The sequence below is a fragment of the Pseudomonas auratipiscis genome, assembly GCF_036324085.1.
In the GTDB taxonomy this organism is placed as follows: Bacteria; Pseudomonadota; Gammaproteobacteria; order Pseudomonadales; family Pseudomonadaceae; genus Aquipseudomonas; species Aquipseudomonas auratipiscis.
The window spans coordinates 57,672-114,591 of record NZ_JAZDCU010000018.1 but is presented as its reverse complement, the minus strand read 5'-3'; the positions used below and the strand labels follow the sequence as shown (position 1 = coordinate 114,591).

Sequence of the window (56,920 nt, the reverse complement as noted above, 5' to 3'; positions counted from 1 at the left end):
ATTAGAACAATACATTCCACTTATATGGGGCCAGATTTAACGCGTTGATAAGTCCACCGGCTTTTGTTGCGCTCAAACGCGGTTTAATTCGTTAATAATTAATGAATTAATTCGCCATGACATTTCATCGGGTGATTGATAATGGAACAAATCAAACCGAAATTAGCAGAGGAACTGCCCGAGCCGCTCAACGGTGAAAGCCCGGATCGCAGCCTGCGTGCCTTGCTGTTGCTGGAAGTGTTGGCCAAGGCGGATGCCCCATTGTCGCTTGCGCAGTTATGCGACCGGCTTGCAGCGCCCAAGGCGACGCTGCTGCGCATGCTGGTAGCGTTGGAGCGCCTGGGTTTTCTGCTGCGCGAAGTGGACGAGAAAACCTACTTGCTCGGTCCGCGCGCCAACCGCCTGGGGTTGTCACTGCTGCGTAACCCCGTAGTGCTGCAACGCAGTCGGCTCATTTTGCAGACTCTGGTGCGGCAGTTGGGTGAAACCTGCAACCTGACGGCATTGGATGGCGACAGTGTGATTTACGTCGATCGCGTGGAAACCCACGAGCCGTTGCGCCTGCATGTCGAGCCTGGCACCCATGTGCCGCTGCATTGCACGGCCAGTGGCAAGTTATTCCTCGCCGAGATGCCTGCGGACCGGCGCAGCGACATACTCAAGCAGCTCGAGCTTACGCCGAGCTCCGATCGCAGCATCACCGATTACGATCTGCTGGAATCCGAGCTGGAGCGAATTCGCGCCCGGGGTGTAGGGATCGACAGTGAGGAGTTCGTCAGAGGCATGGTGGCGGTCGCCGTGCCAATCAGAGCTGCCGATGGCCAGTGCCTGGCAGCATTGGCCTGCCATGCGCCCACGGCACGCAAAAGTCTTAACGAGCTGATCGAATACATTCCGCAATTGCAGGCAGCCGCCGCGCAATTGGCGCTGTCACTGGACCTGGATGCTTGTCGCGGCTGAGCCTTCCAAGCGCTCAGCCGCGCCTTCGCGCACTTATACGAACAAGCCGCTCAGGGGCGAGGATGCGTCCCCGCTGAGCCGCCGCGGCATCCGTCCCGCCAGGTAGGCTTCGCGGCCGGCTTCGACCGCTTTGCGCATCGCTGAGGCCATGCGAAGTGGCTCGCGGGCGCGGGCAATCGCGGTATTCATCAACACCCCGTCGCAGCCCAGCTCCATCGCGATAGCGGCATCCGAGGCGGTGCCGACACCGGCATCGACGATCACCGGAACCTTGGCGTTTTCCACGATCAAGCGAATGTTATAGGGATTACGAATGCCCAGACCGGAACCAATCGGTGCGCCCAGCGGCATTACCGCCACGCAGCCAATTTCTTCGAGGCGCCGGGCCACCAGTGGGTCGTCGCTGGTGTAGACCATCACCTTGAAGCCCAGGTCGACCAACTGCTGAGCGGCGATCAAGGTTTCACCGAGATCGGGGTACAGGGTTTGGCTGTCGCCGAGCACTTCGAGTTTGACCAGGTTGTGGCCGTCGAGCAGTTCACGGGCCAGCAAGCAGGTGCGCACCGCATCCTTGGCCGTGTAGCAGCCGGCGGTATTGGGCAGCAGGGTGTAGCGCTGCGGCGAGACCACGTCGAGCAGATTGGGCTGATCGGCCGCCTGGCCAAGGTTGCTGCGGCGTACCGCAAAGGTAACGATCTGCGCCGCGCTGGTCTCGATGGCAGCGCCAGTCTCGGTCAGGTCCGCGTAGTGGCCTGTGCCCACCAGCAAGCGCGAGGCGTAGGGTTGGCCGGCAATGATCAGTGGGTCTAAGGCTGTGCCAGTGCTAGTCATAGAGGCTCCAGTTGGGGGAGGGATGGCGGGTTGACGTGCAACTAGCCGCCGCCAATGGCGTGGACGATTTCCACGCGGTCGCCTTGTTTCAAGCGCAGCTCGGCGTACTCGCTGCGTGGGACCACATCAAGGTTGTACTCAATGGCCAGGCGCCGCCCCTGCAACTGCAGGCGGACGAGCAGTTGCGCCAGATTGATGTCCGCGGGTAACCACTGGGCCACCCCGTTGATTTCCACTTCAATCATTCAGGTTCTCTTGTCGATGAGGGTTCTGGTGTTCGCAGGGTGAGGGGATCGACGCGACGCTTTTAGAACCAGTCGCGGCTGCTGCGCTAGTCCAGTGCGTTGATCGAAGGCTGGCATCACGAATGGACAACAACTGGATCTAACTGCGCGCGCTGCTTGTTCTTAGTTTCTTCTCCAGGGGTGGATCGGGCAGTGCTGCGTTGCGATGCCGAGTGCTGCTCCTTCGTATGCGGCTGCCTGGAGCGTGTCTGCTGCCCGGTGACCAACAATAAAAATGCACCAGTCGAGAGGTAAGCATGAAAACAACAGCGCACGAGTTCGATGCAGTCGAAGCCCTGGCCAGTGACCGCGCTCACGTCTGGCATCACCTGTCCCAGCACAAACCGCTGGAGCAGAACGATCCGCTGATGATCGTTGAAGGCAAAGGCCTGCGCGTCCGCGACATCAAGGGCAATGAATACCTGGATGCGGTGTCTGGTGGGGTGTGGACCGTTAACGTTGGTTATGGCCGTGAGAGCATCGCTGACGCCGTGCGCGATCAGTTGGCGAAGATGAATTTTTTCGCCGGCTCCGCAGGCAGTGTTCCAGGCGCCTTGTTCGCCAAGAAACTGATCGAGAAGATGCCGGGCCTGAGCCGGGTGTACTACTCCAACTCAGGTTCGGAGGCCAATGAGAAGGCCTACAAGATCGTCCGGCAGATTGCGCACAAAAAGTACGGCGGCAAAAAGCACAAGATTCTGTTCCGCGAGCGTGACTACCACGGCACCACCATCACTGCGCTGAGTTCTACCGGTCAGTTCGAGCGCAAGAACCAGTACGGTCCGTTCACCCCGGGTTTCGTCGAGTTTCCACATTGCTGTGAATACCGCTCGCAGTTCGGTGACGTGGCCGACTACGGCATACGCGCCGCCCAGGAAATGGAGCGCGTGATTCTTGCCGAAGGGCCGGATACTGTGGGTGCCGTGGTGCTCGAGCCAATCACCGCAGGGGGCGGCGTCATCACTCCGCCAGAGGGCTACTGGGAGGCCATTCAGGCGATCTGCAAAAAGTACGACATCCTTCTGCACATCGACGAAGTGGTCTGTGGCCTGGGGCGTACCGGCAAATGGTTCGGTTACCAGCACTATGGCATCAAGCCGGACATCGTCACCATGGCCAAGGGTGTGGCCAGCGGTTACGCGGCGATCTCCTGCACGGTGACCACCGAGGAAGTGTTCGAAGCCTTCAAGGGTGACGCCGACGACCGCATGGGCTACTTCCGCGACATCAGCACCTTCGGTGGCTGCACGGCAGGCCCGGCGGCAGCGCTGGAGAACATGCGGATTATCGAAGACGAAGGCCTGTTGGAGAATGTCACCCACATGGGCGAGTACTTCATGGGGCGCCTGCGCGAACTGCAGGATAAGTATCCGATCATTGGTGATGTGCGCGGCAAGGGCCTGTTCTGTGGCATGGAGCTGGTCAAGGACCGCAAGACCAAGGAGCCGGTGGCCGAAAGCGTCGCCATTGCCATCGCGGCTGACTGCATGCGCCAGGGCGTAATGATTGGGCGTACCAACCGCAGCTTTGAGCAATTTAACAATACCCTATGTTTCAGCCCGGCATTGATCGCTACACAGCAGGACCTGGACGTGATTATCGCCGCCCTAGACGTTGCCTTTGGCCGTCTTGCCGCTAATCCATAACGCGTCAAACCTTGCGCGGACCGGCCCCGAGTTACATTGACGGGCCGGTTTTGGCGTGTCTGCGGCGTTAATAGTGGTGCGCCGGATAGTCTTGTCGAGGTGTTGTTGCTAGTCTGCTTGGCGATCGCTGCGTCAGCGGTTTGCTGGCAAGAGCATTCTGAAGTGACTGGCCGAGTGGTGTGCGGTACCAGTGCTTGTCGTCCGTTCAGTCGAGGCCGCTATGTTCCAGCTGTTCCATTTGTCCGCCGATAAAACCACCAACTTGCAGCAGCAACTGCGCGAGCAGATCGCTCAAGTCATTCTCAACGGCAATATTCCGCTCGACAGTCCCTTACCTTCCAGTCGCAAGCTGGCCAAGCAGTTGAACATCGCCCGAAACACGGTGGTGCTCGCCTACGAACACTTGCTCGACGATGGTTACCTGCTGGCCCGTGAGCGCAGTGGCTACTATGTGAACCCGGACATTCTGGCGCGCAAGGTGGAGACGCCGCGTGTGCAGCAGGATGAGTCGGTGGCCACCAAGCCGGACTGGTCACAGCGCCTGGTGATGCAACCGTCGCAGCAACGCAACATGAGCAAGCCACGCGATTGGCAGAATTACAAATACCCCTTTATCTACGGCCAGTTCGACCCGGCGCTGTTTCCGACCGCCAACTGGCGTGAGTGTTGTCGTGATGCGGTCAGCATTCCGGCGATTCGTGATTGGGCCTCGGATCGCTTCGATAACGACGATCCGTTGCTGATGGAGCAGATCAGAACTCGGCTGTTGCCACGCCGTGGTGTCTGGGTTTCGCCTGAGCAGATCCTGGTCACGGTTGGTGCCCAACACGCGCTGTACATGCTGGCGCGTCTACTGTTGCGCCCCGACAGTTTGATGGGCATTGAAGAGCCCGGTTACGTGGACGTGCGCAATATCGCCATGCTCAACCCTTCGCGGGTTCAGGCGCTGGCGGTGGACAACCAGGGGCTGATGCTCAGCGATCAGCTCAATGACTGCGACCTTATCTACACCACGCCCAGCCATCAGTGCCCGAGCACCGTGACCATGCCCCTGGAGCGCCGCTACGAGTTGCTGGAACGGGCCAATGAACACGATTTTCTGATCATTGAAGACGACTACGAAAGCGAGACCAACTTCAAGTGCAATCCGATCCCGGCACTCAAGAGCCTGGACAAGAATGACCGCGTGCTCTACGTCGGCAGCCTGTCGAAAACCCTGGCCCCCGGCCTGCGGGTCGGCTATCTGGTCGGGCCCGAAGCGCTTATCCGTGAGGCACGGGCGTTGCGGCGGTTGATGGTGCGTCATCCGGCGGCGAACAATCAGCGTTCGGTGGCCCTGTTCCTGGAGCGCGGCTACCACGATGCATTGATCATGAGCCTGATGCGCGCGTACGAGGAACGTCATGAGCAGATGGGCGCAGCCTTGCGAGAGTACTTGCCAGAGTCGTCCAAGGAACCGAGCTTCGGCGGCTCCTGCTACTGGGTCAAAGGTCCCGATAATCTCGACGCACGACGCCTGCAAAAAGTCGCCGCTGAACACGACATCCTGATTGAGCCCGGCGATATTCATTTCTTTGGTGAGCAGCCGCCGCTCAACTACTTCCGTCTCGGGTACTCGTCGATTCCAGCCGAGCGCATTCGTCCGGGGATCAAACTGCTTGCCGAGCTCATCGAGCAGATCAGCTAAGCACTAAGCCCGCCACTGTCCTTGATCACGCCACGTCGAACACCGTTCGGCGGGGGCGTGGCGTGCCCGGCTTTTTTGTGCCGCTGTCAGGGCTAACTTTGCCTGCCCATGCATCTGGACCCACTGGCTTAACAGGTGGCTCCCAACTGGTCCTATCTGCCGCTTCCTTCCGACTCCTACTCTAGCCCCAAGCCAGCCAGTCCTCGCCTCAACGCAAAGCACGGGCGGCTCGCTCGACCTGCCCCAAAACTCCATCACAACAACAATCGGAGAGATCGGCATGCTTAACGGAGCTAACCCCATCAAGCCCCACGCACTACGCGCCGCCCCCTCGTACCTGGCCATCGGCCCGAGCATTCCGGCTGCACAGCGCACCTGTCCTGAAACCAATTCCTATGCAGCCGTCGCGCTGAAAGGCTGAGCCCCGAGTCATTGGCGGCGCAGCCGCCGTACCTTAAGTAACGAGAGGAAGATCGATATGCCACGCATGACCCCTAGCGAAGCAATGGTAGAAACACTGGTTGCCAATGGCGTCACCGATATCTTTGGCATCATGGGTTCGGCCTTCATGGATGCGATGGACATCTTCGCACCCGCCGGTATCCGTTTTATCCCGGTGGTCCACGAACAAGGTGCCGGGCACATGGCTGACGGCTTCTCGCGGGTCAGTGGGCGTCACGGTGTGTGCATTGCGCAGAACGGTCCTGGGATCACCAACTTCGTCACCGCCATCGCTGCCGCCTACTGGGCGCACAGCCCGGTAGTCGTCATTACCCCAGAAACCGGCTCCATGAGTCAGGGCCTGGGTGGCTTCCAGGAAGCCCAGCAACTGCCGTTCTTCGAGACCATCACCAAGTACCAGGCCCATGTGCCCAACCCTGCGCGCATGGCTGAACTGACCGGTCGCTGTTTCGATCGGGCGATGCAGGAAAATGGTCCGACCCAACTGAACATTCCACGTGATTTCTTCTACGGCGATATCAACGTTGAAATCCCTACGCCGATTCGTATCGAGCGTAGCGCCGGTGGCGAGCAAAGCCTGGCCGAAGCCGCCCAACTGCTGGCGTCGGCAAAATTCCCGGTGATCATCTCCGGTGGCGGTGTGGTTATGGGCGATGCCGTCGAAGCCTGCCAGGCGCTCGCCGAATACCTCGGCGCGCCGGTGGTCAACAGCTACCTGCACAATGACTCCTTCCCGGCCAGCCACCAGCTGTGGTGCGGCCCGTTGGGTTACCAGGGCTCCAAGGCGGCAATGAAACTGCTGTCGCGCGCCGACGTGGTTCTGGCCCTGGGGACCCGCCTGGGTCCATTCGGTACCTTGCCGCAGCACGGCCTGGATTACTGGCCAAAGCAGGCGAAAGTCATTCAGATCGACTGCGACTCGAAAATGCTCGGCCTGGTGAAAAAAATCAACGTCGGTATCTGTGGCGACGCCAAGGCTGCAGCGGTCAACCTGCTCGGTCGCCTGGAGAGCCTCGACGTGCTGTGCCTGGAAAACAAAGGGGCGCGCGCCGAGGAAATCGCCAAGGAAAAATATGACTGGGAAACCGAACTGAGCGCCTGGATCCACGAGAAGGACGAGTTCTCGCTGGACATGATCAAAGAGCAAAGCGGCGAAGAAGGCAACTACCTGCACCCGCGCCAAGTGCTGCGCGAACTGGAAAAAGCCATGCCGGCGGATGCCATGGTGTCCACAGACATCGGCAACATCAACTCGGTCTCCAACAGCTACCTGCGTTTCGAGAAGCCACGTTCATTCTTCGCTGCCATGAGCTTTGGTAACTGCGGTTACGCGCTGCCGACCATCATCGGCGCCAAGGTCGCGGCCCCGCACCGCACCGCCATCTCCTACGCCGGTGACGGTGCCTGGGGCATGTCGATGATGGAAATCATGACCTGCGTTCGCGAGAACATCCCGGTTACCTCGATCGTTTTCCACAACCGTCAGTGGGGTGCGGAGAAGAAGAACCAGGTGGACTTCTACAACCGTCGCTTCGTCGCGGGCGAGCTGGAAAACCAGAGCTTTGCCGGTATTGCGCGTTCGATGGGCGCCGAAGGCGTCACTGTCGATCGCCTCGAAGACGTCGGCCCGGCGCTGCAGGCAGCCTGTGAAGCTCAGAAGGCTGGCAAGACCACGGTGATCGAGATCATGTGCACACGTGAACTGGGCGATCCGTTCCGCCGCGATGCGCTGTCCAAGCCGGTGCGTTTCCTCGAGAAGTACAAAGACTACGTTTGAGTCGCCGAAGTGACCGGTTGATGCCGGACACCTGAAACACTGCCGCGGCGCCTTCGGGCGCTGTTGCAGCTTCGACTGTGAACAATCAGGAATCCAAGCATGTTGAGCACTATTCCTCCGGAATGCCCGGCATTCCTGCTTGACCGCGCCAAGGCGCTGCCGCGCGTGGTCACTGCGGTGGTCAATCCCGTCAACCTGCTCAGCCTCAGCGGTGCCAAGCGGGCGTGCGATGAAGGCCTTATCGAGCCCGTGCTGGTCGGGGATCAAGGGCGCATTCGGGCCCTGGCCGATGTACTGGACTGGGACCTGCACGATCTGCGCATACAGCATGTCAGCGAGGAGGTGCAGTGCGCCGAAGCCGCCTGCATGCTGGCGGGATCGGGCACTGCGCAAGCACTGATGAAGGGGCATCTGCACACCGATGTATTGCTGCGTGCAGTGCTGAAGCGTGAGGTTGGGCTGCGTTCGGCCAGCCGTCTCAGTCATGTGTTTCATATGACATTGCCGGGCAGCGACAAGGCATTGTCGATCACCGATGCGGTGATCAACGTGCAGCCAACGATCGTCGACAAAATTCACATCGCGCGTAATGCCATCGAGTTGATGCATGCCCTGGGCTATGAAAAGCCGCGCATGGCAGTGTTGTCGGGTACCGAAGAAGTGGTGGCTAGCATGCCGTCCAGCAAGGATGCCGCGGAGCTTGCCAAACTGGCGACGATCGGTGCCCTGGGCGATGCCTGCGTTGAAGGTCCTCTGGCCTTCGACAATGCGGTATCGCTGGAAGCTGCGCGAATCAAAGGTATCGGCGGTGAGGTCGCGGGTAATGCCGATATCTTGTTGGTACCGAACCTGGAAGCCGGCAACTTTCTGTTCAAGCAAATGGTTTACTTCATGAGCGCCACGGCCGCCGGCTTGGTGCTAGGGGCGCGGGTGCCGATCATTCTCACCTCGCGAGCCGACCCATTGGAGGCGCGCTTGGCATCCTGCGCGCTGGCGTCCATTTTTATCGACTACCGTCGTCAGTTGCGCAACCAACTGCAGGCTGCCAGCTAAGCAACTTCATTACACCAGGAGAACGATGATGGCTGTGCAACGTTATGGCTTTATCTTCAAGGCACCCGGCATGCAGTTCCTTACCCATAACGGGCGGCTGGAGTCCGATGCCTTTGCGGCAACCGTGTGTGGTGTTGCCAGCATCGAGGAAGCGGTGCTGGTGGCCCAGGAATTGTTGACCCGGCACGTGCAATTGATCGAGTTGTGCGGTGCATTCAGCGAGGCCGACGTCGAGCAGATTCGCCGTGCCATTGACGATCGGGTTCCCGTGGCCGCTGTGCAATACAGCGCTGAAACACGCCAGCGCCTGCAGCAGTTATCCGAGTGAGTTGTCGTCCCTTCAATGCGTCGCAGGCTTCAATCTGACGCCTTTTATAAAGATCTCCCCGGGGACCCACTGACCGTGCCTGCATCAGGCATGGCAGTCGTGGTAACTGCGCCCATGGGCAGCGCAAAGCCAGGCAACGCGGGGCTTTGCGCGCAGCGGCCGACTGGCCCCTAAGACGGTGTCGACGTGGTCCTAATGAGAAGAAGTTGATTTCTCTAGCATCAAACCCAGTGATTTCATAACCACAGGGTGTAGCTGACACAATGAAAATAAAACAGCATCACACAATCCCGCCTATGCCCAACCAGTCGCTCGACACGGCCCAGCCCTCGATGTCGTGGCTGGCACGTCGGCAGCAGAAATTAAGCCTGTTGTTGCCGGGTATCCTTGCCTCGGTTGTCGTTGCCGCCAGCGCCACGTTCCTTTCTGAACATTACGGTGCGCCGGTGATGTTGATGGCCCTGCTGCTGGGCATGGCATTGGGCTTTCTTTCCGAGGAGGGGCGGGCGGTCGCCGGTATTCGCTTCACCTCCAGCACCATCCTGCGCTGCGGCGTGGCGCTGCTGGGCATGCGCATTACCGTGGAGCAAATCCTTTCGCTGGGCGGTACGTTGATGGCGGTGGTGATTGGTGCCGTTTTCCTGACCATCAGTTTCGGCATCCTCTTGTCACGACTGCTTGGCCAGTCGCGTGATTTCGGTATTCTCAGCGGTGGCAGTGTCGGCATCTGCGGCGCGTCGGCGGCCTTGGCCATTTCTGCGGTGCTGCCGCAGGACAAGCACAGCGAGCGCAATATTATTTTCACGGTGATCAGTGTGACCGCACTGAGCACCATCGCCATGATTGCCTACCCACCGTTTGCTCAATGGATTGGTCTGGACGCCCATCAGGCCGGGATATTTCTTGGCGCAACTATTCATGACGTGGCCCAGGTAGTGGGCGCCGGCTACAGCATGTCGGAGGAAACCGGCGACACCGCAACCGTGGTCAAGCTGTTGCGCGTAGCCATGTTGGTACCGATCGTGTTCAGCCTGTCGCTGCTGTTGCGCAAGCGCGGTGATGGCGGCCCTCGCCCGGCCTTGCCGTTGCCTTTGTTCATCATCTTCTTTGTCGTGTTCGTGGCGATCAACAGCAGCGGCATCGCCTCGGCGCAGATCCAGGCCTTTGCCGGCGATGTGTCGCGCTGGTGCCTGGTGACCGCCATCGCCGCGCTGGGGATGAAAACTTCATTGAAGGCTTTGCTGGAAGTCGGTTGGCGTCCAGCGACCCTACTGGTCAGTGAAACACTGTTTCTCGCGGCCTTGATTCTGATTGCGGTCAAATGGCTGGCATGAGCCTGCACCATGGGTGATGCTCATCACCCCCGCCTGATCTGCCGACTGCCGCCGCCACAGAAACTGTGCGGCGGCAGTCTGGCTTAACCAGCAATGGAGGCGGTATGAGCCTGCAAGTGCATCTGATTTTTCTGGGTTGTGTGGCCCTGGCAACGGTTGCCCAGAGCCTGACCGGTTTTGCCTTTGGCCTGATTCTGATGGGGTTGATTGCCTCGTTGCACATGGTGCCGCTGACAGAGGTGGCGGTGGTGATCAGCATCCTCACCCTGGGCAATGCCATGGCCACGCTTGGCGGGCCGAAACCGCAGCTGGACCGTGCAGTGCTGATGCCGGTACTGATCAGCAGCCTGCTCGGCGTCAGCCTGGGGATATGGGGGCTGGGTGCGTTGAGCGGCAGCCAGATAACCTGGCTGCGGGTTCTGCTCGGCGTGCTGATCGTCGCGGCCAGCTTCATGCTGGTGGTGCAAAACAAGCCGAAAGCACGACTGTCGCGACAGCCTTCGTTCTGGCTGGCCGGAGGGCTATGTGGCCTGCTCAATGGTTTGTTTTCCAGCGGCGGGCCGCCGATTGTTTTCCACCTGTATCGCCAGCCCCTGGGTTACGAAATTATCCGCAATACCCTGGTCACCGTGTTCGCCGCCAATGCGGCGGCGCGTCTGGGCCTGGTGGTCGCCCAAGGACAAATGCACATGTCCACGCTGCTATTGAGCGCCGAAGCATTGCCCTTGGTGCTGCTGGTCAGTTGGCTGGTGCGGCGCTATCCGCCGAAGTTGTCGCCGAGGACGGTGCGCTGGATAGTCTTTGTGCTGATGGCGCTGGCAGGCATCAGCTTGATCTGGGGTTCGCTACCGGGGCTTTTGGCGCAGACATCGGCATAAACACTGACCCCGGCAAGGCTTACTGAGCCAGTATGAACGCGGCAAGGGTCTGCAGGTTTTCCGCGCTCAACTGCGCGTAAGGCGGCATGGGCGTTTGCCCCCATTTCCCGGAACCTCCCTGCTGAATGCTGGCGGCTAACTTGGTCATCGCCTGCGGATCGTTTGCATACTTGGTGGCGACTTGGTGATACGCCGGACCTACCACCTTGTGATCGACTGCGTGGCAGGACAGGCACGCATTTTTCTGCAACAGCGCTGTGGCGTCGACGTTCGCAACAGGCGCCTGGGCCTGCGGCGAACTGGCAGCCTGCACCTCGGCATCGCTTGCCTGGGCACTGCCGTAGGTCACCGCCAGGTAAGCACCGATAATGCTCACATCCTGATCGCTGATAGGCGCACCGTACACGTGCTGCATCTTGCTGGCTTCTGCCGTCCACTGCGCCAAGGTCATTCCGGGCGGCTGGAAATTGATGTAATCGGCGGAATGGCAGGTCGAGCATTTTTGCTGGGCCAACGGATAACCGGGCAGGGTACTGGGTTTGAGCGCAGCGGTTTCCGGCGGCAAGGTGATCGACAGCGGCGCCGCGTTCGCAACGCCAGCCAAACAAATCTGCGCCGTGCACAGCAAAGTGATCAGACGTTTCATGCAAGCTCCTTCAGGCGACAGTAACGTGGCTGGTTTCGACGACGTGGCGGCGGTAGCCCCCGGGGTTCCAGTCGGCGCGCAGCGGCTGCATCTCGCCTGCCCGGTTAGTGGCGCGCACCATTAACTGGGTGGCGCCCTTGTGGGCGAAGGTGACGGGCAGCGTCCATTCACGAAAGGAAAAACGGCCCAGGTCTTGGCCCAGCTGAGCCTCACGCCAGCTTTTGCCACCGTCGACAGAAAGCTGCACCGTGTTGATCCCGTCGCCGCCATCAAAAGCTATGCCTTTGAGCACCACCGGTGTATTGAGCGGCAACACATCGCCTTGCTTTACGCTGGTAATAAAGCTGCGCACCGGCATTTTCGAAATCGGCTTGGTTTGCGCTGCCGTGGTACCGGGGGCGATGCACAAACAGTCGTTGTCTGGCACGCGGTAACCTTTGGCCATGAAGAAACCGTCGTAGGTGTGATCGACCACTTCGATCTCGCTCAAGTGCTTGACCCAGTAGGTGCCGAAATAGCCGGGCACCACCAGACGAATCGGGTAACCGTTGAGGAAGGGCAGGTCGGTGCCGTTCATTGACCAGGCGATCATCGGCTCACCGCCGAGGGCATGACCGATGTCCAGGGCCTTGATGAACTCCGGGGTGCTCGCCAGCACGGGTTTATCCAGCCCGCGAAAGGTCACTTGCCTGGCGTCGGCTTTGACCCCGGCCTTCTCCAGCACCGCTTTGAGTGGAACCCCCAGCCAACGGGCATTGCCCATTGAGCCATTACCCAACTGCGCGCCGAACACCCGTGGCATCGAGAACCCACGGCTGTTTCCCGAGCACTGATTGACGGCCACCACCTCCACCGGCTCGGCGAGTGCTTTGAGCTCAGCGAGAGAAAGTGACAGCGGCGTTTTCACCGAGCCCTTGATCGTCAGGCGGTAAGTGTCTGGATCGATGCTGGTAGGGAAGTTGGCCAAGTGATAGCGCACGAAAAACGCATCATTGGGCGTGATCGGCCCTTCGTTGAACACCGCGAACGGGGTTTCCAGATGCGGCGGACGCGTGGTCACCAAGGTCAACGGCCGTTTCTGCGGGTACTGCACCAGCGGCCGCGGGCCGGCGGCGAAGGTCACCTCTTCGGCATTGGAGGCGGGTGCCCCGGCTTTGCCAGCCGCGTTGACCAGATTTGCCAACGGCGAGGCCGCCAACGCCAGGGTGATGGCGTCGCGCAGTACACGTCGACGGCTTGGCTTGTTGTTGTCGATAAAACTGAACTTCATTTTGCACGCTCTGGGGCCAAGTTGGGTTCAGGAGTAATGGCTCGCCAGGCTATGGTCGGTGGCCCATGCGGGGAGGGGTAGGTCCAATTCGGGGTTGGCTGTTGGGCCTCGGTGTTCATTGACCGCTGAAGTGCGCAGGACTATGATGCGCCACACCTACCGACCGGTAGGTAGCATTTAATTTACGGATTGAAATTGATGAACACCGTGCAATCGGATCAGGTGCCACTGAAGTTGGCGATTGGCTTGGGAGTAGTGGGCGCCTTGGGCCCTTCGGCTGTCGACATGTACCTTTCAAGCCTTCCGGAAATTGCCCGTGACTACCACGCAAGCTTTGCGGGCGCTCAGCTCACCCTGACCTTTTTCCTCCTGGCCATGGGCGCAGGGCAGCTGTTGTTTGGACCGTTCGTAGATGCCTACGGGCGCAGACGCCCCCTGCTGATTGGCCTTGCGCTGTTCATCCTGTGCTCGCTGGGATCGGCCTGGGCGCCGACACTCAACACCTTGATTGGCTTTCGCTTTGTACAAGGCCTGGGCTCTGCGCTGACATTGGTGGTGATCATGAGCATGGTTCGAGATGTTAGCCAGGGGGCGACAGCGACCAAACTGTTTGCGCTGCTGATGACCATAGAGGGCGTGGCACCGATTCTGGCCCCGGCTTTGGGAGGCGTGATCGATACCTGGTTTGGCTGGCGCGCCGTAATGCTCACCCTTGCGATCCTGGGCGTAGCGGTACTGCTGAACAGCTGGCTGAACCTCCCGGAAACACTGGCAACGGAGAAGCGTGAGCCGCTGCGACTGGCTTCGGCGTGTCGCATCTACGTGCAGATCGCCAAGGATCGCCACTTCCTGTTACCTGCCCTTGCGGTGGCCGCAGTGTTCTTCTTCCTCTTTGCCTACATCGGCGGCGCAACGCTGGTGTATCAAGAAACCTACGGGCTGAGCGCGCAGTCGTTTGGCATCCTGTTTGGCGTGACAGGCTTTGCCATCTTGTTTGGCGCCATGCTCGCCGGCAGACTCATCACCAGCTTAGGCATGAACCGGCTGACCTTACTGGGCGTAGGCTGCATGGTGAGCGGCGCCCTCATCACCTTGCTGGCAACCGCAACGGACGTCGGGTTGCCCGGCATTGCGGCGGGCATGGCCTTGGCACTGTTTGGCCTGGGCATTGCCGAATCGACGCTGATGTCACTGGTAATGTCCTCCCAGGAACGCGCGCTGGGCTCCACCGCCGCCTTGTTGGGCGCCATTCAACTGTCCATCTCATCGAGTGCCACACCGCTATCGGCAGTCGTTCTAAACTACGGCCCCCTCGCCTGGACGAGCCTCCTGGTAATCAGCGCACTGCTCGTGTGCCTGCTGACCTGGATAAGCCTACCCAAAGGCAGAAACGCCACATTCAGCCTTGCCGGCCACTGACAAGAGCCATTGATGACCACGACACCCCTGACACCAGCCGCTGAACGAATCGTACAACTTGCCCTGCAACACTTCGCCGATCGTGGCTACGACGCAGCCTCGCTGAACGACATCGCCGTCAGCGCCGGAATCAAAAAAGCCTCGCTGTACGCGCACTTCACCAGCAAGGATGACCTGTATACCGCCGTGCTCAATTGCGCTTTGAAAAGTGAGGGGGACTATGTAGACACACAATTTTCCACGCCAGAAAGCGGCCAGGCGCCAGGCGAGCGGTACATCGACAACCTGCAGCATCGCTACAGTGAAAGCTGCGCGTTGCGCTTTTTATTGCGGGCAGCGTTTTACCCACCGGCGGCGATCGAGCAGAGCGTCAAGTCGGGTTTTGAGGGTTATTTGGCGGGAGTTCGTGAGCGTTTTCAGGCGTCGCTTGAGGGGGCTTATCCGGGGATGGGGTTGCAGAATGTTGAGCTGGTTGCTGAGGCTTATTTGGCGTTGATTGATAGTCTGCATGTTGAGCTTATCTATGGGAATGATGAGGCGTATGGGCGGCGTTTTGATGCGTTGCGGCGATTGATTAGGGTTGTGGGGGGGACTTTGCTTGCGGGGGGCGTGGGTAGGTAGGTTGGCTGATTGATTGGGAGTTTGCGTGGTGTGGGTGGTTTGTGGGTGTGTTGTGACTGTTGGTGAGTTTTACGAGAGTCAGATGGCACAAAGCCCCGAATAATCGAGGCTTTGTGTGGAATTGATGGGCCGGGGTAATCTGAACAGACAACGTAAGATATTGATTTTAAAATATTATATCGGTTCGATTTTTGTGTTGGAATGCCATTTGGAATGCCGATCGGGTTTGCTTGGTACCTTTGGGCGTCTTGATGGGGGCTATTGCTACATATCGCTAGCTTTCGGCGAGGTATACGCCAGCGTCAGCCTCCATCCTCACCAGGGTCTCAATGATTTGAGCGCGCTTCAGGCCGTGTGTCTCCGCTAGCGCATCAAGCTGGGCGATCACCGTTTTTGAGAGAATGACGTTGACCTGCTTCTTGTCGGCGGTACGCTCGTCGAATTGCTTACGACTCCATCGCCTCTTGATCTCTCGAAGCATGGCCGTCCGTTCGTGACGGCCTACATCCCTTTGGTCGAAGAACATCAGCAGCTCTTGGTAGTTGCTGATTGGCGTTTGTCTGGATATCGGCGACAGATGATTCTTTTTAAGCCACTCCCAAGCGCAGACACAGCGCTTTTCGCCCTCTTTTTTATCGGTGAACCATTCAAATTCACTGTCTTTTGCCTTGTGCCTGAGCCAGTCCCGGTGAAGGTGCTCGACCTCGGATGCCTTTTCGACAATATCGACATCCCAAAGGTCGATCATGCCGATGAGGCGATCCCTGCCAGTGAGGTGGATCAGGCCGCGAGGCAGGCGCAGATCAGTCATTTTTTCAATCTCGCGGATCAGCCATCGATGCTGCCGTTCATCCTCTTCGATCCACTCCAGCTTTTCGTTTGGAAGCAGGAGTCGATCTTTCTTTCGGGGGATGAGCGACTGGAAGAATCTACGGCCCCTCAGGGCTCTGGCTATCTCGCCACGCATGGTTAGGCCGTTGCAGGTTCTGAGGTCAAGCCTCGCCTCTTTGTAGTGGTAGAGGTACAACCACAGCCAGATGTCGTGGCGATGGTTTCGATGAGGTTCTTGGAGCAGTTCGCTCAGCCTGTCTGCATCTTTGTTACGCGCGTGATTGTCAGTCTTCACGTCATTTCAATCCGGTCTAAGGGTGTTTCTGTGTAGATTCTAGTCTGATTCTATATCCATTCTAGAGCGATTCTAGCTAGTTTCTTTGTGAAATCTATGTCGTCTCTATGGCGATTCTAGAATAATATTTTTTGTGTAAACCCAGTTTTTTTGGGGCTTCAGTAGGTTTTTTGACTATTCGTCGAGTTTTCTATAGTCGAGTAGCCGCGAGACAGGGCAATGGCCTAAGTCGGCGCTCGGGTGCCAGAGAATTGCACATATGTACGTTCACGGGCTGTAGGTGACTTAGAGGAGCGCCAGCGAATCAGTTCTTCAGTGTTTTTTTACCGGCTCTGCCAATCCTCTGAACGAATACGAGGAGCCCGTTCATGAGGATCATCCGCCTGAAAGAAGTCATCGACTCGACCGGCTTGGCGCGGTCGACCATCTACAAATACATCGGGGAGGGCACCTTCCCGAAACCCGTCTCGCTGGGGGACCGCTGCGTCGGTTGGGTCGACAGCGAGGTGCACGACTGGATCCTGGCTAGGATCGAGGAGCGTGACCTGGCAGAGGGTATTGCGGTGCGCGGCACTGGCCACTTGAGTGTGGCCAGTTAGAAATGAATGACAATTTGCGCCATGACTGGCTACGGCTGGTCATGGCGTTTATGCCGCTTGGGAAGGTTCTGTGTTCTCAGCTAACTCTCCCAGGATGCGATTCGGCAAATCTCTCGGCAGGCAGGGTAATGTTGCTCCCCATTGTTAGGTCTCGCCGGGAGGGTTGGTAATGTGGTGGGCTGCTTCTAGTGATATAGCTATTAGCTATCAATACATATAACTCAATAGTTATTTGCACTCATTCAGTACGACACCTACAGCACAGGCTGGGATAGGTCATCGGTTAAAAAATACACAACACGTGCCTGGTATGCACAACAAGCAACCAGGTACCCATCCATGACCAGTCGCAAGACGTACACCCACCTTTCCCAGTCCGACATTGCTCTTCAGGTCGAGCGACTTGTCCAGACTATCGAAGATTCCGATTTACCGGCATTCCGAATCAAGCAAGCCCGCACAGGGTACGAACGCATCCAAGAGACTCGACTCTCTCGGTACTTCGATCATATCCAGCAGATGGTCGACCTATTCGAAGGTCGTGCCGAATACAGCTACAGCGAGCACCTGCAAGCGTTCAGGGCTGCATGTCAGGACATCGGGCTGGAGCGACACCCTGATGGCCCTACCTGTCTGAATGAGGAGGGTACGGCCTACCTGGATCATCATCACAGCATGAACGTCTTGGTCGCCCGGATCCGCCAGTTGACTCGTGAACGGTGGTATCTCCGCAGGAAGCATGACCTCCGCCACCAGGCTAAGGAGCAGGAGATCCAAGTCTGCGACTACGCCGATGCCTTATGTGAGCTCTACTCGCGCATCACCATCATCAGGGTCGACTTCCACTACCGTTCTGAGGCGCAGGGCAGGCTGCGAGTCGAGCATGTGTTTGATGACCTGGATGAACTGATTGCCAAGCACAAGCGCAATCCGATTTTTGACCACCTCATCGGCCACATCTATTCGGTGGAGCAGGGTGACAAGAGTGATGGCGGGGGCTACCACATCCATGCTGCTTATTTCTTCAATGGCAACGTGGTGCAGGGCGATGTCTATAAGGCCATCCAGCTCGGCGAGCTATGGGAAGACATCACGCATGGCCAGGGCTACATGCACAGCTGTAACTACGACAAGGAGAAATACGGTGACGAGTGTGGTATCGGTCGCATCCTGAGGTGTGATCGAGCAATTCGTCGCCATGTACACAAGGCAGTGAAGTATCTAGTCAAAGACGCTCAGCACCTGCGCTTGAGGCCTGAGGGGGCACGATGCCTGCGGGTTGGGCAGTTGAAGCCTTCCTGTCGTGGGGGGAAGGGCTCTAGTCGAAGGGGGGGCTAACTGAGTCGGAATGCTCAGGGCTCGATCCAGGTTCCATTTGTCCTTCCTCCATTTGCCCCGGGCATCTCTTGCGTTGTGTCCGGCTGGCTAACTATTCGTCGGGTGCAGCGCTTGTGGTCTCAGCGTGTCACTTGTCATGTCATTAGGTGGTCTGCGGTTTGCCCCTACTCAATTTGGGTACGTCCATCTCGCGGAGTGGACAGCGCTACGTAAGCGATTCCTGTTTGATCTGTTGAGGGGGGCAGATGCAACGCTCCAAACATCTCAAATTGTCGATACAGGGCAGGTACTGTAAAGTGCAGTACATTTACAGTGGTTTCTGGAGAGGCTATGGCCACCGTCAAAACCGCCACGCTCACATTTCGTATCGAGCCCGGACTGAAAGAAGCGCTTCGCATTGCGGCGGATCTGGAGCACCGATCCATTGCGAATATGGTCGAGGTCCTCATTCGAGACCATTGCGAGCGACAAGGCATTGCGATCGTGCACTCTGAAGAAGCCGAAAACAGCAATGGAGCGCATTCATGATTAAAACGGTCAAGCAAGCCTGCCGATTCAATCCCATCATCCGCGATTATCGGATGAGTCAGGGCATTGAGAATCTCTCTGACCTCATCAATGACGAAGGTGACGGGCGCGAGTTCTTCTCGCGTAACTTCATTACCCACGGCATGGATCAGCTATTCCGTGAGGGGTTGCTGCGCCTTTCCGGTAAGTCAGATCAAGCTGTCTTCGAACTGACCCAAGCGATGGGTGGCGGTAAGACGCACATGATGATCGCTCTGGGTCTGCTTTCTAGGCACCCGCATCTACGCAAAGAGGTCCTACCTACTGATCTCGCTTCTCGCGTTGAGTTTGGTCATGCACGGATCGCTGCGTTCAACGGTCGCAACAACCCCGATAATTACATTTGGGGTGACATTGCCACTCAGCTTGGAGCTGCTGAAGCTATCAAGCCATTTTGGGTGAACGGGCCGAAGGCTGTTGATCAGCGGCAGTGGAAAGAAATCATTGGTGACCAGCCGACCCTTATTCTTCTGGATGAGTTGCCGCCGTATCTCGACAACGCCAGTACCCAGGTGTTCGGTCAAGGCACGCTGGCCAGCATGGCGGTCTACAGTCTCTCCAGCTTGATGAGCGCCGCGTTGGAATTGCCCAACTGCGCAATCGTGGTTGCCAACCTCTCAGGCAGCTATAAGGCTCAGACCAAGGCGCTGGCCGACGCCATTTCTAACCTGCAACAGGAAACCCGCCGCCAGGCGATGACCATCACGCCTGTGCAACTGGCAGGCAACGAAATCTACGAAATCCTTAAAAAGCGTTTAATTGACGAGCTACCGGATGAGCGCGTTGTCTCTGACATCGCTGAGGAGTACGCGCAACAGATTAAAAGGGCTGAGGATGGGGGCTACATCGTCGCCAGCAGCATCGAGCAGATCGCCGAGCAGGTTCGGGAAACCTATCCCTTCCATCCTTCCTTCAAGCACCTCGTCGCGCTGTTCAAGGAAAACGAAGGCTTCCGCCAAACCCGTGGCCTGATGCAATTTACCGCGCGTCTGCTCAAGAGTGTGGACGAGCGCGAGGCTGACGATGTCTTCCTGGTCGGCACACAGCACCTCAATCTCAATGATGAGCAGGTCAAGGACGAAATCGAGCGCATCGCGCCTAAGTTGATGCCGGCGGTGACGCGCGACATCTCCGACTCGGGCAATGCCATCTCCGAGCATATCGACGACGAACTGGCTGGTGATGCCGCGCAGCAATTGATGACCCTACTGCTGTCATCAAGCCTATCGCGTGCTGTTGGTGGGCGTATCGGCCTGACCGAGAGTGAACTAATCGAGTTTCTAGCGGCGCCACAGCGAAAGCCCGACGAATTCCTGCAGGCATTGCAGCGTCTGCGCGACTCAGCGTGGTACCTGCATCGTGAGGAGCAGCGTTTCTTCATCAAGGAAACTGAGAACCTCTCGCGGCAGATTGAGCGCAACGCCAAGGACGTGCCGCAACCTAAGGTCGACCAGGCGCTCATCAATCGCCTCTCAGGCATCCTTGCACCGGTCAGTAAGATCGCCTATCAGGATGTGCAGGTACTGCCCAAGCTCGACGAGCTCAAACTCGGCGGGCCGCGCACTCTGATTGTCATTAAACCTGATGGTAAGATGCCGCCCAATGAGCTGCAGAACTTCTTCGACTACCAGCAAGAAAAGAATAACTTACTGGTATTGAGTGGGCAGGACAGTCTGCTGGCCGAAGCGGTAGAAGAGCGTTTGCGCGAGCTTTATGCAATCGAACAAATCCACAAGCGCCTCAAGTCGGGCGATACCTTGTTTGAGGAAGCCCGTGACCGATTTGAAGAATCCGAAGATCGTTTCGGCAAGGCGCTGTCGGCTGCTTATAACTGCCTCTATATCCCTGTAAACGATGCGGTGGATGGCACTGACAAGTTGGGCAAGGTGAGCATTGATCAAGGCCTCAAGCTTGGCCAGGGTGATCAGTCCGCTGAAACACAGATCGAGAAATTGCTGGCCAATCCCCGAGCCGATTACAAGCTCGTGGCCGAACTGGGTAAGGATAACTTCGACGAATATTTTGCTCAGGCAGAGGAATATCTGTGGCCGTCCGGCAAGGATAATCGCCGCACGCCTTGGAAGGATGTCGTCACTCGCGCCAAGTGCTCGCCCATCTGGCCGTGGATGCCGGGTGCCAGTGGTATGGATGCGCTCAAGACTGAAGCGCTAAAGCAAGGCCGCTGGCGTTTGGGGGAGGACGGATACATCGAGAAGGGGCCATTCCCCAAGGATAAGGCCACCGTCAACGTCTCTGTCATAAACTCTAAGTCGGATACTGGTGAAACGGTGCTGAGCCTTACGCCGCGTCACGCTGGTGACAGCCCCATTGTTTACTGGTCGAATAAGCCCGACGTGTCCGAAAAGGATAACAAGGTCGAGGACCTGGATAACTTTGCTACCGGTGAGGGCACGGTGTACTTCATGGTGAAGGAGACCACCGGGCGTTATGAGAGCGGCCCGGCCACTCGCTGGCTTGCTGATCTCAAAATTCGCCATCAGATCGAACCGGCTGCCGATAAGCGCCGCGTCACGTTGGCTGCTACACCCCACGCTGAAATCTTTTACACCCTAGACGGCTCAAATCCAAAGGACGGCGCCCGCTACGACGCGCCGTTCGAGATCGGCTCCGCAAGCTGCCGCCTGTTGGTATTTGCTCGTGCAGGCGAAGCTAACAAAACTGCTGACTTTCAGATCCCCGCCAGCGGTGACAAGACCGTGCAGATCCTCGACAGTAAGCCTGCGCACCTGCAAAGCAAACGCGTGGCGCTTGACACCACTGACCGAGTGTTTAGCGTGATTAATCGCTTCCGCGATCAGCCAGGTACGCGCTTCAAGGGCGTTCGGGTTGAAATTGGCGAAGGCGAAAACACCGTAACCGTTCGCTTCCAGGAGCGCGAAGTTACTGCTGCCATCATCGAAGGTGTGGTGAACGGCCTGCGTGATGTGCTCAAGGAACCCGATGCTCCGCTCAACATCTCCATTGCCGATGGCATTGCTTTCGATACCGGTTTCGAACTCAAAGAGTTCGCCAAGCTCGCTGGGATCGAGCTGAAGCCGGGTGACATTAGCCAGGAAGAGTGAAAATGGCCAGAGCCACAGCCAGCACCCCTTCGCCGAAAGCGCGTGCGCAAATGCCGCACACGCTTGGCTTTGGTGTGCCTGCTACTTCCGACCCGCATCACTTCCTGGTGATTATCCCCAAGGCTAGCTCGGGCAAGGTGCAAATCAGTGAGCAGCTCGGCTTACAGGCAGCGAGTAGCGACAACGCGGTAATCGATCGCGTTCTGTTAGATCGCCAGCGCTGGACCGCTATCCGCGCAGAGGTGCAACGCGCTTTCAATGCCCGTTTGGCTGTGCACGGCATCAAAGCTGGCGCTTGGAAAGTGGGCGATAACCTCGTGGATCGCTTGCTTGGCAAGGAGCTGTGTGTGCTGGCCTGGGCCGTTGAACACATGGAGATGGAGAAAATTCCGGTTGCCGTGCGCAACTGGTTGGCGCTGCGCCCCGAAGAGCGCTGGTGGTTGTTCGGCATGACCGCTATGAGCACTGGCGGAGTGATGGATACGGACAAGGGTTGGCGCGCTGCACTTAAACATGCCCTGGGCGATGTGGCGCAGAGTGAGCTGCTTGCCCCCAGTGCACGACGTGCCAAGGCAGCCACGGAAGTTGTCCAGCCCTCGTTGGGGCTGTTCGGAGATGAAGTGCCATGAGTGTCGGACCTCTGCTGCCATCTCCTAAGATCTATCACATTGCCCAGTTGGATCGCCTGCCTTTTACCGTAGCAGATGGGGTTCTATGGTGGGATGCGAAAATCGTGCGACGCTCGCCAGCCGGCTCGAACATCGGCGTGAGCGGTATCCATCAGCGACGCTCGACCACCGAACATTGGGTGATGAGCCGTGAGGGCGCCACGCAACATGATAGCGTGGCGCGCCAAGTCTATGGCTGGAACCTCCGTAAGCAGCAATTTACGCCGCGCTAACTTGCCATTGCTGAAGAGCGGCTTCACTCGCAGGGCTGTCTGTCGCCTGAACTCGCGGCAGCGCATTGAGGAAATAACAACGCATGGAAAAAACGACAACGCTCACACCGCTCGCCCTCAAGGATCTACCCGCTCTCATCGAGACGGTTTTCCCGGCGCAGAAGGTGTCTTTTGAGGCTCAAAGTGAGCGTAAGGCGGTCGCAGCACAAACTTTGACGGGCTTGGGCTCTTACTGGAAAGGTCGAAAACCGTTGATTCTGGTGCGAGCGATCGTACTGGCCAGCTTGCTGCCGCCCACCGGCGATGCTGAGGCTGATCTGGCTCTCTTTGAAAAGCTCATGGGCTTCGATGAGGAAGGTTTAGCTCGTCGTGCGTTAGCAGCCAATGCATTTTCGGCATCCAAGCTACAGGAAATGATCCCGATTAGTGACCCGGAGCGCTACTTTGGGGGACGTGGCTGGCGACGCGACATCACAGACGATGACAAGCTGGTGCTATACCGGCAGGCGCTGGATACCCTTATCAGCTACGAAGATAAAGCGAATGTTGGCAAGCGCCCGGAGGAGGTGGACCAAGACTGGCTTTACGCTCCGGTATGGGCCGAGGTCAATCGCCACTTCGCTCATTGGGGAGTAAACGTGAAATCTCTACCGGAACTGGTAGAGCAGCTGGGCATCCTGCGCTACGGTCGTCGTCCGCGTGTGGGCGATACCTTTAGCGGTGGCGGCTCCATCCCCTTTGAGGCCGCACGTATCGGCTGCGACGCTTATGCTTCCGACTTGAATCCCATTGCTTGCATGTTGACTTGGGGCGCTTTCAACATTGTGGGCGCCAGCAGCGAATCCCGTGCTGAGATCGAGAAAGAAAATCGAGCAGTTGCCAACGCCGTAGCCTCGGCGATGGATGCACTCGGTATCGAAAAGGATGCCAAAGGCAATCAAGCCAAGGCCTTCCTGTACTGTTTGGAAACACTTTGTCCGGAATCTGGCTGGCTGGTTCCCCTATCGCCGACTTGGGTCATTTCAAAGAACGGGAATGTCATCGCGCAACTCGTTCCTGATCATGTCAATAAGCGATTCGACATCAAGGTCAAAGACGGAGCTACGGCAGATGAAATGCGAGCCGCTACAATTGGTACTGTCCAAGACGGCAATTTGCAGTATCAGGTGAATGGCAAAACATTCCGCATTCCGATCAAAACTCTACGCGGCGACTTCCGCGACTCGCAAGGCAATACAGGAAACCGTCTCCGGCAATGGGAAAAAGCGGATTTCGTTGCTGCACCAGATGACGTTTTTCAGGAGCGACTGTATGCCATTCACTGGATTTCCAAGGACACGCTGACGGACGCGAGGCCAAAGACTTATTTCGCTGCGCCGACCGAGGCCGACCTGCAGCGCGAGCAGCGCGTGCAGCAGCTCGTCGCCGAGAACCTGAGCCGCTGGCAAAACGAGGGTTTAGTGCCGGATATGGCCATCGAGCCGGGCGACAAAACTGATGAGCCGATTCGGACGCGCGGTTGGACTCACTGGCATCATTTGTTCAATTCTCGGCAGTTGTTGCTCTATGCAGAGTTGAAGAAACACACCACTTCTACGCTGTCGCTGAGCCTGTGCCAGATGATCAACACCAGCGCACGTCTGACGCGCTGGACGATTGGTGACGGTCCGGGGCGAAGTGGTGGAACCAAACAGGTTTTCGACAACCAGGCACTGAACGTTCTGTATAATTACGGCTGTCGTGCCTCCCGCTATTTACTCGACGCACTGGACGCCAAAGTGAGCGGTTCGCCGATACCAAACGGTCCTCGGCTTGAACAGCGTTGTCTCCCTGCCGCTGAGGTTTCGAGCGACTGCGATCTATTCATAACCGACCCGCCTTACGCCGATGCGGTGAACTATCACGAGATTACCGAGTTCTTCATCGCCTGGCTGCGTAAGAACCCGCCCAAGCCTTTTAATGACTGGGTATGGGATTCACGCCGTGCTCTGGCTGTCAAAGGTTCAGGCGAAGACTTCCGCCATGGCATGGTGTCTGCCTACAAGGCGATGGCGGAGCACATGCCCGACAACGGCATGCAGTGCGTGATGTTTACCCATCAGGATACCGCTGTTTGGGGCGATCTAATCGGCATCTTCTGGGCGGCGGGACTGCAGGTGGTGGCCGCTTGGTACATCGCCACCGAAACCACTTCCGAGCTTAAGAAAGGCGGTTACGTCCAGGGAACCGTTATTCTGATGTTGAAGAAGCGTGCTGCGGGCGAGCGCACTGGTTTCAAGCAACGTTTGCTACCCGCCGTGCGGCAAGAGGTTGCGCGCCAGATCGAAACCATGATGCACCTGAACGACGCCGTAGAAGCGCATCACGGCGAGCCGGTATGGGGCGACTCCGATCTGCAAATGGCCGGATACGCGGCAGCGCTCAAAGTGCTGACTGCCTATACTCGCATCGGTGATGAGGACGTCACTACCTTCGCCCTGCGCCCTCGCGCACGTAGTGAAGTGACTGTAGTGGACGAGATTGTCCAACAAGCGTCGGAAACAGCCTCCAGTCTGCTGGTGCCCGACGGCCTGACCACAGAAGCTTGGGAGCGTCTTACTGGCATTGAACGTTTTGTACTGCGCATGATGGATATGGAAACCGCAGGTGCGACCAAACTAGACAACTATCAAAACTTCGCCAAGGCTTTTCGCGTTTCGGACTACACCCGTGTGATGGGCGATATGCGGGCCAACAATGCGCGTCTCAAACTAGTTGGTGAATACGCTTCGCGCGATCTGACGGATACTACCGAGTTCGGTGTTACGCGGCTGGGACAGCTCTTTATCGCGTTGCAGCAAATGCTCAAAGGCAGCGAAGCACAGGTTATCGTCGAGCATTTACGCGCTGAAATGGCGGACTTCCTAGAAGCCCGTTCGCTGCTAGTGGACATGTTGGCTTTCATAGAGCGCAAAGCTCCGGAGTCCGAGGTTCGCTCTGCGGCCGAGGTGCTGGCCGCGCGCCTGAAGAACCTGCGCTTCGGCGAGTGAGGACTTGAGAGATGAGCATCCGGCGTTTTTCTTCACGTACCCATCGGCTGGATGCCAGTTTCCTGATGCAGCATCTGGTTGGTGCCAGGAGCTACAAGCGTATTGCTGGCTACTTCACTAGTTCTCTATTTGAGGTGGCAGGTGAGGCGCTCGAACACATTCCCGAGGTGAAGATCGTCTGTAATGTGGATATCCACCCGGACGACCTGAAAGTGGCGCAACTGCGTGAGAGTAAGATGCTGGGTCGCTGGAACGAGCGTGCCCTGGAGGCCGAGGTACTGCTGAACCGCGAACGCTATCGTAGGCTAGATGCCTTCCTGGGCAAGCATGGGCAGGCGGTGCGCATCGCACCAGACGACATCTGCGGTTTTGTGCACGGCAAGGCAGGCGTGATTACCTTGGCGGATGGTCGTCGCTTGGGTTTCATTGGTTCGATGAATGAGACGCGCAGCGGCTGGCAGCGCCACTACGAAATCCTGTGGGAAGACGAGTCCCCGGAGGGCGTGGCGTGGATCGAGGAAGAGTTTGATTTTCTCTGGAACGCCGCAAAACCGCTTCCACAGGCAGTCATGCGTGAGGTGCACCGGCGTGGATATCGGCGAGAAATTGAGTTCATCGAAATCGATGATGACGAGAATCTTGCACCTGCGGCATTGATCGAATCACCGCTGTACCGCGAAGGTCAGCAGTTACAGCCATGGCAGCAGGGATTCCTGACAGAGTGTCTGCGTCACCAGCGTTTGTACGGCACAGTGCGTCTGCTACTGGCGGACGAAGTAGGGCTGGGCAAGACGCTGTCGCTGGCCACCGCCGCGCTGACGCTGTGCCTGTTATCCGACAAGGACAATGGACCGCGTCGTCCGGTAGTGATTTTTGCCCCTGCCACGCTGACCGAACAATGGCAGACCGAGATGCTGGATAAGTTGGGCATCCCGACCGCCCGTTGGGATACCGTGGGCAAGGTCTGGCTAGATGTTGACGAGCGCGTGCTGTCGCCAGCAGGGCGTGAGCAGATTGCCCATTGCCCGATGCGCATCGGCATTGTTTCCACTGGCCTGATGATGCGCGATTCGCTGGAGAAGCAGCATTTGCTTGGTATGCGTTTCGGCGTAGTGATTCTGGACGAAGCGCACAAGGCAAGAACCCGCCAGGGCTTCGGAAAAGTAGCTGGAACACCAAACGAATTGCTGGCCTTCATGCGTGATATTGCCGCTCGTGCAGATCATGTGCTTCTGGGCACAGCCACGCCGATCCAGACAAACGCTGCCGATCTATGGGACTTGCTGGGTATCTTACATCAAGGCCCAGGCCGCTTTGTACTCGGCCACGACCTTGCTCCGTGGCACCGGCCTGGTGAGGTGCTCGAAATCCTTTCTGGGCGCGTAGAAGTGGAGAAATTGTCTGATGCGTGGGAGTTGCTGCGGTCGCCGTTGCCGCGCACGGAGTCGACCAGTGAGCCTCGCGCCCGGCGCTTGTTTTCTGCAATTCGGCAAGACTTGGGTTTGCAAAATGGCGACTGGCAGACCAACCGTTCGCTGGCTGAGCTTACAGAGGAAACGCGGGAAATTCTGGAGGAGGAACTTGATCGCCGTATTGCCGGGGCTACGTTGTTCCAGCGTGAGAACCCGCTGGTACGCCACGTGGTTTTGCGCAAGCGCCTGCAGCTTGAAGAGACTAAGGACAAGGACGGCAAGCCTTTATTGACCCCGGTTGGGGTAGATGTCCATCCCGAGCGTGAGTACGCGTCCGAGCAGCAGGCATTTGATATGTTGTTTGAAGGCAAGGCTCTTCGAACCTCCGAGAACTTCCGGCAGGCATACAGCGAGGCGCGAGCGTTTGGCAAAGCACTGGCCAGGCGTGGTAAGGGCAGCGGCTTCATGAAGAACCTAATGGAACAGCGCATTTGCTCCAGCATTCACGCGGGCCTCTCAACGGCACGGCGCTTGCTGGAAGGTGATGCTGTTCATGAGGAGGATGAGGAGCGAGAAGGTGACGTCAACGTTGAGACGAGTGAGGAGCGCGAGGTTTTGCAGCGCCTAATTGCCCGGCTGGAGCGGCTGGATGCAGATCCAAAGATGGAGGCTGTTGTTCACTTCCTCGACAAGGAGAAATGGCTGGATCTGGGCGTCATTATCTTTAGCCAGTATTACGACACGGCGAAATGGTTGGCTGATTCGCTTGCTGCCCGTTACCCTGAGGAAGCGGTTGGCCTATACGCAGGTGCAGGTCGCAGTCGTCTTTATCAAAGTGGCGAGAGTGTGAGCGTCGAGCGTGAAACTCTCAAACGTATGGTCGCTGAGCACCAGATCCGCGTGATGGTGGCCACCGATGCCGCCTGTGAAGGTCTGAACCTGCAAACACTGGGTACTCTGATTAACATTGACTTGCCGTGGAACCCAACGCGGTTGGAGCAGCGCATCGGCCGTATCAAACGCTTTGGTCAACGGCGTGAGACTGTGGACATGTTGAACCTTGTGTTTGAGCAGACGGTGGACGAGAAGATCTACGAACGCCTGTCCGAGCGCATGAAAAATCGTTATGACCTTTTCGGTTCTCTACCGGACACAATCAAGGATGAGTGGATCGAAGACATCGAAACGTTGGGCGAACGCTTGGATGAATACATCAATTCCCAAAAGACCGCGACCGGTTTCGACTTACGCTACACCGGCACCATGATACCGCCGGAGAAAGATTGGCGCGAATTCACTGAGGTGCTTTCGCGACGCGATCTGACCACTCTAATGAGTGCCGCTTGGGGATGATGTCGTCAAAGGAAATTAGCGGCTGCACCAGCTCAGGGCCGACGTGAACGGAATTTGAGCTCGGTCGAAATGAAAAAAGAATTCTGGAAACAGCCCAGAGTGAGCAGCCGGTAAGCTGCTCACTCTGGGCTGTTTACCGCGAGTTACTGAAGTATGTAACCCAGAGGTTGATCTTTGCTATCGAAGCAGAGGACGGCCTCGCAGTAGCCGCCCAACTGGTCGATGCTCGATTCAGCAACAGCAGGCAACCACTTGCCAAGGTCAGCGATAGGCACCTTCTTCTCGTTGATGTAGCAGTCATCATTCATGCGTGGATTGCACCAGGCACTTTTCACTTCCGGCATTCTGACTGAGCCGAGGTGGCAGGTGACCGTTGCGCCGCTGCTTGTACACTTCCTTCCTGTGCCTGCCACGCTACGTACTGGACTGAACGAAGCGCAGATCGAAAGTCTCGTACGCAGCCGAGAGACCTTCGAGATCAATGGCCTCAGGGGTAACTTCACAGCGGGCGGTGTGCTTCGAGCTCCTTGAGTTGTACCATCGATCAGCCCGACCAACAGCGCAAGGCCCTTGGCGGCGTCACTCGTCACACGGCCTTAAACATTGCCTGTTCATCTTCATTCTTCCTGCGGAGGGTTAGAGCAACCAGGGTTTGCCTGGCTGCTTACGGGGGAGGGTCACTGCAAGGAGGTGGGCGGCTTTGTCGGTGCTGCCTCTGACGTCCGGAAAAGTTTCAGCAGTCGGCAGAGGATCCAGCACGCCAGCAGCACGGCGATCAGCAGGAGCGGAAAGCGCATCAGCAGAATCAGCAACAGCAGGAGTGCCAGGCAACCGGAGAGAATGCCCACGAACATAAACACGGCAGCCAAAATCCGTAGTAGCGTCATCTTCGTTTTATCCTCACAGGTGACCCTGTTCTGCCAGTGATAGGCAGCCTTCGCGACCTACGATGATGTGGTCTAGCGTCCGCACCCCGACCATGCTCAGTGCCTCCTTCAGTTTGTGGGTCAGGTTGCGATCAGCCTGGCTGGGTTCGGGGTCCCCGGAGGGATGGTTGTGCACCAGGACCATGGCGGCGGCGTTGTGCTCCAAGGCTGCCTTGACGACCTCGCGTGGATAGACGCTGGCGCCGTCGAGCGTGCCCCGAAACATCTCTTGGAAGGCAATAATACGATGCCGGCTGTCGAGCAGGAGCAGGGCGAAGACCTCATGCTCGTAGTCGGCGAGTATCGCCTGCAGGTGGCTGAACACCGCCTTCGGTGAGGTCAGTGCTCGTCCCCGGCGCAGACGCAGGTTCGCCAACTGCCGGGCCATCAGCAGGATGTCGGTTTCGGTTACCGGTGACTCGACCAGGTAGGTGCCGGTCGAGTCACTGGTCTTCAGCTTGTGCAGGCGCATACTGGGCTCCTTGGTGGTATTCAGTTGGTGGGGTATGGCGCTGGGCTTGCGCCTCCAGCTTCTCGGCCAGGCTGTTTTTCGCGGATCGCTGGGGAATGTTGATGGCAGGGGAGTAGCTTTCTTCGACGGGGTAGAACTCTTCGACGATGGTGCCGGCATCCTCCTCACTGTCCTCGAACGTGCCATTGGCGAAGCCACGTTGCGCCGCTTCATCCAGCGCGGTTTGATCGAAGCCTGTCGCTTGCCGCTGCGAATCGAGCTCAATGGCGGCCAGCAGCGCCTCGGCCATGTCCATGCAGCCGCGTACTGTCAGGTCAACGTAGAAGATTGGCGTCCCATGGCTCTGGCGGGTGGACTTGCCACGCAGACGCAATTCCAGCGGCAGGCATGCCAGGCGATTGCCGGAGATGGCCTGGAAGTAACGCAGCCGGGCGGCGAGGGTGCGGATGCTGTTGAAACCGGTGGTGCGAAACATGAAGCTACCGAGCGGATCCTCATCGCCAATGACCACGTTCAGCCGTCCGTAGGGCCTGCAGGCATTACCCTTGGCCAGCGGGCAGGCATCGGGCGAAGGGCAGGGCAGCGACTGTACCCCGTCCTGTGTGATGCGCTTGCAGGTCTCACCGTTGCCCACGCACAGAGGTCGTCCGGACTGCCGATCAAACAGCGTGTAGTCGGCACGAAAGTTCAACTCCGGCTCGTTGAACAGCAGACGTACCGGAATGCTGCGCAGCTTGTCGTCCTTACCCTGACGCAGCCCCTCATTGAGCGGGTGCAGCAGCCAGCCATCCTTGCCTTGTACCTGGGAGGTGATGGTGAACTGGTCATCCTTTTCTGGCAGACGCTTGCCGTTCTTCTCGATGACCTTACCGATGGAGATGCGCCCGAGCACTGGGGGCGTCAGGGCTAAGCCTTTCAGCATGGTGGTTCTCCTGGAAATGAAAAAAGGCCAGCCACGCAGCGCGAACTGCATGGACTGGCCAAGGGGGAAGGGAGTGAGGGAAGTGAAAATCAGCCGACCAGGAAGCGCCGCGCACCGGTTTTCAGTAGTGGGTACTTGGCCTGCAAGTAGGGCTTGTCCTGGAGCAACTGGGCGACATCGAGGCCGACGCTGTCCTTGGCTTTGCGCCAACTGACGTAGCCGCTGGTGAACTCCGCCCGGCTGGCATTACCCATGGCGTGCAGAAGCATCTGTTTGAGCTCGGCTTCACGCTTTTCCTTATCGGCAATCGATTGGCGGATGGCCTTGAGCTCAATGAAGGCAGCGCTCAGTCCGGCATGACTGCTGAAGTCGACGACCTGACCATTGTCCTCCGGATACAGGCAGCGCAATGCGGATTCAGCAGAGGCGGTGCCATCGGCTGGCGGTGGCGTATCGGTCTCCACGTACTGCCAGAACGTGCGCTCCAGCTCGATCAGGCGCGCGATCATTTGCTCGTCCCGCTCGATGCGGTGGATCTCCAGCGTCTGGCCACCGAGCAGCACCGCCACATCCGCCACCTGCTTGCCGGTGACGGCGAGCTGGTGCATCACCTGAAGCTGAACATACTCGGGCACGCCTTCCTTCCAGAGGCGTGCCCCGTTTATGCCAGCGGTCTTGCATTCGAGGATCTGTACATCGTCGGCACCGATCACCTCGCGGTCGATGTTGGCGAGCATCCAAGGCAACTCCGGATCCGGATGCTGCAGCACGGCGTTGATGCGACGGACTCTGTGCTTGGTGCGTTTGCTGTAGTGCCAAGCCACGATGGGCTCTAGGACATTGCCCCAGTACATCGGGTTTTCCTCATCGTGAGGATCAACCTTCGGTAGCCCAGCATCGCGACCGGTTTTCTCCAGCCACAGTTCTAGCTGCGACTTGTAGGGATTCAGCCCCACCGCAGCGGCGGCATCCGAACTGCCGATGCCTTTCTTGCGGATCTGCAACCAGTCCTCGCGCGGTAGCTCTTTGGTGCTGACCAGGCGCAGGGCAGGGCGTTTCTTGCGGGTGCTGCCGTTCAATGACGTTGCTTTCATGGTATTCACCTGCAGACATAAAAACGCCCGACCAGCACAAGGCTGACCGGGCGCGAGGAGTGAGGTAAGTGAGGGTTAAGCGACAAGCTGCAGCGCGGCATCCAGGGCGCGTTGCTTGATCTGCGCGCCCTGGCCGAACCAGGCCGAGTCCATGCGGTACTCGTTGCTACGCGCGCGGCGTTCGTGGTCGACAAACTCGGTCACGGCATTGAGCAAGCCCCAGGCGGTGCCGCGTGCCGAATCCAGCTGGCTACCGCGACCATGGCCTTCGTACAGTTCCTGGACCTTGCGCAGGGCACGCTCGTTGGGCAGTTGATCCGGCAGAGCACCGGTCGGGCTGGTCTCGCACAGCACGTTCCTAAAGAAGCCAAGCGCCTCATGCCACTGCACTTTGCGCTCGGCCAGCACGCGCATGCGGTACATGAAGTCGTCCCATTGCGAGACGGCGATACCGAGTTGCTTCTTTACCGCCTTGGGGTCGAAGCGGGTGTTGTGCGGCACCTTGATCGCTCGGCTGGTGCCGTTCAGGGCGATGGTCAGGGTGTTGTTGCAGACCACCCGCATGGTAGTTGGCGTGGCGGTGGTGGCCAGAGTGCCGTCGCAGGAGGTCGCCAGCAGCAGATAGCCATTCACTTGGTCGTTGCCCTTGAGCGCCGCGCCTTGCCCCGTGCGCGCCAGTGCCCAGAACTTGCGCCCGCCCTTGAGCACGCCAGCCGTTTCCAACTCGTAGCCGGAGACCTCGGTGAGATCGCGATAAAACTCCAGCACCTCGCGCGGCTGCACGGTGTGATAGCGGTTGGAAACTACCGACAGTGGTGCCTTGGTGTCGGAGCGATACAGCACCTTCTGCTCGGGGAAGGAGTAGATCGCGCCCAGATGGCCGACGGAATCCGACTTGAAATGCACGGGGCTTTCCTGGATCTGCCAGTCCATACCGGCTTCGCGTTGCCAGACTTCGATGGGTTGTTTCTGAGTGAGTTGATTGCCCAGGCCGTGCCACGGAGTAGCGCCAGCGTAGGCCATGGTTTCGACGAGATGTGCCATGTGAACGATTCCTTTGGGTGCAGGCCGGCATAGAGCGCTGCGCGAGGCGCAGCACCGACCGGAAGTAATAAATAGAAGGGAAGTTGACTTGGTTAGGTCGGGAGGTTGAAGCGGTGACCGCAGAGTAGGCAGAGGTTGTGGGCCAGGACGTGGCGGTCGAGCGACTCGCCGAGCTGAGCGCCGAGTGCGCAGCCACCGACACCTCCGGCCAGGCCGCCGAGGATGGCGCCCGATACGGAGCCGAGGGTGATGCCAACTGGCCCGGCGATAGCGCCGATAGCTGCTCCGGCCTGCCCACCAGCCAGGGCAGCACTGACGCCACGCGCAACACCGCCAACGGTGCCTATGGCCGCGCCGACTTTCATGGCGTGATGGAACGAGGCGACTTTGGGAGAATGACAACGGGGGCACTGCAATGACATGGGACGAACCTCCTTGATGTTGATGTCATTGCTGTTATGTGTGATCAAGATTTTTTCGAGTTGAATCTGGTTGCGCGATGACAAATCGCTCCTCGACTTGTGCCGCTTGACGTCCTCAATACCGGCTCCGTGTATCAAGGCAACGGTTAGTTCCCATCCTTTACAGTTCCCCTGAATGTGGCCGATGATATCGAAACGGAATCACTAGGGCGGCCATCGTTGGTGACAATAGCGCAGAGGGAGGATGCTTTGACCATATCGGCTGGCGCCGCAGAATTATTGCTCGTCGCAAACAAAGCTGGCCTCGCGGAGACAGGAGGAGGCCACGGGGCGAAGGGGGTGGACTTTCAGCGTTGGTGGGCAGTGCTTCGAATGGTTGAAATGGAGCAGGCGAATGAGCCGGACTTCTTGCTCCTCTTCGAAACTGTGCAAGATGTCACGGAGCTGGATTCAGCAAGCTCGCCCGCGCGTGCTCGCGTTTATCAGGTAAAGAAGAAGGACCGTGGAGAGTGGAGCTGGTCTGTGCTCACTGGAACAACAGCGCCTCCGAAGAAGAAAAGCTCGAAGGTAGCATCTCCTACGTTTACGAAAGTCAGTGATAGCGCACTGGGAAAGCTTCAGCTCAGTCTTGCTGCCTTCGACAAACTCCCAGTCGAGGCGTACTTCATCTCAAACGCTGGCTGCGATATCCCTCTTGCGGCTGGAGGAAATGCTGCAACGTCGATGCCTTGTTCGCTAGCGGACTTTGCCCTTGAGCATGTGCAATTTTTGACCCAAGCCTTGCAAACACTTGCGATAGATGGCTCACCTGCCCCCGACCTAACGAAGATCAGGCTCAAGAGGGTCGCCATTCACCCCGATGAGCCCAGCAGCCATGTCATCAAGTCGGTTTTAGAGCTTTTAACAGAACGCAGTCCGCGCCATGCGGGCCAGGCAGCATCCTTCGTGGAGTCTCTTGTTACGAAAATTTCACCTTTGGGCCGACACACCGATACGTGTTCCTCCTTCGATGACCTCGTGAAGCAGCGTGGGTTCTCTCGGCAGGAGTTTATGTCTGCGCTAGGTGCGCTTGAGACCGTCCCCGACCATTCTGCCTATCTAAATGACTGGCTTACACAACTGCAGAATGAGGGCATGGACTTCATGGAGGTAACAGCTATACGCGCACAAGCTGCCCGAGTCGTGAGAGAGCAACTTACGGGAGCAACCCTACCCACTGTTCAGCCACTCCATGATTTCTGCGATGCCTGGCTCGACTCCAATGCGCGCGGATCCGGCTTGTTACCGTATTTCGAGATGGCGCTTTCTGCGCTGAGGAAAAATTTTAGTGGTTTTCGCGATGCAGAACTCCTAGCGCGCTTTGCGATGAGGGCTATTAAGAAATGCGTGGACCAGAACTGAGACTTCTCGTTCGTAGCTTGAGAACAAAGAACTATGAAAAGCTTCCGCTTCGTAAACATCTGGCTCCTCTCGCATCGCGACAGGAAAGCGCGGCACGTCAATTTTCACCCGAAGAAGAACTTATTGAGGGGAAGGAACCACACAGGCAAGACCAGTCTGATAAGGAGCCTCTTTGAAACTCTTGGCGCAAAACCTCAGGGTAAGTTAGAGGCGTGGGACAAAAACACGGCTTGTCTCCTTGAGTTTTCTATCGATGGACGTAACTTTTTCGCACTACACCAGAGTGGGCGGCGTGCTTTGTTCAACGCCAATCGCGAGATGATTGTCGCGACTTCAAATTTTGGTGAATGGTCGGAGAGTTTTTGTGATATTACTGACTTTAACTTGGTGTTTACCGATAAGAAGGAATCTGAGATCCGGCCTGCCGATCCGGCATGTTTTTTCTTGCCTTTCTATGTAAACCAAGACGGCAGTTGGCAGGCTGAATGGAACACATTTGGTGGACTCAAAAGGTTTAGCTCGCCTTGGGGCTCCATCTTGGAGTATTTCACCGGCGTTTGTCCTCCTGAGTACTACCGTGCTAGGGCTGAGAAGGCTCAAGAGTCTAAGGTTCTTGAGGAGCATCGGCGTGAGTACAAACTCCTTGAGCGTACTATAGAACGATTCAGTCGCACGCTTCCTTTATGCGGGCCAAAGGTCAGTGCCGAGAATTTTGCAGACGAGATTGCTCTGCTGACCCAAGAGGTTAATGAGCTTAATCAGAGGCAGGAAGTGCTACGAAATGCAGCTGTTCGTGAGCAAGACTTGCTTTCGAGTCTGGAGCAGCAGATTCGATTGGCCGACGATGCGCTAGCGGCTTATGACCATGATGCGAAATACTTGCGCGCTGGAGATTCAGAGCCGCTGATTTGTCCGACTTGCAACGCCGAGCACACCAAGTCATTCCTTGATTTGCTCAATTTTGCTGAAGATGCGCGTGTGCTCCGAGAGCTCGCTGGGCGCCTTAGAGATGACGCAAATCAGGTACGGCGTCGATGCGGCACCGCGTTGGCAGAGTTGAGTACCCTAAATGGCAACTATCAGCGAATCTCAAAGCTATTGGATACACGCAAAGGAGAGTTAAAGTTTCAAGATGTCGTTGGCAGTATGGGGGCAGAGAGTGCGTTTGCTGCCTTTGAAGCTGAGCGTAAGCATCTACAAGAGGCCATCGATAAGGCTCTTGGCGCGGTCGATGCTTTAGAAGAAAAGATGAAGTCGTTACGTGCCGCGAAAAGAACGCGAGCGATATTAGACGACTTTAGATCCTACTACATGACCGGTCGTGTTGCCCTGCAGTTACCTCCTGTTGATGCATCAAAGATGAAGCTTACGGGTCGTCCTGATCTATCTGGAAGCGGAGGCCCTCGGTCAATTCTCGCTTACTATGCTGCGTTGTGGCGAACCTGTCAGGGGGTGACCGGAACTTATGACGTACCTGTCGTAATTGACTCGCCAAACCAACAAGCTCAGGATGACATTAATCTTCCTGCTGTGCTCCATTTCATAGCCGAGGAATTGCCAAAGGACATGCAGCTAATTGTTGGCTTGGAGACCTCAACAGATTTCCCCTTCGATAGAGAAATACATTTGGACGTGAAGTACTCAATGTTGCGTGAGGACCAATGGGGTGAGGCTGAGAGTATTGTTGAACCATTGCTCAAAGAAATGTATGCAACGATGAAGTCCGATATTGAGGAGCAGGGCGACACCGCAGCGCGGTGACCTGGTCGTTTATTTGTCAGCGAATCGAAACGACTTTTCTGTCCCGAGTATCCTTGATGGCGGATACCGAGAGGTTGCCCGTCGCTGCTTCTTGAATGTGTTCGCTCCACCAGACCATCATCGGACGCCTGCGCTCGATATAGTCCGCCCGGTTGTAGGCGCTACGAACCTCGTCTTTGTCGACGTGGGCAAGTGCTACCTCGATCAGTTCCGGATCCCAGCCGTGCTCGTTGAGGATGGTGCTGGCCATTGAGCGCATGCCGTGGCTGACCAGACGCCCCTCGAAACCCATTCGCTTAAGCGCCATGTTGGCAGTCTGGCTGTTGCAGTGTGTGCGGGGGTTCCGGTCTGCGGGGAACACGTACTCCCGATGTCCACTATAGGGTTTTATCGCCTCCAGGAGCGCGAGAGCATGCTCCGTGAGCGGGACAATGTGCGTGCGGCGCTTCTTCATGCGCTCCGCAGGAATTGTCCAGATCTTCTTCTCGATGTCGATATCTGCCCAGCGGGTGGTTGCTGCCTCCACTGGCCGTGTCATGGTGTGGAGCTGCCACTCGATCAGGCAGCGGGTTGTTCTTTTTATGCTGGCATTGGCTATTGCCACCATGAGTTCTTTCAACTCATCGGGGGGCAATGCCGCCATGTTTTTCTTTTTCGGTTTCTTGAAGACGGAGCGGATACCGCTGAGCGGGTTCGCGTGAATCAGTCCCGAGTTGACCCCGTAAGTCATGATCTCGTTGAGCCGCTGCGTCAGCCGCTTCACGGTTTCAAGGCTGCCCTTGGTTTCGAGTGGTCGGAGCAGGTTGATGACTTGAGGTGCGCTGATGGCTGAGATCGGTGTGGAGCCCAAGTCCGGGAATACGTGCAGCGTTAGCGAGCGCCAGATGTCCTCAGCGTAGGCCGACGTCACAGCATCTTTCTTCAGCTCATACCAGGACGTCGCCACATTCTGGAATGTGTGCTCAGTCGCGGCTTGTTTAGCTTGCAGCACAGCATCCCGTTTCTCTTTAGGGTCGATGCCATGGGCAAGTGCTTCCCTCGCTTCAATGGAACCCTTGCGTGCTTGCGCTAACGAGACTTCAGGGAAGGTTCCCAGTCCCATGTTGATCCGCTTCTTCGTCACAGGGTGTCGATAGTTGAAGTTCCACAGCTTAGAGCCATTGCTTCTCACTCGCATTTGAAGTCCGCCGCCATCAAATAGGACATAGTCCTTTTCAGCAGGCTTGGCAGATTTGATTTTGAGTTCAGTGAGGCGGGTAGCTTGTGCGCACATTGGCATTCCAGTATTGATTTTGGCATTCCAAAAATTAGCACCTACGGGCTTGGAATGCCATTTGGAATGCCAGAAGTCGTGGCTGCTGATGGACGTCCGTGGACGCTGATAGCGCTGAAAGTCCCGTATTTACTGAGTTTCAGGCACAAAAAAAGACGTCCGTGGACGTCTTTAGATGATTATTTGGTGGAGCCGGGGGGATTTGAACCCCCGTCCGCCAGTGCTCCGCTTTCGGTACTACATGCTTAGCCGTGTCTATTGAGTTAATCCGCAGCCGCCCGACGGGCAGGGTGCTTTGGACGAGTTGTGTAAGTTTTAGCCGATTCGTCCACAACGTACTGCACGGCGATCCTGTTCTGTATGACAATCACTTCGGGTTTACAGGCATCCCCTAATGATTGCTGGAGCCGAAGCTACCAGGAGAGCGGGCTCAGCTGCTTACGCAGCGAGAGCGTAACCCTCGTAGTTTTCGTCATTGGCAACTATAGAAAGTTGCAACAGTGGATTTACGAGTTCTGTTACCAACTCGGCATGCACCTAGAGTTTCACTACCGGCGTCGAATCCTAATCGGCCCCATGTGTTGCGCTCTAGCTGTAGCGTTTTTCAACGCTTGTGGGCGAGTATACGCCATCGGTCAGGCGACGTCGACTGCTGCTCTGGCGTCGCATGGCTCAAGGTTACTGGCTGCTGCCGCCGTTGCTGCTTTTGTCGGCTTTTTCCAGGGTGTCCAAGGCTTTGGTGGTGATAGCGATACAGTCCTTGGTGTTACCCGCGGCTTGTGCCGCCTTGGCGTCTCTGACTTGGTCTTTGATGCTGTCGTTTGTGCCTTCGGCCATGGCGCCAGCGCCGGCAGTGGCCGTGGCATCGTCGATTTTTTGCAGGTTGAGGGTGCAAAGGTCATCTTCAGCAAACACAGGTGAGGCAAGCAATGCGGCAGTAAGGAACAGTCCGGAAATCGCTGTACGCTTCATGTGAATCTCCTTGGCGGGTACGACCTCGGAAGGAGGCCTTATTCGATGGACTACACCGCTTGCCAGGGGTTCAGGTGAATGTGGTCTATCGCACGATAGAGCCTGGAGGGCGCAGTTCAGGCGGCGCTGGGGGGCGGCCTGAACTGCTTTGCTGCGGGGTAGGTGTTACGCGATCCGTGGCTGGGTCACGCGATCTACCAGGTACACCAGGCCGTGATAATCGATTCCGCCATGGTTCGACAGGCCGATCTCACAGGTGCGGCTGGTGGATATGCCTTCGCTGCAATATTGCACGGCATCTTTGAGGCTGCGCAGCGAGTGGGCATTGAGTTCCGGCGTGGTGAAGCCTTTGTCGCCAGCAAAGCCGCAACAGTGAATACCTTCCGGAATCACCACCTCTTTACTGCAACGCCGGGCCAGGTCGATCAGTGCCTGGCTCTCGCCCAGGTGTTGGGTGCTGCAGGTCACGTGTACAGCGATCGGCTCGTCCTGCGGGGTGAACTCCAGTTTGTCGAGCAAGTGGCTGCGAATAAAACGCACAGGGTCGTAGAGGTCCAGGCGGGTTTCAGCCAGATCTTGAACCAGGCGCAAGGTGCATGGGCTGGTGTCGCAGTAGATCGGGTCGAGTCCGCCACGACTGGCCAACAGCAAGGCGTTGATCATCTCCTGGCGTTTGTGTTCGGCCTGTTCGGCATAGCCCTTGGAGGCGAACGGCTGACCGCAGCAGAGGCTGTCGGCGTTCTCCGGGAACACCACCTGATAGCCGGCCTTTTCCAGCAGACCGCGGGTTTTGTCCAGCAGCGAGGTTTGCTCGTGGTCGGCTGCTGCCGGGCCCATTACTCGCGAAACGCAAGCGGCAAGGTAGACCACGCGAGGGCGTGCGTCGTTACTGGTGGTAGGCAGTTGCAGCGGCTTCAGCGGCTGTGGCATGGCCGCTGTCCATTGCGGCACACGGCCGTGGCTCAGCTTGCTCAAGCTCGCGCTCATGCGGCTCAGACGGGGTGCGCCGAGGAGCTTGCGTGCGCCATTGGCGGCGCGTAGGGTCAGGCGAGCACCGCTGAGGGCGGTGTGGAAGTTCTCCGCCAGCCAATCGGCTGTTTTCATGTGATCGGCGGTTTTACCGCGCAACTTTCTGACCAGTTCGCCGGTGTTGATACTCACCGGGCAACGCTGGGCACACAGTCCCGTGGCGGCGCAGGTGTCGATGCCTTGGTACTGATAGTCGCGCTCAAGTTCCCGGGTGTCTTCGCCGGCCCGTTTCTTGGCCTGGATATCGCGCCACATGACGATGCGCTGGCGTGGGCTGAGCGTCAGGCCTTTGGAAGGGCACACGGGCTCGCAGAAACCACACTCGATGCATTTATCGACGATTTCGTCAGCGGCTGGCAGCGGCTTGAGATTCTTCAAATGCAGTTGTGGGTCGTCGGTCAGCACCACCCCTGGGTTGAGGATGCCGGCCGGATCGAGCAAGCGCTTGAGCTGCCACATCAATTGGTAGGCATCGCTGCCCCATTCCAACTCAACGAAGGGGGCCATGTTGCGCCCGGTGCCGTGTTCGGCTTTGAGCGAACCACCGTATTCCACCGCCACCAGTTGCGCGACGTCGTCCATGAACGCTGAGTAGCGCGCCACCTGTTCAGGCGAGTCGAAGCCCTGGGTGAAGACGAAATGCAAGTTGCCTTCCAGGGCATGGCCGAACAGGATCGCTTCGTCGTAGCTGTGTTTGTCGAACAGCTCGATCAGCCGGTTCACACCTTCGGCGAGCTTTTCGACGGGGAAGGTCACGTCTTCGATGATGACCGTGGTGCCGGTCTCGCGTACTGCACCCACCGCTGGGAAGGTGTCTTTGCGAATCCGCCAGAGCTGGTTGTAGACCACGGGGTCTTCGCTGAAATCGACCTGCTTTTCGACCGGGAATTCAGCGATGGAAGCGCTGATGTGCTGCAGTTGTTCATGCAGCAGCGTCTGGGTTGCCGCACGCGATTCGATGAGCAACGCGCACGCACCTGGCGACAGGGTTTTCACCCAGGTCGGCATGCCCTTCATGTTTTCCACCGAGCGCAGGCTGCGGCGGTCAAGCAGTTCAACGGCCGAGACTGGCTGTTGTTTGAGCACCGGCACTGCCTTGCAGCAGGTCTCGACATCCGGGAAGACGATCAACGCGCTGGCTTTGTGCGGATGGTCCGGCACGGTGTCGTAGGTCACGGCGCTGATAAAGCCGAGTGTGCCCTCGGAGCCGACCATCAGGTGGGTGAGAATGTCCAAAGGTTCGTCGTAGTCGACCAGGGCATTGAGGGACAGGCCAGTGGTGTTCTTCAGTCGATATTTGTGCCGAATCTTTGCCGCCAGGTCGGTATTGGCGCGGGTTTGCCGGCCAAGCTCAGCGAGCTGCTCAAGCAGCGCACCGTGGGTCTCACGCAAGCGGCTGACGCTTTCTGGTATTTCGCTGTCAAGCAAGGTGCCGTCTGCCAGCAACAGGCGCATGCCGGCGAGGGTGTGGTAGGTGTTTTGCGCAGTGCCGCAGCACATGCCGCTGGCGTTGTTGGCGACGATGCCGCCGATCTTGCAGGCGTTGATCGAGGCCGGGTCCGGGCCGATCTTGCGGCCGAACGGTACCAGCCAGGCGTTGGCCTGGGCGCCGATGACGCCGGGTTGCAGGCGAATCTGCGTGCCGTCTTTGCGGATATCGTGGCCATTCCAGTTATCGCCCAGCACCAGCAGTACTGAATCACTCACCGCCTGGCCGGACAAGCTGGTGCCTGCAGCGCGGAAGGTTACCGCTACTTTTTCGGCGTGTGCGACCTTGAGCAGGGTTGCGACTTCGTCTTCGCTCTCGACGCGAATCACCAGTTTCGGGATCAGGCGGTAGAAACTGGCATCGGTGCCGAAAGCCAGGGTCGAGAGCGGATCGTCGAAGCGTCGCTCGCGGGGTATCAGGTGTTCAACCGTGTCGAGGAACGCGGCGGGCAGACTCATGCAAACTCCTCGCGAGGCCACGGCGTCTGGTGCGCCGTATACCTCGGTCAATCAGGCGGTGATTGGTGCGGGCGTGGGTAGATCACGCGCCCAGTTCGCGTACCAACGAGTCACGGGTGATCTCGCTGATGGTTTTGGCGCCAGTCAGCACCATGGCCACGCGCATTTCCTTCTCGAACAGATCCAGCAGGTTCTTCACGCCGGCTTCACCCGCGGTGGCCAGGGCGTAGAGGAATGCTCGGCCGATCAATACGGTGTCTGCGCCCAGGGCAATCATGCGCACCACATCGAGACCGCTGCGAATGCCGGAGTCGGCAAGAATTTTCAGATCGCCTTTCACCGCGTCGGCGATTGCCGGCAGGGCGCGCGCGCTGGACAGTACGCCGTCGAGTTGGCGGCCGCCGTGGTTGGAGACGACGATGCCGTCGGCACCGAATTTCACCGCATCCTTGGCGTCTTGCGGGTCAAGAATGCCCTTGATCACCATTGGGCCATCCCAGAACTCGCGGATCCACTCCAGGTCTTTCCAGGAAATCGACGGGTCAAAATTGTTGCCCAGCCAGCCGATGTAGTCGGCAAGGCCCGTCGGGCTGCCACGGTAGGTGGAGATGTTGCCCAGGTCGTGCGGCTTGCCCAGCAGGCCGACGTCGATGGCCCATTGCGGATGGGTCATGGCCTGCCAGACGCGACGCAGTGGTGCGTTCGGGCCGCTCATGCCTGAGTGGGCGTCGCGGTAGCGGGCGCCAGGTACCGGCATGTCTACAGTGAATACCAGGGTGGTAACACCGGCAGCCTTGGCACGTTCCAGGGCGTTGCGCATGAAGCCGCGGTCTTTGAGGACATACAGTTGGAACCACATCGGGCGGTCGATGGCCGGGGCAACTTCCTCGATCGGGCACACCGAAACGGTCGACATGGTGAACGGGATGCCTTTGGCCGCTGCTGCGCGAGCTGCCTGCACCTCGCCGCGGCGGGCATACATGCCGGTCAGGCCGACCGGTGCCAGGGCCACCGGCATGCTCAATTTCTCATTGAACAGTTGCGTCTCAAGGCTCAGCTCGGACATGTTTTTCAGCACGCGCTGACGCAATGCAATGCTAGCCAGGTCTTCAACGTTGTGACGCAGCGTGTACTCGGCGTAGGCGCCGCCGTCTGCGTAGTGGAAGAGGAACGGCGGCAGCTTGCGTTGGGCGGCTGCGCGGTAGTCGGTAGAGGCAGAAATGATCATGTGGTCTCGCTGCGTCGATTGAAGGAGCGGATGCCGGGCGCGTTGCAGCGCGCCCGACCTCTGTCACTTTAGTGAACCAGCATGCCGGTCAGCCAATAGGCCTGGATCAAGGTAATCAGGCCGACGATGGTGGCGAAGAACAGGCTGTGCTTGAGCGTGAAGCGGAACAGGTCCGATTCCTTGCCGACCAGGCCGGTGGCCGCGCAGGCTACGGCGATCGACTGAGGCGAGATCATCTTGCCCGTTACGCCGCCGCTGGTGTTAGCCGCAACCAGCAAGGTGTCGTTGACGCCGATCTGGTGCGCAGTCGTTGCCTGCAAGGAGCTGAACAGTGCGTTCGACGAGGTGTCGGAACCGGTCAGGAATACGCCCAGCCAGCCAAGGAACGGCGAGAAGAACGGGAACGCTGCGCCAGTACCAGCCAGTACCAGGGCCATTGTCGACGACATGCCCGAGTAGTTGGTGACGAAAGCGAAGGCCAGCACCATGCCGATCGACAGAATGGGCCAGCGCAGTTCGAAGAAGGTCTCTTTCAAAGTGGTCAGACCAGTTTTGAAGTTGATCTTCAGTACCAGCATGGAAATCAGCGCCGAGAAGAAAATCGCGGTACCGGTGGCGGAAATCGGGTCGAGTTTGAATACCGCAGGGATTGCCGTTGGGGTTGCGACGATTGGTGCGGTCTTGATCACCAATTGGTCAAGGTGCGGAATCGCGAAGTTGAACACCCAGCTGTACATCGAGCCGCCAGCCGCGAAGGCCGCCTTGAACGGTTTCAGGGTCCAGATGGTGACCAATACGGTGAGAATCAGGAACGGTGACCAGGCTTTGAAAATCTCGCCGAAGCTGTAAGGCGACGGTTGGCTGCCACCGCCATTGACCACCGCAGCGCCGACGCTGCCGGTAGCGCTGGTGAACGAGCGCTTAGGCTGCCAGACCTTGAGGAACAGGGTCAGGGAAATCAGGCTGGCCAGGGCCGAGGTGATGTCCGGCAGTTCCGGGCCAATGAAGTTCGAGGTGAAGTACTGGGTAACGGCAAAGCTCAGGCCGGCGACCAGAGCGGCAGGCCAGGTTTCTTTCACCCCGCGCAGGCCGTCCATCATGAACACCAGCCAGAACGGTACGAACAGCGAAAGCAGCGGCAGTTGGCGGCCGGTCATAGCACCGATCTTGAACGCGTCGATACCCGTTACCTGGCCGGCAACGATGATCGGAATGCCCAAGGCGCCGAACGCCACTGGCGCGGTGTTGGCTATCAGACACAGGCCTGCGGCGTATAGCGGGTTGAAACCCAGGCCTACCAGCAGGGCAGCGGTAATGGCTACAGGGGCACCGAACCCAGCTGCACCTTCAAGGAAGGCACCGAAGCAGAAGCCGATCAGCAGCACCTGCAGGCGTTGGTCGTCGGTGATCGACAGTACCGAGCTGCGGATGACTTCGAACTGACCGCTCTTGACCGTCAGTTTGTAGAGGAACACCGCGGCAACGATGATCCAGGCAATCGGCCACAGGCCATAGGCAAAACCGTATCCGGCGGCGGCAAGCGCCATGTCGGCGGGCATCTGGAAGGCGAAGATCGCTACCAGGATCGACAGGCCCAGCGTGATGCTGCCAGCCACGTGACCCTTGAGGCGGAACACTGCCAAGGCAAGGAAGAAGAATACGATCGGGATGACTGCCGCGAGTGCGGACAGGCCAAGACTACCAAGCGGACTGTAGAGCTGTTGCCAGGTTTGCATATGGGGTGGCCCCTAATTGTTGTTGGTCAGCATTGATATTGGATAATTGGTAAGACCAATTTACAATGTCGAGGCGCTAGGTTAAAAGCCTCTCTGTGGGTGTGTCAATTTGTCCCAAGAAATCTTTTGTAAGCCCGAAGGGTGGATAGCGGGTCTGAGCGGCACGGAAAGTTGCCATCTGATGGGTGTCGGCAAGGTGCGGATAGGCCAGAATAGACAGCCCCGAACGCACTCGGGATTGTGGAGAGCATGTGATGGTTTTTGATCAAGTCCGCCAACGCCGTTTGTCCGACGATATTGTCGACCGGCTTGAGGGGATGATTCTTGAGGGCACGCTGACTGCCGGGCAGCGCCTGCCAGCTGAACGGGCATTGGCCGAGCAGTTCGGCGTGTCGCGGCCATCGCTGCGTGAGGCTATCCAGAAACTGGTGGCCAAGGGACTGCTGGTCAGTCGTCAGGGTGGTGGCAACTACGTGTCTGATTCCCTGGGTGCCACGTTCAGCGATCCGTTACTGCAACTGCTGGAAAGCAACCCTGAAGCGCAGCGCGATTTGCTGGAGTTTCGGCATACCTTGGAGGCATCGTGCGCGTATTACGCGGCAATGCGTGCGACCGAGCCCGATCGTCAGCGGCTCAAGGCAGCGTTTGATGCGCTGCAGGATTGCTACACCCGCCAGGATGAAGTCAGTCGGGCCGAGGAGGGTGCGGCCGATGCTCGCTTCCATCTAGCGATTGCCGAGGCCAGCCACAATGCCGTGTTGCTCCACACCATTCGTGGTCTTTTCGATTTGCTCAAACGTAACGTGGTGACCAACATCGGCGGCATGTACAAACAGCGCGAGGAAACGCGCGACATGTTGATCAATCAGCACCGCGATCTTTATCTGGCAATCGTCGAAGGGCGTGCCAATGATGCGCGAGAAGTCTCCAGCCAGCACATTTTGTATGTGCAGGAGGTGCTCGACGAGGTGCGCCAGGAAGTGCAGCGAACGGCGCGTGCGGAGCGGCGTAGCGGACGTTGAAGCAATCGCGGGGCAAGCCTGCTCCTACCAGAATCATACAACCCCGGTGAGAGCGGGCTAGCCCCGCGATGAGAAGGCCGGTTCAGACTGAAATCAGTCTTCCTTGCCTTTGTTGCGTACCGCGCGTTGCAGTTCGCGGTTGGAATCGCGCTCGCGCTGGGTGTCGCGCTTGTCGTATTCCTTCTTGCCCTTGCCCAGTGCGATCTCGCACTTGATCAAGTGCTTGCTCCAGTAGATCGACAAGGCCACGCAGGTGTAGCCCTTTTGCTGCACGGAAGCATACAGGCGTTCCAGCTCGCGTCGATTGAGCAGCAGTTTTCGGGTGCGTGTAGGGTCGGCGATGACGTGCGTACTGGCAGCCGTCAGTGGCGTGATATGGCTGCCCATCAGCCAGGCCTCGCCATCTTTGAGCACCACATAGCTGTCAATCAGATGCGCCTTGCCGGCACGCAGACTTTTTACTTCCCAACCGGACAGGACCAATCCGGCCTCGAACTTGTGTTCGATGAAGTAATCGTGTCGCGCCTTTTTATTCTGCGCGATGGTCCCTGTCGGATGTTTCTTTTGTTTAGCCATAGGGGCGGCATTATAGGCAGTCGTGACGCTGTCGGCTACGGGGTAGCAGTGCGCTTGAGCCTGCGAGTTGAATCCCGGACAATGCGCGCTCTTTTTTTCCACAGTTGAGCGTGTTGATGTCGACGGACAAGGTTTCTGTCCATGGTGGCTGGGCCAGTCGCTGGGTATTTGTACTGGCGGCAACCGGCGCCGCGGTAGGTCTGGGGAGTATCTGGAAGTTCCCCTACATGGTCGGCGTCTATGGTGGCGGTGCTTTTGTTCTGGTATTCCTCGCCTGTATTGCCCTGATCGGCATACCGGTGATGCTGGCCGAGACCCTGATTGGTCGTCGCACCCGGCAAAGTCCAGCCAACGCCCTGCGCGATCTGGCGCTGGAGGCCGGGCATTCGCCGCGCTGGTCGTGGTGGGCATTTGCCGGAATGGTAACGGCGCTGCTGATCTTGTCTTTCTACAGTGTGGTGGGCGGTTGGTCGTTCGACTACATCATCAGCATGGGCAAGGGCGACTTTCAGGGCGTTACGGCTGATCAAGTCGGCGGCTACTTCAAAGACGTAATCAGCGACCCTTGGCGGCTGGTGCTCTGGCACACCCTGTTCATGCTGCTTTCGGCCCTGGTCATTGCCCGTGGCGTGGTGGCGGGGCTGGAGAAAAGCCTGCGAATCATGATGCCGCTGTTATTCCTGCTGCTGGTGATCCTGTTGGGCTATAGCCTGACTACCGGGCACTTTATGCAGGGCCTGCATTTCATGTTCGACTTCGATACCTCGCGTCTGCTCGATGGCTTGCTGCCTGCCATGGGGCATGCCTTCTTCTCGTTGAGTGTCGGTGTCGGTTCGCTGTTGATCTATGGGGCCTACATGCCCAAGGATGCGTCTATCGGTGGCACCATCGTCGCGGTAGCGCTGCTGGATACCTTCGTTTCGTTGCTTGCCGGTCTGGCCTTGTTTCCTATCGTGTTCGCGGCCGGGCTCAACCCCAGTGAAGGGCCTGGCTTGATGTTTGTTGCCTTGCCATTTGCCTTCGGAAATGTGGCCTTTGGCCAATTGATGGGCGTCGTATTCTTTGTTTTAGTAGCAGTGGCAGCCTGGAGTTCGGCGATTTCTCTGCTCGAACCCATGGTGGCTTACCTGGTGGAGCGTACCGGTGTTCGGCGCGGCTGGATCACCACTTGGCTGGCATTCAGTTGCTGGCTGGTTGGCCTGGGGACGGTGTTTTCGTTCAATATCTGGCAGCAGGCACGCTTTTTCGTGAACGACGACAGCGGTTTTCAGCTCTACCAATGGGGTGTAAGTGGTGGGCTGGACTTCTTCGGCGTTATCGACTTTTTCACCTCGCGGATCATGTTGCCGCTGGGTGGTTTGTGCTTTGTGGTATTCGCAGGTTGGATCATGGGGCGAGACGCGGTGCGCGATGAGTTGGCGATGCGCAGCCCGCTGCTGTTTGCTCTGACCTTCTTCTTGATGCGCTATGTGGCGCCCCTCGGCATTCTGATTGTATTTGCCGCTCAGCTTTGGAAATGATGCTCGGATGACTACCCATATTCAACGCTCGGCCTTACTGCCCTATCCCGCCCAGGCGCTGTACGACCTGGTCAATGATGTTGCGCGGTATCCGGAGTTTCTGCCGTGGTGTTCCTCCACTACCGTGCTGGAAGAGAGCGACACGCTGATGCGTGCCAGTCTGGAAGCGGCCAAGGGTGGCATGAGCCAGAAGTTCGTCACCCGCAATGTGCTGGTGCCGGGGCAATCGATTGAGATGAACCTGGAAGAGGGGCCGTTCAATCAGTTGCACGGCTTGTGGGTCTTCAAGCCATTGGGTGAGAAGGCCTGCAAAATCAGCCTGGATCTGTCGTTCGATTACGCCGGGCCATTGGTGCGGGCAACGTTGGGTCCGATCTTCAATCAGGCAGCCAACACCCTGGTAGACGCGTTTTGTCAGCGAGCCAAGCAACTTGCAGGTTGAAGTGGCCTACGCCACGGCCGAGCAGCAGTGGCTGCTGACGGTGGATGTTGCCCCCGGCACTACGTTGCGTGAAGCCGTGCGCTTGTCGGGCGTTGCCGAGCAGGTGCCGGGACTGGATATAAACGCGTGCCCGCTCGGCATCTTCGGCAAGGTTGTCCGTGATGCTGATCAACAGGTGGTTGTGGCGGGTGATCGAATCGAACTGTACAGGCCCTTGCTGATCGACCCCAAGGAGGTGCGCAAACAGCGGGCCGACAAGGTGGCAAGAGTGTTCAAGAAGGCCAAGCGCTGAAACGCAAAAAAGCCCGGAAGATCCGGGCTTTTCTTTGTCTGCAATAGGGTTATTGCGGCGAGGTTTCGATCGGTGCAGGGGTCGGTACTGGAATCGCTTCGATAGTATCGACTTCGCGCTGGATCTTTTCTTCCAGGGAACCTGGCTTGGCCGGGGTTTCCTTGACTTGTTCCGCAGGCTCGGTAGTACCTGGCTGTGCTGGGCTGACGCTGGTGTCGCCGCTGCCTCCGAGGATTTCCTGATCGCGGCTTACGCCCGGCATGAAGTCGCCGGACAAGCTCACCAGCTGATCGCTTTCATTGAAGAAAATACTCATGCGTTCCTGCTGGCGTTGACCGCCGCCAGGCTGCAGGCTGTACAGGTAATCCCAACGATTGGTATGGAACGTATCCTGGATCAGGGGGTTGCCCATGATAAACCGTACTTGCCGACGGGTCATTCCGGGGCGTAATTGGTCTATCATGTCTTGCGTGACGACATTGCCCTGCTGGATGTCGATTTTGTAAACCCCGGGGAACGAGCAACCGGCGAGTGCGAGCAGTCCCACAAAGGTGAGGCTGGTTAGCAAGAGCTTGGTGTTTTGCATCGGTGGGCGACTTCCACTATCTTGGCTGGACAACGTAAACCCCGATCATACCCGTATTCAGAGAAGCTGCGAAGCAGCATCGGCGAGAAAGCTGACCATGGTTGAAAATAGCGAACTGCGCAAAGCCGGTCTCAAGGTGACACTGCCTCGAGTTAAAATTCTACAGATGCTCGACTCTACCGAGCAGCGTCACATGAGTGCTGAGGATGTCTACAAGGCGCTGATGGAGGCGGGCGAGGATGTCGGTCTGGCCACGGTTTACCGTGTTCTGACCCAGTTCGAAGCCGCTGGCCTGGTCGTGCGCCACAACTTCGACGGCGGTCATGCCGTGTTCGAGCTAGCCGACGGTGGCCACCACGACCATATGGTCAACGTGGAATCTGGCGAGGTTATCGAGTTCTTCGATAGCGAAATCGAAAAGCGCCAGAAAGAAATCGTCGCCGAGCATGGCTTCGAACTGGTTGACCATAATTTGGTCCTGTACGTGCGCAAGAAAAGATAAGTAACACTTCTTGCAGTACAGCATCGAAGGCGACCTAAGGGTCGCCTTTGTGCTTTCTGCGCTCAGGCTTTGCTGGTGACTACCATTTTGCGAGCGTGAGCCAGGGATTCCTTTGTCAGGTCGATGCCGCCGAGCATCCTGGCTACCTCTTCTATACGTTCGCGCTTGCCCAGGCTGGCTACGGCCGTATGGGTGGCTTCGCTGTTGCGCACTTTATGCACAAACAGGTGGTGATGGCCTTGAGCGGCCACCTGTGGCAGGTGCGTTACTGTCAGCACTTGGCCGCGCTCACCTAAGCGGCGCAGCAATTGCCCGACGATTTCGGCAGTAGGGCCACCGATACCCACGTCGACTTCGTCGAATACCAGCGTCGGGATGCGCGAGGTTTGCGCGGTGATAACCTGGATGGCCAGGCTGATGCGGGAGAGTTCGCCCCCGGAGACAACCTTGGCCAGTCCCTTGAGGGGTTGGCCGGGGTTGGCGCTGACCAGCAACTCGACCTGCTCAAGGCCGTGTGGCGACAGCTCGTCGCCAGCATTTACATGCAGTTCGATGCAGAATCGGCCACCGGGCATGCCCAGTCGCTGAATTTCCTGCTCGACCGCGGCGGACAATTGACCGGCAGCCTGACCGCGCAGAGCGCTAAGCTCGCTGGCCTTGTCCTGATAGTGGCGCGCAAAAGCGGCCAATTCTTCACCCAGGCGCTCGATCGATTCGTCGCTGGCATTGAGGCCTTCAAGCTCTTCCATCAATTGTTGATGAAGGGTGGCCAGTTCGGTGGGGTGCACGCGGTGCTTGCGGGCAAGGGTATAGATGCTGTCCAGCCGCTCTTCGAGCTGTTGCAGGCGCGCGGGGTCGGCGTCGAAGTGATCAAGAAAGCGATTGAGCTCGCCGACCGCTTCTTCAACTTGAATTTGGGCGCTGGCAATCATATTGGCAGCCTCGCCGAGCGCCTTGGGTGCGTTGTGCACCGCGGTCAGGCGGTTGAGGCTGGCGGTCAGGGCGCTGAGCACATTGCCGGAGTCGTTCTCACTGCAATGGTCGATCACCTGGCGGCAAATGCCGAACAACGCCTCGGCATTGGTCAGGTTCTTGTGTTCCTGCTCCAGTTGCTCCAGTTCATTCTCACCCAGGCCAAGATTGTCGAGTTCTTCGAGCTGGTAGCTGAGCAACTGCTGCTGGGCACGTTGCTCGTCACCGGAGTTGGACAGTCGCTCCAGTTCCTGGCGTGTTTGCCGCCAGCGTTGGGCTGCCAGCTGTACCTGGCGGGCGAGGTCGGTAGCGCCTGCGTATTCGTCCAGCAGACGACGATGGGTGTCGGCCTTGAGCAGCGACTGGTGCTCGTGCTGGCTGTGAATATCGATCAGCAGCTCGCCGAGGGCCTTGAGGTCGCCGAGCGGGCAGGGGGTGCCATTGATGTAGCCACGGCTGCGACCTTCGGCGGTGATTACCCGGCGCAGGATGCACGGGCCATCGTGGTCAAGGTCGCGTTCGGCCAGCCAGGTGCGGGCTTCGGGGATATCGATGAGGTCGAAGGTGGCCAGGATGTCAGCCTTGTCGGCGCCGGGGCGGACCACGCCGCTGTCGGCGCGATCACCCAGGGTCAGGCCCAGGGCGTCGAGCATGATCGATTTGCCGGCCCCGGTTTCACCGGTAATGACGCTCATCCCGCGCGCGAGCTCGAGGTCAAGGTGTTCGACGATGGCGTAGTTGTGTACGGACAGGTGCACCAGCATTGGGGCGGCTCCCAGGCGTTAAGTCTGGTTATTTATACAGTGTTTTTAAATCCGCTGACAATGCTTGTGCTTAGTTCGATTTGGTTATCAGGAGGGCATTCTGATTGCGATGGGTTATGAACGAATCTGCCCGCTCCTGCATGGCAGCCCTTGAACCTGGGTTTTACGACCCCATATAGCCGGCAGAAGCGCGAGTTGAGCTCGCTGACACTATTCGAGAGGAGAGATTTTATGGCTGACGAACAGCTGGATGAACAGAATCTGAACGCCGAAGATGCAGGCGCACAAGAACTGAGCGCCCGCGTGCAGGTGCTCGAAGAGCAGCTGGCGGCGGCCCAGGATCAATCCCTGCGCACCACTGCCGACCTGCAGAACGTGCGTCGTCGTGCTGAGCAGGACGTCGAGAAAGCGCACAAATTTGCGCTGGAAAAATTCGCCGGTGACCTGTTGCCGGTCATCGACAGCCTCGAGCGCGGCCTGGAACTGTCCAGCCCTGACGACGAAAGCATTCGCCCGATGCGTGAAGGCATCGAGCTGACCCTGAAAATGTTCCACGACACGCTCAAGCGCTACAACCTTGAAGCTATTGACCCGCACGGCGAGCCGTTCAACGCCGAGCAGCACCAGGCCATGGCCATGCAGGAAAGCGCCGAGGTCGAGCCAAACAGTGTGCTCAAGGTGTTCCAGAAGGGCTACCAGCTCAATGGTCGTCTGCTGCGCCCGGCCATGGTCGTGGTCAGCAAGGCGCCCGCAGCGGTTTCGCCGTCGATTGACGAGCAGGCTTGAAATCGTTTCGAACGCCCCCATTTAGGTGTCAAGCATTCAAGTATTACCGCAGGTAGCCACCACTGCTGCGGCAACAAAATTCAAGTTTCGGGAGAGTTAACATGGGCAAAATTATCGGTATCGACCTGGGGACCACCAACTCCTGTGTCTCCATTCTGGAAAACGGCAACGTAAAGGTTATCGAGAACGCTGAAGGCGCTCGTACCACGCCGTCGATCATCGCTTACGCCAACGATGGCGAGATCCTGGTTGGTCAGTCGGCCAAGCGTCAGGCTGTAACCAACCCGCACAACACCCTGTACGCGGTAAAGCGTCTGATCGGTCGTCGTTTTGACGAAGATGTCGTGCAGAAAGACATCCAGATGGTTCCGTACAAAATCGTCAAGGCTGACAACAACGACGCCTGGGTTGAAGTAAACGGCCAGAAAATGGCACCGCCACAAATTTCGGCTGAAATCTTGAAAAAGATGAAGAAAACCGCCGAAGACTACCTGGGCGAGCCCGTTACCGAAGCGGTCATCACCGTTCCGGCCTACTTCAACGACAGCCAGCGTCAGGCTACCAAGGATGCCGGTCGCATCGCGGGTCTGGACGTAAAACGTATCATCAACGAGCCAACCGCAGCTGCTCTGGCTTACGGTATGGACAAGGCTAAAGGCGATCACACCGTGATCGTTTACGACCTGGGTGGCGGTACCTTCGACGTTTCGGTTATCGAAATCGCCGAAGTCGATGGCGAGCACCAGTTCGAAGTGTTGGCCACCAACGGTGACACGTTCCTCGGTGGTGAAGACTTCGACATTCGCCTGATCGACTACCTCGTCGACGAGTTCAAGAAAGAAAGCGGCATGAACCTCAAAGGTGACCCGCTGGCAATGCAGCGCCTGAAAGAAGCTGCTGAAAAAGCCAAGATCGAGCTGTCTTCGAGCCAGCAGACCGACGTCAACCTGCCGTACATCACTGCAGATGCCACCGGTCCTAAGCACCTGAACGTGAAGATCTCCCGCGCCAAGCTGGAGTCGCTGGTAGAAGATCTGGTTCAGCGCACTATCGAGCCTTGCCGCATCGCCATGAAAGATGCCGGTATCGACGTCAGCAAGATCGACGACGTTATCCTGGTTGGCGGTCAGACTCGTATGCCGCTGGTGCAGAAAGCAGTTACCGATTTCTTCGGTAAAGAAGCGCGTAAAGACGTCAACCCTGACGAAGCTGTTGCCATGGGTGCAGCAATCCAGGGCGCGGTATTGGCCGGTGACGTGAAAGACGTGCTGCTGCTGGACGTCAGCCCGCTGACCCTGGGTATCGAAACCATGGGTGGCGTGATGACCGCGCTGATCGAGAAGAACACCACTATCCCGACCAAAAAGTCGCAAGTGTTCTCGACTGCCGATGACAACCAGAGCGCTGTGACCATTCACGTGCTGCAAGGTGAGCGTAAACAGGCTGCACAGAACAAGTCCCTGGGCAAGTTCGACCTGGCCGAGATTCCACCAGCACCACGTGGCGTGCCACAGATCGAAGTAACCTTCGACATCGACGCCAACGGCATCCTGCACGTAGGCGCCAAAGACAAGGCTACTGGCAAGACTCAGTCGATCGTGATCAAGGCCAACTCGGGTCTGTCTGACGAAGAAATTCAACAGATGATCCGTGACGCGGAAGCGAACTCGGAAGAAGACCGCAAGTTCGAAGAGCTGGCCGCTGCCCGTAACCAGGGTGATGCACTGGTTCACTCGACTCGCAAAATGGTCGCTGACGCCGGTGACAAGGTCACTGCCGAAGAGAAAACTGCAATTGAAGCTGCAGTCGTTGCCCTGGAAGCCGCCATTAAAGGCGACGACAAGGCTGCTATCGATGCCAAGGTTGAAGAGCTGTCGAAAGTGTCGGCTCCAGTTGCTCAGAAAATGTACGCCGAGCAGCAGGCCGAACAGCCACAAGCTGGCGCGCAGCAGGCTGAAGAACCTAAGCACGACGACGTCGTCGATGCCGAGTTCGAAGAAGTAAAAGACAACAAGTAATTGCTACAGGTTGTCGGCCGGTTGACTGCTTTGTAGTGGTTGGCTGGTAGGATGTCGCCGCGCGGGGGCTTGCTCCCGCGTTGGCGTGTCTGGAATACCCGAATTTTTACAGCATCTGTCAGGCCTCCTGGAGGTAGACGAGGCGGGTGCTGGCGGCACGGCGCGAAATGCGCAGAGGTTTGCCGAACGTCCTCAAGAGTGAAAAGACTTATGGCAAAGCGTGACTATTACGAAGTTCTGGGAGTTGAGCGCGGCTCCAGTGAAGCGGACCTGAAAAAGGCCTATCGCCGCCTGGCGATGAAGCATCACCCGGACCGTAATCCTGATGACAAAGAGTCGGAAGAGAAATTCAAAGAGGCCAACGAGGCCTATGAAGTTCTTTCCGACGCCAGCAAGCGCGCAGCGTATGACCAATACGGTCATGCCGGTGTCGACCCGAGCATGGGCGGTGGCGGTGCCGGATTTGGCGGCGCGAACTTCTCCGACATTTTCGGTGATGTGTTCAGCGATTTCTTCGGTGGCGGCCGTGGCGGCTCGCGTGGCGGCGCCCAGCGTGGCAGCGACCTGCGCTACACGCTGGAACTGAACCTGGAAGAAGCCGTGCGCGGCACCACGGTCAATATTCGTGTACCGACACTGGTCAACTGTGAGCCGTGTGATGGTTCCGGTGCCAAGAAAGGCTCTTCGCCTTCGACCTGTCCGACCTGTGGTGGTATTGGTCAGGTGCGCATGCAGCAGGGCTTTTTCTCGGTGCAGCAGACCTGCCCGCGTTGCCATGGTCAGGGCAAGATCATTACCGATCCTTGCAACGCCTGCCACGGCGAAGGTCGCATCGAAGAGTACAAGACCCTTTCGGTCAAGGTCCCGGCTGGCGTCGATACGGGCGATCGTATCCGTCTTTCCGGAGAAGGCGAGGCGGGTTCCCATGGCGGTCCGACTGGCGATCTTTACGTTGTGATCAACGTGCGCGAGCACGATATCTTCCAGCGTGACGGCAAGCATCTGTATTGCGAAGTGCCGATCAGCTACACCGATGCTGCACTGGGTGGCGAGCTGGAAGTGCCGACGCTCGATGGTCGGGTCAAGTTGAAGATCCCGGAAGGCACGCAAACCGGTAAGCAATTCCGTCTGCGTGGCAAGGGTGTGGCGCCGGTTCGTGGCGGTGGTGCTGGTGACCTGATGTGCCGTGTTGCGGTCGAAACTCCGGTCAATCTCAGCCGCCGTCAGCGCGAACTCCTCGAAGAGCTGCGCGACTCACTGGACGGTGATAGTTCTCACTCGCCCAAGGCCAGCGGCTGGTTCGAGGGTGTAAAGCGTTTCTTCGGCGACTTGTAAGAAGGAATAGGGCATGCGACGTATAGCAGTAATGGGTGCAGCAGGGCGCATGGGTAAAACCCTGATCGAGGCTGTGCAGCAAACGCCGGGCGCTGGCCTGACTGCGGCGATCGATCGCCCGGACAGCACGCTGGTCGGCGCTGATGCCGGCGAGCTGGCGGCGCTGGGTCGAATCGGTGTGCTGTTGTCTGATGATCTGGCCAAGGTTGCCGAGGAGTTCGATGTACTGATCGACTTCACGCACCCTTCGGTAACCCTGAAGAACCTGGCGTTCTGTCGCAAGGCAGGCAAGGCCATGATTATTGGCACCACCGGTTTCAGCGTTGAAGAAAAGCAGCTGCTGGCGGAAGCGGGCAAAGATATCCCAATCGTCTTCGCTGCCAACTTCAGTGTCGGCGTCAATCTCAGCCTGAAGCTACTGGATATGGCAGCGCGCGTGCTGGGTGATGATGTGGATATCGAGATCATTGAAGCCCATCACCGTCACAAGGTCGATGCCCCTTCGGGTACTGCGCTGCGCATGGGCGAGGTAGTTGCCCAGGCGCTGGGGCGTGACCTGCAGGAAGTGGCGGTCTATGGTCGTGAAGGCCAGACCGGTGCGCGTGACCGCAAGACCATTGGCTTTGCCACTGTGCGTGCTGGTGATGTGGTGGGTGATCACACCGTGCTGTTCGCTGCCGACGGGGAGCGCCTGGAAATCACCCACAAGGCTTCCAGTCGCATGACCTTTGCCAAGGGTGCGGTACGTGCAGCACTCTGGCTCGATGGTCGCGAGCCTGGCTTGTACGACATGCAGGACGTTCTCGACCTGCGTTGATAGCCCCGCCCCTCCCTGTGGTGTGGTTTTGCTCCGTGATTGCGACCGTCCAGTTACGTCGCGTCGCGGGGCAAGTCCGCTCCTACAGGTGTCTTGAAGTCCTGCTGTCGCATTCTTGCGCCTTTCAGGCACATCAGTGGTAGACCGAAAAAGCGTTTTTCTGTAAGCTACAGCTTTAGTGTGTCCACTAAAAGCGCGCAGATAATTCGACGAAGAAAGCGGGGTGACGTGTCTATACGTCATTCCGCTTTTTTGCAACCTGCGATCGCCCCTTCAGGCTTTATTTTTGGGAGGTCTTCTTGACTAAGCCAGCCATACTCGCCCTTGCCGATGGCAGCATTTTTCGCGGTGAGGCTATTGGAGCCGACGGTCAGACCGTTGGTGAGGTGGTGTTTAACACCGCAATGACCGGCTATCAGGAAATCCTGACTGACCCTTCGTATTCCCAACAGATCGT

Annotated in this window: 51 protein-coding genes and 1 other RNA gene (1 of these 52 running past the window's edge); 31 read left to right on the top strand and 21 right to left on the bottom strand. The window is 58.0% G+C overall.

The genetic code is table 11. The features are described 5' to 3' along the window. Positions 1-141 precede the first annotated feature (141 nt). Positions 142-960 carry an IclR family transcriptional regulator gene (locus V0R60_RS21725; protein WP_330080661.1) on the top strand — a complete coding sequence of 273 codons (819 nt, stop codon included), beginning with the start codon at positions 142-144 and terminating at the stop codon, positions 958-960. Between the two features lie 33 nt (positions 961-993). Here V0R60_RS21725 and V0R60_RS21720 read toward each other — a convergent pair whose 3' ends face one another. Then, positions 994-1,791, bottom strand: a complete 798-nt coding sequence (locus V0R60_RS21720) for a thiazole synthase (protein ID WP_330080662.1) — start codon at positions 1,789-1,791, stop codon at positions 994-996. A gap of 41 nt (positions 1,792-1,832) precedes the next feature. Continuing rightward, positions 1,833-2,036 (bottom strand): sulfur carrier protein ThiS, encoded by a 204-nt coding sequence (gene thiS, locus V0R60_RS21715; protein WP_371922242.1) that lies wholly within the window; start codon positions 2,034-2,036, stop codon positions 1,833-1,835. 296 nt (positions 2,037-2,332) lie between these two features. On the opposite strand from thiS, the gene V0R60_RS21710 reads away from it, so the two are divergent. The 8 genes from V0R60_RS21710 to V0R60_RS21675 all read left to right on the top strand — a co-directional run bounded on the left by V0R60_RS21710 (position 2,333) and on the right by V0R60_RS21675 (position 11,240). Next, the gene (locus V0R60_RS21710; RefSeq protein ID WP_330080663.1) at positions 2,333-3,721 is read left to right on the top strand and encodes an aminotransferase family protein; all 1,389 of its coding nucleotides are present in this window, start codon (positions 2,333-2,335) and stop codon (positions 3,719-3,721) included. Positions 3,722-3,941: 220 nt separating this feature from the next. Next, the gene (gene pdxR, locus V0R60_RS21705) at positions 3,942-5,408 is read left to right on the top strand and encodes a MocR-like pyridoxine biosynthesis transcription factor PdxR (RefSeq protein WP_330080664.1); all 1,467 of its coding nucleotides are present in this window, start codon (positions 3,942-3,944) and stop codon (positions 5,406-5,408) included. Between the two features lie 280 nt (positions 5,409-5,688). Continuing rightward, positions 5,689-5,829, top strand: a complete 141-nt coding sequence (locus tag V0R60_RS21700) for a hypothetical protein (protein ID WP_168198426.1) — start codon at positions 5,689-5,691, stop codon at positions 5,827-5,829. A gap of 57 nt (positions 5,830-5,886) precedes the next feature. After that, positions 5,887-7,647 carry a sulfoacetaldehyde acetyltransferase gene (xsc, locus tag V0R60_RS21695; protein WP_051270569.1) on the top strand — a complete coding sequence of 587 codons (1,761 nt, stop codon included), beginning with the start codon at positions 5,887-5,889 and terminating at the stop codon, positions 7,645-7,647. Positions 7,648-7,746: 99 nt separating this feature from the next. Then, positions 7,747-8,700, top strand: a complete 954-nt coding sequence (locus V0R60_RS21690) for a bifunctional enoyl-CoA hydratase/phosphate acetyltransferase (protein ID WP_330080665.1) — start codon at positions 7,747-7,749, stop codon at positions 8,698-8,700. Positions 8,701-8,728: 28 nt separating this feature from the next. Then, positions 8,729-9,028 carry a DUF6506 family protein gene (locus tag V0R60_RS21685; RefSeq protein ID WP_136474401.1) on the top strand — a complete coding sequence of 100 codons (300 nt, stop codon included), beginning with the start codon at positions 8,729-8,731 and terminating at the stop codon, positions 9,026-9,028. A gap of 296 nt (positions 9,029-9,324) precedes the next feature. Then, complete coding sequence (locus V0R60_RS21680) at positions 9,325-10,362, top strand: YeiH family protein (protein WP_375547295.1); 1,038 nt, start codon at positions 9,325-9,327, stop codon at positions 10,360-10,362. 104 nt (positions 10,363-10,466) lie between these two features. Further along, positions 10,467-11,240 (top strand): TSUP family transporter, encoded by a 774-nt coding sequence (locus V0R60_RS21675; RefSeq protein ID WP_330080666.1) that lies wholly within the window; start codon positions 10,467-10,469, stop codon positions 11,238-11,240. Between the two features lie 19 nt (positions 11,241-11,259). Here V0R60_RS21675 and sorB read toward each other — a convergent pair whose 3' ends face one another. Both sorB and sorA read right to left on the bottom strand, forming a co-directional pair. Continuing rightward, complete coding sequence (gene sorB, locus V0R60_RS21670; RefSeq protein WP_330080667.1) at positions 11,260-11,886, bottom strand: SorB family sulfite dehydrogenase c-type cytochrome subunit; 627 nt, start codon at positions 11,884-11,886, stop codon at positions 11,260-11,262. Positions 11,887-11,896: 10 nt separating this feature from the next. Continuing rightward, positions 11,897-13,156, bottom strand: a complete 1,260-nt coding sequence (gene sorA, locus V0R60_RS21665; protein WP_330080668.1) for a SorA family sulfite dehydrogenase catalytic subunit — start codon at positions 13,154-13,156, stop codon at positions 11,897-11,899. 198 nt (positions 13,157-13,354) lie between these two features. Between sorA and V0R60_RS21660 the strand changes: the two genes are divergently transcribed. Both V0R60_RS21660 and V0R60_RS21655 read left to right on the top strand, forming a co-directional pair. Then, positions 13,355-14,575: a multidrug effflux MFS transporter gene (locus V0R60_RS21660; RefSeq protein ID WP_330080669.1), complete on the top strand. Its 1,221-nt coding sequence runs from the start codon at positions 13,355-13,357 to the stop codon at positions 14,573-14,575. Positions 14,576-14,587: 12 nt separating this feature from the next. After that, positions 14,588-15,196, top strand: coding sequence for a TetR/AcrR family transcriptional regulator (locus V0R60_RS21655; RefSeq protein WP_330080670.1), 609 nt, complete (start codon positions 14,588-14,590; stop codon positions 15,194-15,196). 274 nt (positions 15,197-15,470) lie between these two features. On the opposite strand, the gene V0R60_RS21650 is transcribed toward V0R60_RS21655, so the two are convergent. Continuing rightward, complete coding sequence (locus V0R60_RS21650) at positions 15,471-16,322, bottom strand: hypothetical protein (protein WP_330080671.1); 852 nt, start codon at positions 16,320-16,322, stop codon at positions 15,471-15,473. 368 nt (positions 16,323-16,690) lie between these two features. On the opposite strand from V0R60_RS21650, the gene V0R60_RS21645 reads away from it, so the two are divergent. The 8 genes from V0R60_RS21645 to V0R60_RS21610 all read left to right on the top strand — a co-directional run bounded on the left by V0R60_RS21645 (position 16,691) and on the right by V0R60_RS21610 (position 28,604). After that, positions 16,691-16,921 (top strand): helix-turn-helix transcriptional regulator, encoded by a 231-nt coding sequence (locus tag V0R60_RS21645; RefSeq protein WP_330080672.1) that lies wholly within the window; start codon positions 16,691-16,693, stop codon positions 16,919-16,921. A 339-nt stretch (positions 16,922-17,260) separates the two neighbouring features. After that, a complete protein-coding gene (locus V0R60_RS21640; protein WP_330080673.1) occupies positions 17,261-18,259 on the top strand; it encodes a YagK/YfjJ domain-containing protein in 999 nt (332 codons plus the stop codon). Between the two features lie 330 nt (positions 18,260-18,589). Then, positions 18,590-18,787 (top strand): hypothetical protein, encoded by a 198-nt coding sequence (locus tag V0R60_RS21635; protein WP_330080674.1) that lies wholly within the window; start codon positions 18,590-18,592, stop codon positions 18,785-18,787. Beyond that, positions 18,784-21,909: an anti-phage-associated DUF499 domain-containing protein gene (locus tag V0R60_RS21630; RefSeq protein ID WP_330080675.1), complete on the top strand. Its 3,126-nt coding sequence runs from the start codon at positions 18,784-18,786 to the stop codon at positions 21,907-21,909. Before V0R60_RS21635 ends, V0R60_RS21630 begins: the two co-directional genes overlap by 4 nt. Positions 21,910-21,911: 2 nt before the next feature. Next, complete coding sequence (locus V0R60_RS21625) at positions 21,912-22,538, top strand: anti-phage-associated DUF3780 domain-containing protein (RefSeq protein ID WP_330080676.1); 627 nt, start codon at positions 21,912-21,914, stop codon at positions 22,536-22,538. Next, positions 22,535-22,810, top strand: a complete 276-nt coding sequence (locus tag V0R60_RS21620; protein ID WP_330080677.1) for a DarT ssDNA thymidine ADP-ribosyltransferase family protein — start codon at positions 22,535-22,537, stop codon at positions 22,808-22,810. Before V0R60_RS21625 ends, V0R60_RS21620 begins: the two co-directional genes overlap by 4 nt. A gap of 83 nt (positions 22,811-22,893) precedes the next feature. Then, a complete protein-coding gene (locus tag V0R60_RS21615) occupies positions 22,894-25,839 on the top strand; it encodes an anti-phage-associated DUF1156 domain-containing protein (protein WP_330080678.1) in 2,946 nt (981 codons plus the stop codon). A gap of 11 nt (positions 25,840-25,850) precedes the next feature. After that, positions 25,851-28,604, top strand: coding sequence for a phospholipase D-like domain-containing anti-phage protein (locus V0R60_RS21610; RefSeq protein ID WP_330080679.1), 2,754 nt, complete (start codon positions 25,851-25,853; stop codon positions 28,602-28,604). Positions 28,605-28,747: 143 nt separating this feature from the next. On the opposite strand, the gene V0R60_RS21605 is transcribed toward V0R60_RS21610, so the two are convergent. The 7 genes from V0R60_RS21605 to V0R60_RS21575 form a co-directional block, all read right to left on the bottom strand. Further along, positions 28,748-28,912 carry a hypothetical protein gene (locus V0R60_RS21605; protein WP_330080680.1) on the bottom strand — a complete coding sequence of 55 codons (165 nt, stop codon included), beginning with the start codon at positions 28,910-28,912 and terminating at the stop codon, positions 28,748-28,750. A gap of 369 nt (positions 28,913-29,281) precedes the next feature. Beyond that, a complete protein-coding gene (locus tag V0R60_RS21600; protein ID WP_330080681.1) occupies positions 29,282-29,491 on the bottom strand; it encodes a hypothetical protein in 210 nt (69 codons plus the stop codon). Between the two features lie 13 nt (positions 29,492-29,504). Next, positions 29,505-30,002, bottom strand: coding sequence for a RadC family protein (gene radC, locus V0R60_RS21595; protein ID WP_330080682.1), 498 nt, complete (start codon positions 30,000-30,002; stop codon positions 29,505-29,507). After that, positions 29,974-30,924, bottom strand: a complete 951-nt coding sequence (locus tag V0R60_RS21590; protein ID WP_330080683.1) for a recombination directionality factor — start codon at positions 30,922-30,924, stop codon at positions 29,974-29,976. Before V0R60_RS21590 ends, radC begins: the two co-directional genes overlap by 29 nt. Positions 30,925-31,013: 89 nt before the next feature. Further along, a complete protein-coding gene (locus V0R60_RS21585; protein WP_330080684.1) occupies positions 31,014-32,018 on the bottom strand; it encodes a YqaJ viral recombinase family nuclease in 1,005 nt (334 codons plus the stop codon). Positions 32,019-32,093: 75 nt separating this feature from the next. Beyond that, on the bottom strand, positions 32,094-33,062 hold the full coding sequence (locus V0R60_RS21580) for a DUF932 domain-containing protein (protein WP_330080685.1): 969 nt from the start codon (positions 33,060-33,062) through the stop codon (positions 32,094-32,096). Between the two features lie 92 nt (positions 33,063-33,154). Further along, the gene (locus V0R60_RS21575) at positions 33,155-33,484 is read right to left on the bottom strand and encodes a hypothetical protein (RefSeq protein WP_330080686.1); all 330 of its coding nucleotides are present in this window, start codon (positions 33,482-33,484) and stop codon (positions 33,155-33,157) included. 249 nt (positions 33,485-33,733) lie between these two features. Here V0R60_RS21575 and V0R60_RS21570 point away from each other — a divergent pair, with 249 nt between their 5' ends. Continuing rightward, positions 33,734-34,885, top strand: a complete 1,152-nt coding sequence (locus tag V0R60_RS21570) for a dsDNA nuclease domain-containing protein (protein WP_330080687.1) — start codon at positions 33,734-33,736, stop codon at positions 34,883-34,885. Positions 34,886-34,918: 33 nt separating this feature from the next. After that, entirely contained in the window at positions 34,919-36,646 is a 1,728-nt protein-coding gene (locus V0R60_RS21565) for a hypothetical protein (RefSeq protein WP_330080688.1), read from the top strand. 16 nt (positions 36,647-36,662) lie between these two features. Here the strand turns inward: V0R60_RS21565 and V0R60_RS21560 are convergent, their stop codons facing one another. From V0R60_RS21560 to V0R60_RS21535, 6 genes are all read right to left on the bottom strand, one after another. After that, positions 36,663-37,919 (bottom strand): integrase domain-containing protein, encoded by a 1,257-nt coding sequence (locus V0R60_RS21560; RefSeq protein ID WP_330080689.1) that lies wholly within the window; start codon positions 37,917-37,919, stop codon positions 36,663-36,665. A 184-nt stretch (positions 37,920-38,103) separates the two neighbouring features. Next, positions 38,104-38,495: a transfer-messenger RNA gene (ssrA, locus tag V0R60_RS21555) on the bottom strand. Between the two features lie 102 nt (positions 38,496-38,597). Continuing rightward, positions 38,598-38,891: a hypothetical protein gene (locus V0R60_RS21550; RefSeq protein WP_136474418.1), complete on the bottom strand. Its 294-nt coding sequence runs from the start codon at positions 38,889-38,891 to the stop codon at positions 38,598-38,600. A gap of 165 nt (positions 38,892-39,056) precedes the next feature. Continuing rightward, positions 39,057-41,867 (bottom strand): FAD-binding and (Fe-S)-binding domain-containing protein, encoded by a 2,811-nt coding sequence (locus V0R60_RS21545; RefSeq protein WP_330080690.1) that lies wholly within the window; start codon positions 41,865-41,867, stop codon positions 39,057-39,059. A gap of 82 nt (positions 41,868-41,949) precedes the next feature. Continuing rightward, positions 41,950-43,095, bottom strand: coding sequence for an FMN-dependent L-lactate dehydrogenase LldD (gene lldD / locus V0R60_RS21540; RefSeq protein WP_136474420.1), 1,146 nt, complete (start codon positions 43,093-43,095; stop codon positions 41,950-41,952). A 68-nt stretch (positions 43,096-43,163) separates the two neighbouring features. Beyond that, complete coding sequence (locus tag V0R60_RS21535) at positions 43,164-44,831, bottom strand: lactate permease LctP family transporter (RefSeq protein ID WP_330080691.1); 1,668 nt, start codon at positions 44,829-44,831, stop codon at positions 43,164-43,166. 254 nt (positions 44,832-45,085) lie between these two features. Here V0R60_RS21535 and V0R60_RS21530 point away from each other — a divergent pair, with 254 nt between their 5' ends. Continuing rightward, complete coding sequence (locus tag V0R60_RS21530; protein ID WP_203482750.1) at positions 45,086-45,853, top strand: GntR family transcriptional regulator; 768 nt, start codon at positions 45,086-45,088, stop codon at positions 45,851-45,853. A 93-nt stretch (positions 45,854-45,946) separates the two neighbouring features. Here the strand turns inward: V0R60_RS21530 and smpB are convergent, their stop codons facing one another. Then, the gene (smpB, locus tag V0R60_RS21525; protein ID WP_203482751.1) at positions 45,947-46,429 is read right to left on the bottom strand and encodes an SsrA-binding protein SmpB; all 483 of its coding nucleotides are present in this window, start codon (positions 46,427-46,429) and stop codon (positions 45,947-45,949) included. A 116-nt stretch (positions 46,430-46,545) separates the two neighbouring features. On the opposite strand from smpB, the gene V0R60_RS21520 reads away from it, so the two are divergent. The 3 genes from V0R60_RS21520 to V0R60_RS21510 are packed head-to-tail and all read left to right on the top strand — an operon-like array spanning position 46,546 to position 48,683. Continuing rightward, positions 46,546-47,949: a sodium-dependent transporter gene (locus V0R60_RS21520; RefSeq protein ID WP_203482752.1), complete on the top strand. Its 1,404-nt coding sequence runs from the start codon at positions 46,546-46,548 to the stop codon at positions 47,947-47,949. 7 nt (positions 47,950-47,956) lie between these two features. Next, positions 47,957-48,391, top strand: a complete 435-nt coding sequence (locus V0R60_RS21515; RefSeq protein WP_136474425.1) for a type II toxin-antitoxin system RatA family toxin — start codon at positions 47,957-47,959, stop codon at positions 48,389-48,391. Continuing rightward, the gene (locus V0R60_RS21510; RefSeq protein WP_136474426.1) at positions 48,381-48,683 is read left to right on the top strand and encodes an RnfH family protein; all 303 of its coding nucleotides are present in this window, start codon (positions 48,381-48,383) and stop codon (positions 48,681-48,683) included. The genes V0R60_RS21515 and V0R60_RS21510 overlap by 11 nt, the downstream gene beginning before the upstream one ends. 49 nt (positions 48,684-48,732) lie before the next feature. On the opposite strand, the gene V0R60_RS21505 is transcribed toward V0R60_RS21510, so the two are convergent. Then, positions 48,733-49,269 carry an outer membrane protein assembly factor BamE gene (locus V0R60_RS21505; RefSeq protein ID WP_330080692.1) on the bottom strand — a complete coding sequence of 179 codons (537 nt, stop codon included), beginning with the start codon at positions 49,267-49,269 and terminating at the stop codon, positions 48,733-48,735. A 97-nt stretch (positions 49,270-49,366) separates the two neighbouring features. Here V0R60_RS21505 and fur point away from each other — a divergent pair, with 97 nt between their 5' ends. Then, entirely contained in the window at positions 49,367-49,771 is a 405-nt protein-coding gene (fur, locus tag V0R60_RS21500; protein ID WP_136474428.1) for a ferric iron uptake transcriptional regulator, read from the top strand. Positions 49,772-49,833: 62 nt separating this feature from the next. Here fur and recN read toward each other — a convergent pair whose 3' ends face one another. Continuing rightward, on the bottom strand, positions 49,834-51,507 hold the full coding sequence (recN, locus tag V0R60_RS21495; protein ID WP_330080693.1) for a DNA repair protein RecN: 1,674 nt from the start codon (positions 51,505-51,507) through the stop codon (positions 49,834-49,836). A 231-nt stretch (positions 51,508-51,738) separates the two neighbouring features. On the opposite strand from recN, the gene grpE reads away from it, so the two are divergent. The 5 genes from grpE to carA form a co-directional block, all read left to right on the top strand. After that, positions 51,739-52,293, top strand: a complete 555-nt coding sequence (gene grpE / locus V0R60_RS21490) for a nucleotide exchange factor GrpE (RefSeq protein ID WP_136474430.1) — start codon at positions 51,739-51,741, stop codon at positions 52,291-52,293. A 101-nt stretch (positions 52,294-52,394) separates the two neighbouring features. Beyond that, entirely contained in the window at positions 52,395-54,311 is a 1,917-nt protein-coding gene (gene dnaK / locus V0R60_RS21485; protein ID WP_136474431.1) for a molecular chaperone DnaK, read from the top strand. A 210-nt stretch (positions 54,312-54,521) separates the two neighbouring features. Further along, positions 54,522-55,646 carry a molecular chaperone DnaJ gene (dnaJ, locus tag V0R60_RS21480; protein WP_330080694.1) on the top strand — a complete coding sequence of 375 codons (1,125 nt, stop codon included), beginning with the start codon at positions 54,522-54,524 and terminating at the stop codon, positions 55,644-55,646. A 13-nt stretch (positions 55,647-55,659) separates the two neighbouring features. After that, a complete protein-coding gene (dapB, locus tag V0R60_RS21475) occupies positions 55,660-56,463 on the top strand; it encodes a 4-hydroxy-tetrahydrodipicolinate reductase (RefSeq protein ID WP_136474433.1) in 804 nt (267 codons plus the stop codon). Positions 56,464-56,762: 299 nt separating this feature from the next. After that, positions 56,763-56,920, top strand: partial view of a glutamine-hydrolyzing carbamoyl-phosphate synthase small subunit gene (gene carA, locus V0R60_RS21470; RefSeq protein WP_136474434.1) — the 5' portion only. It continues 979 nt past the right edge of the window; 158 of the gene's 1,137 nt are visible here — the first part of the coding sequence; the start codon lies at positions 56,763-56,765; the stop codon falls past the right edge of the window.

Bases quoted from the DNA above. Each gene is read 5' to 3' on its own strand.
- V0R60_RS21725 (WP_330080661.1), top strand. From the start codon at position 142: ATGGAACAAATCAAACCGAAATTAGCAGAGGAACTGCCCGAGCCGCTC.
- V0R60_RS21720 (WP_330080662.1), bottom strand. From the start codon at position 1,791: ATGACTAGCACTGGCACAGCCTTAGACCCACTGATCATTGCCGGCCAA.
- thiS (WP_371922242.1), bottom strand. From the start codon at position 2,036: ATGATTGAAGTGGAAATCAACGGGGTGGCCCAGTGGTTACCCGCGGAC.
- V0R60_RS21710 (WP_330080663.1), top strand. From the start codon at position 2,333: ATGAAAACAACAGCGCACGAGTTCGATGCAGTCGAAGCCCTGGCCAGT.
- pdxR (WP_330080664.1), top strand. From the start codon at position 3,942: ATGTTCCAGCTGTTCCATTTGTCCGCCGATAAAACCACCAACTTGCAG.
- V0R60_RS21700 (WP_168198426.1), top strand. From the start codon at position 5,689: ATGCTTAACGGAGCTAACCCCATCAAGCCCCACGCACTACGCGCCGCC.
- xsc (WP_051270569.1), top strand. From the start codon at position 5,887: ATGCCACGCATGACCCCTAGCGAAGCAATGGTAGAAACACTGGTTGCC.
- V0R60_RS21690 (WP_330080665.1), top strand. From the start codon at position 7,747: ATGTTGAGCACTATTCCTCCGGAATGCCCGGCATTCCTGCTTGACCGC.
- V0R60_RS21685 (WP_136474401.1), top strand. From the start codon at position 8,729: ATGGCTGTGCAACGTTATGGCTTTATCTTCAAGGCACCCGGCATGCAG.
- V0R60_RS21680 (WP_375547295.1), top strand. From the start codon at position 9,325: ATGCCCAACCAGTCGCTCGACACGGCCCAGCCCTCGATGTCGTGGCTG.
- V0R60_RS21675 (WP_330080666.1), top strand. From the start codon at position 10,467: ATGAGCCTGCAAGTGCATCTGATTTTTCTGGGTTGTGTGGCCCTGGCA.
- sorB (WP_330080667.1), bottom strand. From the start codon at position 11,886: ATGAAACGTCTGATCACTTTGCTGTGCACGGCGCAGATTTGTTTGGCT.
- sorA (WP_330080668.1), bottom strand. From the start codon at position 13,156: ATGAAGTTCAGTTTTATCGACAACAACAAGCCAAGCCGTCGACGTGTA.
- V0R60_RS21660 (WP_330080669.1), top strand. From the start codon at position 13,355: ATGAACACCGTGCAATCGGATCAGGTGCCACTGAAGTTGGCGATTGGC.
- V0R60_RS21655 (WP_330080670.1), top strand. From the start codon at position 14,588: ATGACCACGACACCCCTGACACCAGCCGCTGAACGAATCGTACAACTT.
- V0R60_RS21645 (WP_330080672.1), top strand. From the start codon at position 16,691: ATGAGGATCATCCGCCTGAAAGAAGTCATCGACTCGACCGGCTTGGCG.
- V0R60_RS21640 (WP_330080673.1), top strand. From the start codon at position 17,261: ATGACCAGTCGCAAGACGTACACCCACCTTTCCCAGTCCGACATTGCT.
- V0R60_RS21635 (WP_330080674.1), top strand. From the start codon at position 18,590: ATGGCCACCGTCAAAACCGCCACGCTCACATTTCGTATCGAGCCCGGA.
- V0R60_RS21630 (WP_330080675.1), top strand. From the start codon at position 18,784: ATGATTAAAACGGTCAAGCAAGCCTGCCGATTCAATCCCATCATCCGC.
- V0R60_RS21625 (WP_330080676.1), top strand. From the start codon at position 21,912: ATGGCCAGAGCCACAGCCAGCACCCCTTCGCCGAAAGCGCGTGCGCAA.
- V0R60_RS21620 (WP_330080677.1), top strand. From the start codon at position 22,535: ATGAGTGTCGGACCTCTGCTGCCATCTCCTAAGATCTATCACATTGCC.
- V0R60_RS21615 (WP_330080678.1), top strand. From the start codon at position 22,894: ATGGAAAAAACGACAACGCTCACACCGCTCGCCCTCAAGGATCTACCC.
- V0R60_RS21610 (WP_330080679.1), top strand. From the start codon at position 25,851: ATGAGCATCCGGCGTTTTTCTTCACGTACCCATCGGCTGGATGCCAGT.
- V0R60_RS21605 (WP_330080680.1), bottom strand. From the start codon at position 28,912: ATGAATGATGACTGCTACATCAACGAGAAGAAGGTGCCTATCGCTGAC.
- V0R60_RS21600 (WP_330080681.1), bottom strand. From the start codon at position 29,491: ATGACGCTACTACGGATTTTGGCTGCCGTGTTTATGTTCGTGGGCATT.
- radC (WP_330080682.1), bottom strand. From the start codon at position 30,002: ATGCGCCTGCACAAGCTGAAGACCAGTGACTCGACCGGCACCTACCTG.
- V0R60_RS21590 (WP_330080683.1), bottom strand. From the start codon at position 30,924: ATGCTGAAAGGCTTAGCCCTGACGCCCCCAGTGCTCGGGCGCATCTCC.
- V0R60_RS21585 (WP_330080684.1), bottom strand. From the start codon at position 32,018: ATGAAAGCAACGTCATTGAACGGCAGCACCCGCAAGAAACGCCCTGCC.
- V0R60_RS21580 (WP_330080685.1), bottom strand. From the start codon at position 33,062: ATGGCACATCTCGTCGAAACCATGGCCTACGCTGGCGCTACTCCGTGG.
- V0R60_RS21575 (WP_330080686.1), bottom strand. From the start codon at position 33,484: ATGTCATTGCAGTGCCCCCGTTGTCATTCTCCCAAAGTCGCCTCGTTC.
- V0R60_RS21565 (WP_330080688.1), top strand. From the start codon at position 34,919: ATGAAAAGCTTCCGCTTCGTAAACATCTGGCTCCTCTCGCATCGCGAC.
- V0R60_RS21560 (WP_330080689.1), bottom strand. From the start codon at position 37,919: ATGTGCGCACAAGCTACCCGCCTCACTGAACTCAAAATCAAATCTGCC.
- V0R60_RS21550 (WP_136474418.1), bottom strand. From the start codon at position 38,891: ATGAAGCGTACAGCGATTTCCGGACTGTTCCTTACTGCCGCATTGCTT.
- V0R60_RS21545 (WP_330080690.1), bottom strand. From the start codon at position 41,867: ATGAGTCTGCCCGCCGCGTTCCTCGACACGGTTGAACACCTGATACCC.
- lldD (WP_136474420.1), bottom strand. From the start codon at position 43,095: ATGATCATTTCTGCCTCTACCGACTACCGCGCAGCCGCCCAACGCAAG.
- V0R60_RS21535 (WP_330080691.1), bottom strand. From the start codon at position 44,831: ATGCAAACCTGGCAACAGCTCTACAGTCCGCTTGGTAGTCTTGGCCTG.
- V0R60_RS21530 (WP_203482750.1), top strand. From the start codon at position 45,086: ATGGTTTTTGATCAAGTCCGCCAACGCCGTTTGTCCGACGATATTGTC.
- smpB (WP_203482751.1), bottom strand. From the start codon at position 46,429: ATGGCTAAACAAAAGAAACATCCGACAGGGACCATCGCGCAGAATAAA.
- V0R60_RS21520 (WP_203482752.1), top strand. From the start codon at position 46,546: ATGTCGACGGACAAGGTTTCTGTCCATGGTGGCTGGGCCAGTCGCTGG.
- V0R60_RS21515 (WP_136474425.1), top strand. From the start codon at position 47,957: ATGACTACCCATATTCAACGCTCGGCCTTACTGCCCTATCCCGCCCAG.
- V0R60_RS21505 (WP_330080692.1), bottom strand. From the start codon at position 49,269: ATGCAAAACACCAAGCTCTTGCTAACCAGCCTCACCTTTGTGGGACTG.
- fur (WP_136474428.1), top strand. From the start codon at position 49,367: ATGGTTGAAAATAGCGAACTGCGCAAAGCCGGTCTCAAGGTGACACTG.
- recN (WP_330080693.1), bottom strand. From the start codon at position 51,507: ATGCTGGTGCACCTGTCCGTACACAACTACGCCATCGTCGAACACCTT.
- grpE (WP_136474430.1), top strand. From the start codon at position 51,739: ATGGCTGACGAACAGCTGGATGAACAGAATCTGAACGCCGAAGATGCA.
- dnaK (WP_136474431.1), top strand. From the start codon at position 52,395: ATGGGCAAAATTATCGGTATCGACCTGGGGACCACCAACTCCTGTGTC.
- dnaJ (WP_330080694.1), top strand. From the start codon at position 54,522: ATGGCAAAGCGTGACTATTACGAAGTTCTGGGAGTTGAGCGCGGCTCC.
- dapB (WP_136474433.1), top strand. From the start codon at position 55,660: ATGCGACGTATAGCAGTAATGGGTGCAGCAGGGCGCATGGGTAAAACC.